This is a genomic window from Dyadobacter diqingensis (assembly GCF_024220585.1).
Classification (GTDB): Bacteria; Bacteroidota; Bacteroidia; order Cytophagales; family Spirosomataceae; genus Dyadobacter; species Dyadobacter diqingensis.
Genome location: NZ_JAMXKF010000003.1, coordinates 692,054 through 749,724, shown reverse-complemented (window position 1 = coordinate 749,724; position 57,671 = coordinate 692,054). Strand labels below are relative to the sequence as shown.

Genomic DNA, 57,671 nt, shown 5'->3' with positions numbered 1-57,671 from the left:
CTACCCCCATTGCATTGCGGACTGATATAGGCGGTGGCGATTGGAGCACCGCAGGTGTTGAAACACTGAATGGAGAAAAGTTTTTCGTTCCAAAAACGGCAGGGAACTATACGCTAACGTACACCAAAGGAACTGGAAAATGTTCCATGTCGGACGCTGTGCAAATCAAAGTCGAAGGTGTGCAGGTTACTGTTTCGGATCAAACCATTTGCAGCGGAACTAACTTTCTGAAACTTCAGGGTGCACCTGCCGGCGGAAAATGGACATCATCAGGCTGCACCAATTGTTTGAAAAGTGACACTTTGATTATAAAAAATATAACATCTGATCAGATTACACTCACCTATGAAGTAACCAATCAAACTGGCTGCAAAGCCGTCGCTACCTCAAAAATTGTCATTGGAAGCCCAAAAGCGAGCTTTGTATTAGACTCTGGCTGTTCGGGTGCCAGCTTTAAGCCAAAAAATAACTCCGTATCGGCAAACACTTATGTCTGGTTTGTCAATGGGAAAAGTGCTTCGACGGAAGCCAATCCCGAATTAACACTTGTAACGGGGTCAAATAAAATTATGCTTGTTGCAAAATCAGGAAACTGCTCCGATACACTCCGCAAAGATATTAGCGTCACGGCACCACCACCGGTAATTGGATTTACCCCCTCCGCAACCCTCGGCTGTTCTCCATTAAATGTCTCCTTTGATGTAACAGGAAATCAGGATCAATCGATTACATACACCTGGAATTTTGGTGATGGCTCTACCTCCACAGGCTATCAGCCATCTTCCAAAACATTCATAAATCAATCGAAAAAAGACAGTACATTTTCGGTTGTCGTCACTGCAAGCAATACATGCGGTCAAAAAACAGAGACAAAAAAGATAACTGTGCGTCCTCTGGCAAAAGCTGAAATTGGTGTCGACTCCACTACATTGCGTTGCACACCCGCACTATTGCTTTTTTCTAACCGCTCTTCCGGTATTGACAAAGACAAGTCAAGGTGGATTTTTGGAGATGGCATCATTCGTCAAACAGGCAGCGATACCGTTTTCCATTCTTTCTCTGCAAAGGATAATGTCCGAACTTATACCGTAAGACTGGAAGTAACAAGTGCCTGCGGCCAGGATACGGACGAAGTAAAAATAGAAGTTTACCCCACAACAGTTAAAGCGCTGTACACGCTGTCAAAATCAGAAGTGTGCCCTGGCGAACCTGTTCAATTCACGGATGCTACCGTGCCGAAACCCAATCGTTGGATATGGAAATTTGGCGATGGCAGCATTTCAACACTTCCAAATCCCACGCACGCATTCTCTCAGTCGAAAAAAGAATATAAAGTTACGCTGATCGCCTACACAGCCTGCGGTTACGACTCCACGCAATTGACAGTTCGCACAACCACAACTCCGACGGGGGACTTCACGGGAGCGGCTGTTGCCTGTCAGGATCAGGCCATTCAGTTTAACAATAAATCGGATCCACTGCTTGGTTTTACATGGGATTTCGGAGACGGTTCTCCGCTGGATACGCTAAATTATTCACCAACTCATATTTATTCGGAGGCAGGGAATTATGAAGTAAAATTGAGTGCCTATCGTGGATCCAAATCCTGCAAAACTGAGCTTAAAAAAATACCCGTTTCGGTGTTATCTCCGGTTATTGCCGATTTCAAAGTAAACGGAGACTCGCTTATCTGCGCTCCCGGACCTGCAAATTTGATAAGCCTGTCAGACAACGCAGACAGCTTTAAATGGTATTTCAGCGACGGAAAAACCTCCGACGTTAAAAATCCGGCGATGCCATTCGATAAAGGATTGTATGGTATAAAACTGGTTGTAGGTAAAGGTGGTGTGTGCCGCGATTCCATTGAAAAGACTGCTGCATTTGTAATTGTCGACTGTCAGGTTGATATCCCAAAAGCTTTCACTCCCAATGGCGATGGATTTGGCGATCGTTATACCCTTTTTGGAAAAGGGATTCAGGAAATCATATCCCTGAAAATCAGGAACAGATGGGGTGAAATGGTATTTGAAATGAAAAAAGTACCACCAGGAAGTCAGCGACAGGGTGAATCCTGGGACGGGACCTTAAAAGGAAATCCGCTGCCCGCCGACCTGTATGTATACGAAGCTGAGATTTTGTACATCGACAACCGTATTTCTGACAAATTAAGAGGAAACCTTTATCTGGTTCGTTAATGAAAAAATTTCTAACACTACTTACCATCTTTTCTTGTGGTCTTGTGAAAATACAGGCTCAGGCGCCCCAGTTTTCACAATTTTATGCTAATCCCTTGTATACAAATCCCGCCTACGCCGGCGACGCCGGGACACCAAGATTTATTGCCAATTACAGAAACCAGTGGGCCTCCATTGGTATTCCGTTCCAAACTGCTGCTTTTTCGTTCGATTCCTATGCGGAAGACGTAGGTATAGGTCTGGGTTTCCAGGCATTACACGATAAACGCGGACCTGCTCTAAGCAGCAGTCAGCTATCTGCTCAAATTTCCAAGATGGTTTATCTGGACGGCCAGAAAGAGTTAAGATTAATTGGAGGCATACAAGGTTCCTGGACATCCAACAGCTGGAACGGGGATGATCTGACATATGTTTCTCAATTTCTGGGGAGCACAGATCCTATGTCCTCCAATGGATTGTCCAGTAATAAACTGACGTTATCAGGCGGAGCGGTCCTGGAATATGTTCCTAAATACGAGGAAGATATATCTTACTGGTTGTCCGGAGCCTGGCATAACATCGGGATCAACAATGCGCTTAGCATTGAGCATCAACGTGTGAATGTCCAGCTGGGAACAAAAATCCCTATACAAATTCCAGCTTTTTTCGGGAATAACCTTGGCCGGGATATGAATCGGGAGAGCGCGTTGACCATGGCTGTTCAGGTCCGGAAACAAGGTCCAAGCCGACAAATGGATGCTGGTTTCAACGTAATATACTCGCCATTACTGGTAGGGTTATGGTATCGCGGAATGATTCTGGGCAACACCAGAAGGGATGCCGCCATAGGCACCGTAGGCTGGGCAAGTGGAAATATGCTCTTTCAGGCCAGTTATGATCTGCCTGTGTCTTCTCTGGGATTTGATACTGGAGCTTTTGAAATATCAATCTGGTATGGTATAGACGCCTTGTTCCGGTTTTCCGGTAAAGGTGCCCAAAACCGGAGGGGACGAAAGTGTTTGCGATATTAAAAAGCGAAGTGACCGTGAAGATCACTTCGCTTTCCAGGTTGTTAAACGACCTTAATCAAATGATTTTTTTTCCCTTTCGAAACGAGGATGAAGCGGTCCTGCAATAGTTGAAAATCAGCCAGAGACTGTTCCGGTGAAGAAACTTTCACTTTGTTGATACTAACCGCATTTTGCTGCAAAGCCCGTCGCGCTTCTCCTTTGGAAGGATATATTTCAGAATTCGTAACCGTTGAGATCAGATCAAGCAAATTAGGACAAGCATCCCAGTTTGCGCGGCTGATTTCCGTTTGTGGAACTCCGTTGAAAATGGTATCAAATTCATCGACCGCGATACTTTGCAGTGTTTCCAAAGTAGCTTTTCCAAACAACACGTCCGTCGCTTTCAACACCAACTGATAATCACGTTCGGAGTGGATACGGATCGTAAGTTCAGCAGCCAAAGCCTTTTGCATAATACGCAGATGTGGTTCAGCCGCGTGGCTGCTTTCCAAAGCTTCGATTTCTTCTTTCGATTTAAGAGAAAAAACGCGCAGAAATCTTGGAGAATCTTCATCACTCTGACTTAACCAAAACTGGTAAAATTCATAAGGTGAAGTCCGCGAAGCATCCAGCCAGATATTTCCGCCTTCGCTTTTTCCAAATTTCGAGCCATCAGATTTTGTCAGAAGCGGTGTCGTTAAAGCATAAGCTTTAAAATAACCTTCTTCATCTCCTTCCTTCCGGCGAATGATTTCAGTACCCGTTGTGATATTTCCCCACTGGTCCGAACCGCCCATCTGAAGACGGACATTTTTATGTTTGTATAAATGATAAAAATCGTAACCCTGCAAAAGCTGGTATGAAAATTCGGTAAAGGAAATGCCCGTTTCAAGACGTTTCTTCACGGAATCCTTTGACATCATGTAGTTAACAGAAAGATACTTTCCTGCCTCCCGGAGAAACTGCAAAAAGCCGATTTCTTTGAACCAGTCATAGTTGTTAACCATTTCCGCAGCGTTTTCTCCGCAGTCAAAATCAAGGAATTGTTCTAATTGTTTACGAATCCCTTCCTGATTAATCCGAAGTGTGTCCTCGTCCAAAAATGACCGTTCCGACGCTTTGAAAGACGGATCTCCGATCATCCCGGTTGCCCCTCCTACCAATGCAATCGGCTTATGCCCTGCCTTTTGTAAATGTACCAGCAACATGATCGTTGCAAGATTACCGATATGCAGGGAAGCAGCCGTTGGGTCAAAACCGATATAACCGGCGGTCATTTCTTTATTTAGTTGCTCATCCGTTCCTGGCATCATGTCGTGCAACATGCCGCGCCAGCGCAATTCTTCAATGAAATCGGTTCTCATTTTTATACTATTTGGCAATTTTAAAAATCAAGGTGCAAAGATAGATTGATTTTGCTAAACCTTGCAGATTTGACGGATGGATTAAGCGATAAGTTATTTGAAAAGAGGATCAAGGGCGATGTTATTTCGGCCTGGGGCTGGTTCCTAAGTGGCAGATTCTACCAAAGGCACAACGTTTTTTAAAACCATTAGCCTAGGTTGATGCCGAATTTTGTGCTAGCGACAGAGCGAGAAGAGGTAAAATATTGCATTCGTTATCCCATTGCAATCATTATCCCAAGAATTGTGAAAACCCATACCCCGGTTAATGCCGAATTTTGTACCAGCGGTACAACTCGTGGGTAGAAAACGCCCGCACAGATTATCCGGCGTTCCGGTAGGAACGCTTGATTTTATTGCAACGAATAATGTCGACACCCTGGTTCTGATATTTTACATCGTACAATTCGTACCTTTATTTTAGAATAATAAGAAGATTTTCTATTAAAATACACTTCATCCTATGATCCGGATATTTCGTTCACTCTTGACTATAACTCTGTTGTGCTGCACATTACACATCAGTTACGCGCAGCAAAGCACGTATTGCAACCCGATGGATATCGATTACAAATACAATTTTGAACAATTGAATGACAAGATTTCGTACCGATCCGGTGCTGATCCTGTTATCATCAACCATAAATCCGAATATTTCCTCTTCGTAACAATTTCCGGCGGCTACTGGCACTCGAAAGATATGTTAAACTGGAAATACATTACGGCTAATCGCTGGCCTTTTGAAGACATGTGTGCACCCGCGGCCGCGTCGGTTAATGATACTTTGTTTTTATTTCAGTCCACCTTTGAATCGCGTCCGATACTTTACTCGGTCGCACCCGAAAAGGGAATTTGGGAGTTTTACAACCGCTGGACGCCACGTTTGCCAAAGGATATCGGTCCCTGGGACCCCGCGCTTTTTCACGATCCGGATACTGACCGGTGGTTTATGTACTGGGGTTCTTCCAACGTTTATCCGATTTTCGGTGCGGAACTGGACCATTCCAAAAAACTGGCCTTCAAGAATGAATACAAAGCCATGTTTTGGCTAAATCAGTATGAACATGGCTGGGAACGTTTTGGTCCAAACCACTCCGATCCTTTCAAACCTTTTACCGAAGGAGCCTGGATGACCAAGCATAACGGCAAATATTATCTGCAATACGGTGCTCCCGGCACGGAATACAATGTTTATGCCAACGGAACCTATGTTGCCGATGATCCGCTCGGTCCTTTCACCTATGCTCCTTATAACCCCGTTTCTTACAAACCGGGCGGGTTCGCTACCGGTGCTGGTCACGGCAATACTTTTCAGGACAACCATGGAAATTACTGGAACACAGGCACGTCATGGATCGGTTTGAACTGGGCTATGGAAAGACGAATTGTACAACATCCCGCCGGTTTTGATAAAGACGGGCATATGTTTGCCAATACGCGTTTTGGCGATTTTCCGCATAAAATGCCAGCTAAGAAGTGGTCAGGAAAAGGCGACGAACTTTTTACAGGCTGGATGCTTCTGTCATACAAAAAACCAGTTACCGCTTCCACGACACTGGATACCATGTCGGCTAGTAAAATTACAGATGAAAATCCCCGGACTTTCTGGGCTGCGAAACAAAACAAACCGGGCGAAACGCTCACAATCGACTTACAAAAGGAACAGGAGATAAAGGCAGTTCAGGTCAATTACACCGACTACAAATCCAATATTTATGATAATAACCCTGAAAAAGTCTTCACGCAATTTAAAATTCTGACATCTCTTGACGGCAAAAAATGGACCCTTGTCAGTGATCTTACCAATGAACCCAAACGCGACCGCCCTTGTGCCTATATTGAGCTTACAAAACCAGTCAGGGCGAGATACGTACGTTATGAGCATGTGCACGTGGCATCGCCAATTCTGGCCATCAGCGAATTCAGGATTTTTGGCAACGGTTTTGAAAAAGCACCGATCACACCAAAGAAATTTACGGCCATACGCCAGAAAGATCAACGTAATGTCGATTTAACCTGGGAGAAAGTGGCAGGCGCAGTTGGCTATAACATTCTTTGGGGCATTGCACCGGACAAATTATACCAAACCTATCAGTTCTGGAACGACGAACCGGACACTTTCGAACTTCGTGCTTTAAATGTCGGCGTGCCTTATTTCTTTGCGATTGAGTCTTTTAACGAAAACGGGGTTTCGGTATTAAGTGAGGTGATTGGTATTAAGTGAAGATAATCAAGGTGGGAAGCCGGTAGCCAGCTTTCAAAATTCCGGTTTTTCCTCTTCCAAAAACACAATACCTTCATAAACAGCTGAAACCGGTATTGCAAAATCGAGTTTATCAAAAGAAATCACGGTTTCCGGTTTGTCAAAAGACTGATAAGTCCAGATACCTTCCTGGTCAGTTCGGGAGTAAAGCTCTATATAACACTCATATTGAGCCACAAGCACATAATATTGAAGCGATGCAATTTCCCGATAACTTCTTAGTTTGACCCCACGGTCATAATTTGCAGAGGATTTGGATAAAACCTCCACCAGTATGCTTGGATTCCGAACAATATAAGTACCGTTAACATCTTCCGGCGCGCAGGTCACAATAACATCCGGATACGGATAATAAAAGTTTTCAATTGCTTCGACTTTTATATTTTCGGCGAAGACCCGACATCCCTTAGGACGAAATATACCTTTTAGAAAGGTCCGAACGTTATCCACGATATCATTGTGATTCATCGTAGTTCCCGCCATAGCAAAGATCTCCCCGTCATAGAATTCATGACGAATCTCGCTTTTCTCTTCCATTTCAAGAAATTCGGAAACGGTGTACTTACGCTCAGCTATTTGTGCCTGTTCCATGGTGTTTGTCAAAAATCACATGACAAATTACAGCAAAAGCAGGCCAAAAGCAAAAGGCCCTGAGAAGGGCCTTTAAAAGTCATTTTTCCATAACAACGAGCTATCGCCATAACTCAGAAAACGGTAGCCGCGATCCATCGCCTCCTTGTAAATCTTTTTCCAGTCCTCGCCTACCAAAGCCGCTACCAGCAAAATCAGCGTGGAGCCCGGCTGATGATAATTGGTCACCAAACCTTTGCAAAGTCTGAATTTATAACCGGGAAAAATAAAAATCTCCGTTTCCCCGACAATCTCATCCAGATTTTCTGAATCCATATAGGCGATAATGGCCCGTAACGATTCCTCAGCCGAAGGCAGTTCATCGGGTGCAAAAGGATATGGATAAAGCTTTTCAATATTAAAGAGCGTAGTTTCGGCACGAAACAATTTCACGCCATACCAGTACAGGCTTTCCAGGGAACGCAGGGAAGTGGTCCCGACCGGCACGATACTTTCTGTATTTTTCAGTAATTCTTTGATCAGCTCCCGGGAATATACCACCTGTTCCGCATGCATTTTGTGCTGCGTCACAGAGCTTGCCTTAATGGGCTGAAAGGTACCCGCACCCACATGGAGGGTCAGGAAGGATCGTCTGATTCCTTTATCAGCCAGGGCTTTAAAAACGGTATCCGTAAAATGTAACCCGGCCGTTGGCGCTGCAACCGCTCCATTCTGACGGGCATATACGGTCTGATACGTTTGCTTATCCTGCTCTTCGGTATCACGTTTCAGGTAAGGAGGCAAAGGAATTTCACCCAGTGCCTGCACGATATCCAGAAACGGAATGTCCTGATCCCACCAGAATTTCACGTGATTTTTCTCATAGTCACCGTAAGCTACCTGCAACTTTACTGAAATTCCTTTTACGATCAGAGCCGTCGTCAGCGTATCCGTAATCTTGAACCGCTTTTTATTCCCGATCATACATTCCCAGACACAGGAATCACGAACCAGCATGGCATCGTTGATAATGCGGGTCGGCAGCTCCGGATGCAGCAGAAGAATTTCAATGGTGGCACCGGTTTCCTTTTGAAAGTAAGCTCTCGCCGGGATAACCTTGGTGTCATTAAATACAAGCAGTGTATTTTCAGGCAAATTCCCGGTTAAATCCGAAAATTTCTGATGCTTAATATTGCCCTGATCATAGATCAAAAGCTTCGAACTATCACGCGGATCCAGCGGATAACGCGCAATCTTTTCGTCCGGCAAATCATAATCGAATGATTCTATACGCAGAGATTCTGCTTTTTCCAGCCAGTTGCTTTCCATGACAATCCTAATAAGTATCTTCTTCTTCCGGTACCGGCGTCCAGAATAAACGCAGCGGAAGCAGGAAAACCAATATCATCAGGCCAAGACCAAGATAAAACACCCAGGCAAAATCAAAAACATCCAGTTTGTACTGATCGCTGTTAATCGTTGCCAAAGCTAAAAGACTAAAACCGATCACCGTATTAATAGACGCTACCACACAGTAGAGCCAGTTGATCAGATGCTCGTTTAAAGCCGCCCGGTGTTCAGCCCAGATTTTTCTTTTTGGTATCGGAAAATTTGAGGCATCAATTTTGGGAATTTGCCTTGCAAACGCAGTAAGCACAACATTGTTCAGGATAAAAAGAGCCATGATAATATAGAACAAATGCTCTTTATTTACATAAACCTCCGCCAAACCCGACTTGGCAAAATCAACTGCAATCTGCTCAGGAAAAACCGAATAAGTCCAAACCAAAGCACCGATTACCATCAGCATTGAGAACCAACGCCATATTTTTATACTAAATGTCGCAATTTTCATGAAATAACAATCCTCCTTATCTTTTCTATTTTCGCCATAATTTGGGTGCAAAATTAGGTTGGAGACTTCCCAAAACCTAATCAGACAAAGAGTATATAAATTAATTAATCTTGCCGCTTATTGAAATCGGTGAAATTTACCTGACAAAAGCCGCAGGTCAGCGTAATAATTGTAGTACTTTTCGAGGGATTTGGAGGCGAATCCAGGTCACACAGACAGCTGCCATCCTTCATTTAAATTACACTTCTATGAAAATATATACCAAAACCGGCGATAAAGGCACCACGTCATTGATTGGCGGAACACGCCTCAGCAAAGCACATATCCGCATTGAAGCGTACGGAACCGTAGACGAGCTTAACAGCTACATTGGTTTGCTTCGTGATCAGCCCGTAAACGAAAAGCGTCGTGATCTGCTGAAAGAAATTCAGGACCGGCTGTTTACCATTGGATCCCATCTGGCATCCGAACCGGAACAAACGAAAAAAATCCTGCCCGATTTATCGGAAGAAGATATCAGACTGCTGGAAACTTCCATGGATGAAATTGATGCGATCGTTCCGGCTTTACGCGCCTTCGTCCTGCCTGGCGGCCACCAGTCTGTTTCCTTCGGACATATTGCCCGCACCGTCTGCCGGCGTGCCGAAAGAGGGGTGATCCATTTGCAAACACAGGAAGAAGTAGAGGACAGCGTCGTGAAATATCTGAATCGCCTGTCAGATTACCTTTTTATGCTGTGCCGCGCCATGACTTATGAACTGGGAATTGAGGAAGTTACGTGGAAACCGAGGGTATCTTCAAAAAAATAATTGTTATACTAAATATCTTCGTTTTATTGATAATTTAATTAAATTGCGGGACTAAAACGAGAAATAAAAGCGTACTTAATATTCAGCATAAATTTCAGGCCTTATGACTGCCGATACATTGCAAATAGAGATCCAGCAAACGGGAAATTCACGTTTGAAAGAGGTTGATTTTAACAACCTTGTTTTTGGCCGGAACATCGCCGACCACATGTTTATTGCCGAATACCGTGACGGCCAGTGGCAAAATTCACGGATCGTCCCTTATGGCGACCTGTCACTAAGCCCGGCTACTGCTGCTTTGCACTACGGACAGGCCATTTTTGAAGGAATGAAAGCCTACAAAAGCGATGAAGGCGATACACTCCTTTTCCGTGCGATTGACAACTGGAAACGTTTTAATAAATCAGCTGAGCGCCTTTGCATGCCAACCATTCCGGAAGAAGTGTTCATGGGTGGGTTAACAGAACTGTTGCGTCTGGATTCAGCATGGGTACCTTCTCAGGAAGGATGTTCATTGTATATCCGTCCGTATATGTTCTCGACGGATGCTTACATTGGCGTAAAACCATCTGATACGTATACTTTTATCATCTTTACCTGTCCGGTTGGCACGTACTACGCCAAACCTCCGAGAGTTAAAGTTGAAACCCATTTCATCCGTGCTGCGGAAGGCGGAGTGGGCGGAACAAAATGTGCTGGTAACTACGCCGGTTCATTATACCCTGCAAAACTGGCTCAGGAACAAGGTTATGACCAGTTGATCTGGACAGACGCTCGTGAGCACGCTTACATCGAAGAATCGGGAACGATGAACGTAATGTTCGTAATCGATGGAAAACTGGTGACACCTTTTGTATCGGATACGACCCTGGACGGTATTACCCGTAAAAGTATCGTAGCCATTGCACAGCACTGGAACATCCCGGTTGAAGAACGCAGAATTTCTGTTAAAGAAATCATCGAAGCGCTTAAAGAAGGCCGCCTGGAATCTGCATTCGGAGCCGGAACTGCGGTTGTAGTATCTCCATTTGCAACCATCGCCTATGAAGGTGTGGATTATGCGTTACCTGAATTGAAAGCTGATTCTTTCGTAAACAAGGTAAAAGATTATCTTACTGAAATCCGTACCGGTAAAACAGAAGATATCTTTGGCTGGACTTTGAAAGTTTAGTAAAACATACATGATTGAAAATGGGCGGCAGCAATGTCGCCCATTTTTTTTGTGCTTTACAGAACGCAGTTTTCAATATTTCAAAAAGTCCTGCACCTGCCCATGAAAATACTTGACACCAAAATTCTTAAAAATCCAAATCCCACCAACTAATTCCGGTTAACAAAAAGTGATTTCCCCATACTCCGGTCATCCCCGTAAATCATTCTTACTCTGAGACATCCGGACAAAATTCCGGCACAAAACCACGCCTGCAAAAGTGTTAAAATCACACATTAACACCATACAAATAAGATATTAAACTTCAAAAAAAGATATAATAGTACCATATTTAATATTATCATAGTTACTTTTATTTTCAACACATGAAATATAAGTATAGTGCAATTAAATTCATTAGAATAATACAATAGCAATACATATTGTGATTTTTGTATCAAAAATTAGTTGAAAAAAGTTTTAATACTTCAATGAATAGATAAAATAGTATTATAGTATCGATCAAAAAAGTCTATTAATTTGTATTAAAAATCATAAACGATAAACGAGTCATAAGCATGTTTCAAAGATTACTTATGACCGTCTCTTTGTTTTTGGTAAGCTGCCTGATGGCGGTAGCCCAGAACCAAAATATAAGCGGGACGGTCTCAGATCAAAAAGGGGAAGGACTACCTGGTGTAGGTGTGGTAATTAAAGGTACAACCATTGGTACCACCACAGACGTGGAAGGAAAGTTTACTTTGGGTATTCCGGCAGACGCAAAAACTTTGGTTTTGAGCTCGGTTGGAATGAAATCACTGGAAGTTGAAATCGGAGGAAAAACAACCTTCACAATAACCATGGTATCAGACGAACGTGCATTGGACGAAGTGGTGGTGGTTGGATATGGTACGACCAAGAAAAGTGATATCACCGGCGCAGTTGCCTCAGTAAAAGCAGAAGCTATCACAAAAATCGCAACATCGAATCCATTACAGGCTATTCAGGGACGGGTTCCTGGTGTTAATATTGTTAGTCAGTCGGGTGAGCCGGGCGCAGCAGTGCGCGTGCGTATCCGTGGTGTCGGCACGATCAACAACAGTGATCCTTTATATGTTGTTGATGGTTTCCAAACCAGCGACATCAGCTTTTTAGCGCCAGGCGACATCGCTTCGATGGAAATTTTGAAAGATGCATCGGCCACAGCCATCTATGGTTCACGTGGTGCAAATGGTGTTATCCTGATCACAACCAAAAGAGGAAAAAGCGGAGCACCTAAAATTTCATTTGACACTTATGCCGGTGTTCAGAAGACATGGAACACGGTAGATGTTTTGAATGCAAGTCAATATGCAACTTTACGTCTGGAATCATACAGCAATGACGGGACCGTACTTCCAACCAACGAGAAGTTATACCAGACACTGAATACCTTCAAAAACGGCACGGACAAAGGAACCAACTGGCAGGACGAAGTAATGCAAACAGGTTCGGTTCAAAATTACAGCCTGAACATCATGGGTGGTAACGACAAACACCGTTACAGTCTGACAGGTACTTATTTCGGACAGGATGGGATTGTCAAAAACTCTCCGCTTAAAAAGCTTTTCCTGCGTTTCAACAACGACTTTTATGTAACAAAATGGCTTGACGCAGGAATTTCAGCAGCGTACGCCAACACCGATAAAACCCAATATGTAGGAAGCCAGTACGGTGGTATTTTGACCAGTGCATTGACAGTTTCTCCATTGGCGAAAGCGTGGGATCCGGTTACTAATTTTTACGGAACCCGCCCGGTGCCAGAAGGTGGTGCTTATAATCCGTTGCGTATTGTGGATGAATACAAAAACAACAAAGCTTACGAAACGCTGGTTAACTCCAACTTCTTCCTGGATGCGAAAATTATTCCTGGTTTGAATTTCCGTACACAATTTGGTGTAAACTGGAAAACTACACATGCCAAAAGATATTTGCCACAATACTATCTGGCCAATGACGATCAGCGCCAGCACAGCACGTTGCGTGAAGGAAGAGGCGAGCAATTGGGCTGGGTTTGGACCAATTACCTGACTTATGCCAAAACATTTGGCAAACACAGCTTCACCGCGATGGCTGGTTTTGAAGCACAGCGCACAACATACAGCGATATGTTCCTGACAGTTCTTGATGTACCAAATGACAAATCACAATGGTATCTGACAGCAACAAAAGGCACGGACTATCTGGTTGAAGCTACACAGTCCGATGAATCGTTGCAGTCGTACTTTGGTCGTTTGAACTATAATTTCAACGAGAAATTACTCTTAACGGCAACACTTCGCAGAGACGGTTCTTCACGTTTCCTTCCGGCCAACCGCTGGGGAACTTTCCCGTCTTTCGCTGCCGGTTATAACCTTGCCGAAGAATCATTTATCAAAAGCATTCCTGCTATCAGTCAGTTGAAATTACGCGCGGGCTGGGGACAGGTTGGAAACCAGAACAGTGCTGCAAACTATGGTTACGCAACTACGGTTACGGGTAACAACATGTACGTTTTCGGCGACCAGGCGGTTCAGGGATTTGCCCCTACAACGGCTAGCAACCCGGATCTGAAATGGGAAACCACGACAAGCTCAAACTTTGGTGTGGATGCAGGATTTTTCAACAACCGTTTGACATTGACTGCTGATTATTTCATCAAGGATACCAAAAACATGATCGTTCGTGTTCCGATCCCTGTATTTGCAGGTGTTGGCCCTCCGTATGTAAACGCAGGTAGCATGAGCAACAAGGGTATTGAACTCGCGATCGGTTACAAAAACCAGATCAAAGGTTTTACGTATGATATTGGATTTAACGTAAGCAAAATCACGAACAAAGTGGTTAACCTGGGTGGCGGCGAGCCCATCGCCGGCGGTGATGTAACAGGTCTTGGACAGACTACACGTACAGAAGTAGGCCGTGAAATCGCGGTATTCTACGGATTGAAAACGGACGGAATTTTCAGAACGCAGGCCGATCTTGATGCTTATACCAAAGAAGGAAAAGCAATTCAGCCAAATGCAAAACCGGGTGATGTGAAGTTTGTTGACTTAAACAATGACGGCGTTATTGATAACAATGACCGCACTTATCTTGGAAGCGCCACGCCAAATCTCTCTTACGGATTTAATGCGAGCCTTGGTTACAAAGGTTTCGATCTAAGTTTCTTCCTGCAGGGTGTAACGGGTGTTCAGCTTGTAAATGGTCTGGGACACTGGATGAACAACGCCAACGGAATGTTCAATTCGATATCAAGCCGTATGGATCGCTGGACACCTGAAAACCCAAACACGGATCAGCCTCGTATGACGCAGCTTAACCCCAACAACAACGACCAGTTCAGCGATCGTTTTGTAAGCAGCGGCAATTACATGCGCCTGCGTAACCTTACGTTGGGCTACACATTGCCAAAAGGTGTGATGGAGAAGTTCCACATCAGCAACATCAGAGTTTATATCGCAGCGGACAACTTGCTGACTTTCACAAAATACAAAGGAATGGATCCTGAGATTGGTGAATTCAACAACAATCCATTGAACTTCGGTGTTGACCTGGGTGCTTATCCACAGCCTCGCGTAGGAAGAATCGGAGTAAGCGTAAACTTTTAACAAAACTTAAAGCAGCTGGCACCTGACAAAACGGGATGTCAGCCGCTCCAAGCTAATCCCTATTAAATATTTCTAAAAATGAAAAAATATAGTTTTCCGGCACTTTTGATAACAGCCTTTATGCTGTTGCAGGGTTGCAGTGATTTCCTGGATAAAGAACCACTGGGGCGTGAAACCGATACGAATTATTTCTCTGATTCCACCAATACGCTTCTGGCCATTAACGCCGTTTATGACGTTTCGTCTTATGACGAAGGAAACGACGGGCTTGGCAATTACCTGCCACATAACTACGAGTGGATGTGGGGAGACGTGTTGTCTGACGATGCTGAAAAAGGAAGTACGCCAAGTGACTTCCTCGATATCCAGTATCTGAAAGAATGGAGAGCATTACCAACCAATACACCCGTTGTTGGTGTTTGGGGAAATCTTTGGATCGGAGTATACCGCGCCAACTGGGTTTTGAAAAACATCGAAAGCGCACCGATCAGCAATGCTTTGAAAACGCGTGTTGCGGGAGAAGCACATTTCCTTCGCGCCTATTATTACTTCTATCTGGTTCGCCTTTTCGGAGGGATGCCGTTGTTTTCGGAGCCGGTAAAAACAAGCGAATACTCAACTGCAAAACGTGCTACCTTACCGGAAACTTATGCCTTCATCGAGAAGGATCTTGAACAGGCGATTACCATGTTGCCTGAGAAAAATCAGTACAGTGCTGCCGATCTTGGACGTGCTACCAAAGGGGCTGCACGTGGTTATCTTGCCCGCGCCATTATGTACCAGCTGGGGATGGACAACACCAACAATCATACATGGAAACAGGTTCTTGATCTGACCAATGCAATCAGCCAGTCGGGACAATACGGTTTGACGGCTAATTTTGCGGCTATTTTTGATGAGGTAAGTGAAAACAATACTGAATCACTTTTCGAAATTCAGGCAAAAGAATCAGGTCAGACATGGGGCCCTATCAAAACGGGTGTTACCAATAATGTGATCCAGAACAACCGTGCAACCTGGGGATGGGGCTTCAATAACCCTACCACCAACCTCGTAAACGCTTTCGAAGCAAACGATCCGCGTAAAGCGATGACCGTTTACGGAAACGGAGATATTCTGTTTGGTGTCAGACAAACTGTTGCATTCCCTGCTGAAAACATGACGGGTTACCTTAACCGTAAAGCAGCGATCGTCCAGCCTGCGCAGGCATCTGCCTCTGGCCAGAACATCCGCAGAATGCGTTATGCTGAAATATTGCTCATGAAAGCAGAAGCAGCAGCGAAAACCGGTGACGAAACTACGGCACGTGCTGCATTGAACGAAATCCGTGCAAGAGCACGTAAGTCAACATTGCCGCTGGGTTCAAAAGTAGGTGGTACAACGTACGACCCTACCAATATCCCTGCAACAGCGCTTCCTGACATTGCAGGTTCTGTAACCGGTACAGCGTTGATCGATGCCATTTTGCACGAGCGCCGTGTTGAGCTGGGTATGGAATCACTTCGTTTGTGGGATCAGATCCGCACAGGAACTTATATCAACTCGCTTTCGGGTGAAACAAAAACCCGTGCGCAGCAGCGTTCAATTGCCGGTTCTGTCAACCCGATTCCTGTTTTACCAATTCCTTTGAACGAGGTACAAACATGGGGTTTACCACAAAATCCGGGATACTGATCTAATTAATTGCTGTAAACAGCATCGACACAGTATCCTGTTTATAGAAAAACAAGTGTCCCAGTAATATTGACTCCGTAAGAGTCGCCTGTATTCTTATTTAGAAATAGGCGACTCCTACGGAGTCATTAAAATGAATAACCTGGGATTTTTCTATAAACAGTACGCTTCTATGGAGCTAAATTCTTTAACCTTCATCCAGAATTTACATCCTCAATTCATTTTAATTAAATTGTTTTACATTCAGCCTTTAAAAACAAGAATATCTGGTCCCTGCGGCCGTTCTACTCAAATCAGTCAGTAATATGTCTTCAAGCCAATCATCATTTCCATTCTTTCAGTCACTGGCAATCGTCTTACTTGCTACTGGTATTTCCATTGCGCAAATTGATCCGGGTGCCACACGAGCCACCAAAAATCTTTACGCAGGCCTTAAACGCAGCGCTGAAAAAGGCGTCATGTTCGGCCAGCAGGATGCCCTGGCTTATGGTTTGAACGCAGACAAAAGCAGATGGATTGGAGATAAGGATCGTTCAGACATCAAGACTATTACAGGGGAACACCCGGCAATTGTAGGTTACGATCTTGGGCATATCGAGCTCGACAGTGTAAACAATCTCGACGGTGTCCCGTTTTCAAGAATTAAAGAGGATATCAGAATAAATTACGAACGCGGCGGTGTTAACACCATCAGCTGGCATCCGAACAATCCCGTCAATTTTTCAAAAACAACCTGGGACAAGGAAGAATTTACCATCAGAAAAATTATGTCTGATGAAAAGAACAAAAAGCGTTTTGAAAAGACACTCGACAAACTGGCCGATTTTTTCCTTTCCCTGAAAGGTTCAAAAGGCGAACTTATCCCGGTAATTTTCCGCCCATACCACGAGCATACCGGCAGCTGGTTCTGGTGGGGAGCTGACCATTGTACGCCGGAAGAATATAAACAGTTCTGGAAATTCACGGTCGATTATCTGCAAAAAACAAGAAAGGTGCACAACCTGCTGATCGCCTATTCTACCGACAACTTTAAAAACAAGGAACATTATCTGGAACGTTATCCGGGAGACAATCTGGTCGATATCCTGGGTTTTGACACCTACCACAGAAATCCTCCGAAGAGCGATTCTGCTTTTATTGCTAATGCCACGCGCATGGTGGGCACCATTCGTGACCTTGGAAAAGCAAGCGGTAAACCCTTTGCCATTACAGAAACCGGCCTTGAACAATTAACGGAAGCCGACTGGTGGACAAAAATCATCCAGCCGATCATCAAAAACTCCGGCTTGAGTTATGTTCTGGTTTGGCGCAATGGCCGCCCGGATCATTATTATGCTCCTTTTGAAGGGAACAATACCGTTTCGGATTTTAAAAAATTACAGCAGTCCGGCACTATTTTACTGGAGAAAAAAGTCGCCAGTGAAAATTTATATGGCAGGCCGGCTAAAAGATAAAAGCCTATTTAACCCTTGACTACATGAAAATTCAACTCGTCGATTTCCTGGTCATCATTGCCTATCTGGTGCTGGTTACCGTTATAGGACTGGTACTAAAAAAGCAGGCCGAACGGAGTAAAAATGATTACCTGCTCGGTGGAAAATCAATGCCTTACTGGATGCTGGGCGTTTCTAACGCCTCGGGTATGTTCGATATTTCCGGAACAGCATGGATGGTCGCGATCATGTTTGTGTATGGCGTAAAGAGTATCTGGCTTCCCTGGTTATGGCCGGTGTTCAACCAGATTTTCCTGATGGTTTATTTGTCGGTGTGGCTGCGCAGATCCAATGTTTCAACCGGTGCCGAATGGATGCTGACACGCTTCGGAAACAAAGGCGATGCCCAGCTTTCACACAAGATCATCATTGCATTTGCTTTGCTGAGCTGCCTGGGTTTTATGGCGTACGGATTTATCGGGTTAGGAAAATTCATCGAAATATTTATTCCCTGGCCCCTGGTGCAGCCTTATGTCCCGTTAGCGCTGGCTCCTGAATATGTAGCGCATACCTATGGGATCATTTTCACGCTGTTTACCGTTTTTTATTCCCTTTTGGGCGGAATGAAAAGTATCGTCTGGGCCGATCTGATCCACTATATCATCATGGTTTTTGTCTCCGTCGCCATTGCCGTTATAGCCATGCACGCCCTGGCTGACCATGGAAGTCTGCCAGTTCCGACTGGTTGGACAGATCTGTTTTTCGGGAAGGATCTTAACCTGGACTGGACAGGATATATCGGCGAAGTGAATGATAAAATTAAAGCAGACGGTTTCTCGCCGTTCGGCTATTTCTTCGCCTTGATGACGGCCAAGGGAATCCTTTCAAGCCTGGCCGGACCGGCGCCCAATTATGACATGCAAAAAATCCTTTCAACAAAGTCGCCGCGTGAAGCAGCGCTGATGAGCATGATTGTGAATGTGGTGCTGTTGCCGACACGTTACCTGCTGATCATCGGGATCGCCGTTCTTGGTTTGCTTTTTTATAAAGACATCAACATTGCATCCCCAAACGGCCAGGATTTTGAGCGGATCCTTCCGGCGGTACTCAATGCTTACATCCCGTCGGGATTGCTGGGCCTTGTACTGGTGGGTCTGATGGGTGCCTTTATGGGAACTTTTGCAGGAACCTTCAATGCCGCCCAGGCCTATATGGTCAATGATATTTATCTGAAATCATTTAATCCCAACGCCAGCAACAAACAGATTAAAAAGATGAACTATCTGACCGGACTGGTCGTGGTTAGCATCAGCATTCTGCTCGGTTTTTTTGCAAAAGATGTGAACAGCATTCTGCAATGGATCGTATCGGCTTTATATGGCGGATATATCGCCTCCAATGTTTTGAAATGGCATTGGTGGAGATTCAACAGCAATGGGTTTTTCTGGGGAATGCTGGCCGGAATCCTCTCGGCTATGCTTTTGCCATACATTTTCACCGATACCGTACCGCTTTATTACTTCCCCGTCATTCTGGCTTTATCCGGATTGGGCTCTGTCGTTGGTTCACTCCTGACACCTGCCACGGACAAAGAAGTTTTGAAGAAATTTTACAAGAACGTTAAGCCCTGGGGTTTCTGGGGGCCTATTCACGACGAGGTAGTAAAAGAAGACCCCAATTTCACTGCTAACCACAATTTCAAAATGGATATGTTCAACGTGTTTATCGGCACGATTGGGCAAACTTCCATCACCGCACTACCAGTCTTCGTGGTTCTGATGATGCCTCTTCAAATCGGCATAACTGCTGCGGTACTTGGCCTGTGCGTCATTATCCTATGGAAAACCTGGTACAACAAGCTGCCCACGGCTTAGTATTTCAGAAATAACTTTTTGTATCTCATCGAAAATATTGAATCATTATGTCAGTTTTCAACACAAGACTAACGCAACTTCGGGAAGAACATATCTCACTAATTGAACGAAAAAATCAGGCCGTGTGGCCGGGAAACGGAATTTATGACCGTTATACCCACCCTGTCCTGACGGCTGCTCACGCACCTATTTTCTGGGAATATGACCTTAATCCGGATACCAATCCGTTTCTTATGAAACGTTTCGAGATCAATGCCGCATTCAATGCCGGCGCGATCAAACATGATGGCAAATATCTTGTCGTGGCCCGTGTGGAAGGATCAGACCGAAAGTCGTTTTTCGCCGTTGCGGAAAGTCCAAACGGAGTGGATAACTTCAAATTCTGGGATCATCCGATCGTGATGCCCGAAACCGGAGAACCCGATGGAAATGTTTATGATATGCGTCTGACCAAACATGAGGACGGATTTATCTACGGACTTTTCTGTACCGAACGTAAGGATCCGAATGCCAGACCGGGCGACGAATCTTCCGCCATCGCACAATGCGGCATTGCCCGTACCACAGACCTCAAAACATGGGTTCGCCTGGCAGATCTGGTTACACCTTCCCCGCAGCAGCGCAACGTGGTTTTACATCCGGAGTTTGTTGACGGGAAATATGCTTTTTACACACGTCCACAGGATGGGTTTATTGAAGCAGGTTCCGGCGGCGGCATCGGTTTCGGTTATTCCGAAACGATTGATAACGCCGTTGTTGAAAAGGAATTCATCGTAGACCAGAAACACTATCACACCGTTTACGAAGTCAAAAACGGACAGGGACCTGCTCCTGTCAAAACAGAAAAAGGCTGGCTGCACCTTGCGCATGGCGTTCGAAACACCGCAGCCGGATTACGTTATGTATTGTACATGTTCATGACGGATTTGCACGATCTTACCAAGGTGATTTACAAACCCGGTGGTTATTTCATAGCCCCCGAGGGAGAAGAACGCATCGGGGATGTGTCGAATGTGACTTTCTCAAACGGATGGATTCTGGATGAAGACGGAACTGTCTTTATTTATTATGCCTCATCCGACACCCGTCTGCACGTTGCCACAACGTCATTAACACAGTTATTGGACTATGTCGTTAACACACCGGCTGATGGTTTCCGCTCGACAGCTTCGGTGGATACTTTAACAGGTTTGATCAACAAAAACCTGACCCGTGCCGGTCATACCGCTGTTGTATAATGTTAGAAAAACAGGCACATTTCAAATCGGAGATCGCCAACGAGCTGGACTCGATCCTGGATTTCTGGGTAACGCATGCGGTTGACATTACCCTGGGCGGTTTCGTTGGCAGAATTGACAGCCAGGGAATCGTTCACCACGAAGCCGAAAAAGGGTGCGTATTGAATGCACGCATCTTATGGACTTTCGCGGCAGCCTTCAATAAATTCAAAAATCCGGTTCACTACCTCCTGGCCGAACGTGCTTACAATTATATTCAAACTCATTTCCATGATCTGAAAAACGGCGGGGTTTACTGGTCCGTGGACGCAGCGGGAAAACCGCTCAATACCAGAAAACAGATTTACGGACTGGCTTTCACGATTTACGGTTTAAGCGAGTTTTACCAGAATAACCAAAAACAGGAAGTCCTGGATTTTGCCATTTCCCTTTTTGAGCTGATAGAAAAATACAGCTACGATCGCGAAGATGGCGGTTACTGGGAAGCTTTCGGCGAAAATTGGCAACCGATGGCCGATTTGCGGTTAAGCGAAAAAGACCGGAACGATCCCAAGATCATGAACACACATTTGCATATCATTGAGGCTTATGTGAACCTCTACCGGATCTGGCCTGAGCAGCGGGTTGCTTCAAAAATCCGTCATTTACTCGAAGTTTTTGAGAAACATATTATTGATCCGGAGACTTTCCACATGAAATTGTTCTTCAACGGGAAGTGGGAAAGTCAATCCAAAGCCATTTCCTATGGACATGATATCGAAGCCACCTGGCTGTTACACGAAGCAGCGGAGGTTTTACATGATCGGGATCTGATAAAAAAATGGGAAGATATCGCACTGCGCATGGCCGATGCCGCCGCCAGAGGATTTATGCCTGACGGAAGTCTGATCCATGAATATAATCCGGAAACCCACCACGCGGACACGCACAGGGAATGGTGGGTATCCGCCGAAGGTATGGTTGGCTATTTAAATGCGTATCAAATCAGTAACGATAACCGATACCTGGAAAAAGTCACGGGTCTTTGGATATTTGTTCAGCAACATTTACTGGATAAAGGAAAAGGCGAATGGTTCTGGGGTGTTTATGAAGATTATTCAAAAATGCAGGAAGATAAAATCGGCTTCTGGAAATGTCCTTATCATAATGCCAGAGCCTGTCTGGAAATTTTAAAACGTATTTAAACTCCTCGCCCCGATTTGCAATCGGGGCGAATATGGTTTAGCGTTTGTAACGCAAACCAAAAAATAACATCAGGTAACGCGTTGAAAACGCAATCTCATACAACCACGATTATAAATCGGTGTCAGCAGGGTTTTGAATAATTGACAATTTTAGTCGGTTGCTCAAAACCCTAGTTTAGAGAGTTTTAAAAGTATATGCGTATATCAAAAACTTTTAAAGTAGCGTTAATCTCGATGAAAAAATTCAAGAAATAACTATCTTAATATTTATGGTAAAAATCAATGGAAATTAAAATGGAAACCCTCATAACAATCGAACAATTCAATGAATTATCAAAAGCAAACATTATTCTTGATGGGAGAAAAGGAGGTTTAATAATTGGTAATAGTCACAAAAAAGGAGGGATTATGATGATTTCCGCCTCGGGACTCGATTTTTTTTGCCTTGTCGGTGAAATGGAAGGCTTTGAATTCTTACTTTGTCATGAAGCAACAGAAAAATATTTGAATGAAATTCTCGAAATAAATTCGACAATGGCAGCAATTCGGAAGAAAAAAGTGTCCTTAGAGAAACTTTGGAACACTGCCTGTAAAAAAAATGATGGTGATTTAGTTGTTATTAATGCCATTCTTGATTTTGAATTTCCTCTTACATCAAAAATTCTATTTTTAAAAGGAAAGCAATTTGTAGTAAATAAATATTCAACTTTGGTTCATTTAAAAAGGCTTTTTGAAATGAACAATGAGTTTTTGTAGATACTATCACGCTGATTTCACTATCTCGAAAGGTTTGATTATTACAATACTACTTTCGAGTTTCCTGTTGTTGCTAAAATAAAAAGGAAGTTATATAGTCCCTTTACTAACATGCCTAAATGTCATACATAGAGAATTCAATTAGCTCAATTTCTCCGTCTTTATATGGAGTCCATGACTTGGTTGTCTCGTTATATGAATATTGCTCTTTTTCTAATAAGTTATGATATAACTCGTTTAATTTATCCAAGACTTCATTGTACGTTCTGCCTAAACTTTTGCCAGATTCACTGTAATAAATCGGACATTTAGAAATTGCGTTAGTTAACGGACTTATTTAGATAAACCATAACTGTCGGTAAGCCCTATAACATACTGTTCAAGAATGGGACACATTTGCACCCTAACCACTAATTTTTTTTGATCAGGTAATTCAGAATCATGGATTTCATCAATTAAATTTTCAAAAGAAAAGTTGGAATCTTTTAATCGATAAGCCCCTAGAATAAATGGAAATGTTAAATTATATACGCCAATCCTTTGACAGTTTTTCAGTAATTTATACCAGAGCATTATAATTTTTATTTTAAACTCTAAATTTTTCATTCGCAAAAAAATTATAAGCTATTTCCTTTCCATCTGATTGATTTTCTGCCTCCCTTAATTCCAAATATCTACGGTTAATTCCAATTTTCTCATCTCCTAACAACTCTACCAATTTTTCAAAATTCCCACTCAACAAACCCCATATAGCTTGTCCTGCTTTAATATAAATATTCAGTGATCCATTTTGTGTTTTCATTTTATGCAGTTTCATGGAGTCATTAAATTCCAATTTAAGATCACTATATTCATCGGCTAATGTTTCTGCATTTACATTCTCCTCAAGTGATTTCTTTAGCCACTTCCTTAGTCGTCTTAAACGTAATTGGTTATCCTCATTTTGCTTAAACTCAACTATTTCTTCCCACGTAACCTGAGTAGAAGGAAAGGGTAGATCCTTAAGTAGATAAGAAAAAGCATTGTGTTTATCGATCGGAATGGCACTACCATCCTTATTTAATTCTCTGATTATTGCTGGTTTTGAGTCTATTATATCAAATTCTTGTTGTGTCTCAATTATTCTTGTAATAAGCGTCGACCTAACCTCCTCAATACTACTTAATTTTAACCATTTTTCCTTTTCAAATTCATTTATATCAACATCTTTAAGAATTTCTTCTCTATTGTTAATTTGAAAATTATATCGGTTTTCAAGCTCCATAATTACATGCAGCCCGCCCATAAATATCATTTCACTTAACTCGTCTTTAAATAAAGCTTTTATAGTTTCTTCTGACAATTCGTTTTGAGACAGTTTATAATCTTTGACTAGATCACTTTCTTGAAGTTTTTCTAATTCTCTAATAACGATTTTTGTATCTATTGGATACTTTCTGTGAAAACTATTATACATTTCTTTGCAAACATAATCAAGTTCAGGAAAAACAACTTGATCAAAAAGTATCAAGTCTCTTTTGATGTCATACAATGAACTATAAAGACTTTCATATGGCTTAGAAGCATCTATTCTAAGGCCCTTAGAGTATAATATTTTTTTCATCAATGACAGTTGTATTAAAAAAAATAGTACCGGTTTTCCCAGTTCTGAATAATGTGTAGTGCATCAAATAAGACAAAAGCCCCGCCATAATAATGTATCTTCTTCCCAGCCTCGATAAACTCCAGGGCCGCAGACTCCATATTACACTCTCTAGCAAGGGAAATAACATATTGTTTCTGTGATTCCCTTAGATCAGTAAAGAAACTTATCGAATGGCGAAGAATTCGTTGTTCATTTTCAAAATCGTTACGCTTTCTGTATATCTTAATCAACAGCTCATACCATATCCACCCCGATTTGGAATCGGGGTGGATATGGCTTAGCGTTTATAACGCAAGCCAAAAAAATAACATCAAGTAACGCGTTGAAAACGCAATCTCATACAACCACGATTACAAATCGGTGTCAGCACTGCTCTGGCTCCCCCACAAAACAAATGACAAATCTGCCAGTATAAGTTTTGACCGCTTCTCTTCTAAGCAAAAATCACTTTAACTTCATTACAAATGAAACGAACCCAGATTTTGCTTTCAATTAGCTTCCTATATTTTCTCGTTTCCCAGACAACAATTTTCGCGCAAACAGCAAAAATTAACCGGCAGGCACTTGTAAAAAGACACAATGTAATCATTTCAAAAGTGGATACGCTGGCTTCGCTTTCGGTTGGCAATGGTGCTTTTACGTTCACAACGGACATTACGGGTTTGCAAACTTTCCCGGATGTTTATGCCAGGGGAGTTCCGCTGGGTACACAGTCGGAATGGGGATGGCATCGTTATCCCAACACGGAAAATTACAAGATTGAAGAAAGTATCAAAGAATACGAGGCCAACGGCAGGAAAATTCCTTACGCGATCCAGCTGCCGGCATCATCTCCCGAGCGGAGCCGGAAAGTCGTAAATTTTCTTCGCCAAAATCCACACCGTCTGCAACTGGGAAATCTTGGATTTGAGCTGACTAAAAAAGACGGGACACCGGCAACCATCAGCGATATCACCAATATAAGTCAGCAACTTGATCTCTGGACAGGCGAAATCAAAAGCAAATTTCTACTGGAAGGTCTGCCCGTCGAAGTGATTACCTACGGACACGCGGATAAGGACGCGATAGCGGTAAAAGTTAATTCGGCTTTGCTGAAAACCGGGCAGATCAAGTTCCGGGTTCATTTCCCCTACCCTACAAATGAATTTGCTGATGCCGGAAACAACTGGAAAACCCCGGAAAAACACAATTCAAAAATAGTAATCCAAAACACGGCTGGTTCCACTTTACAGCACCAGCTCGACTCCACAAATTACTTTGTCCGCCTGGGATGGAAAACAGCTGGCAGCATTACCGAAAAAGAACCGCACTATTTTGTTATTGCTCCCGAACCGCAAACGACCAATACCTTTGAGTTATCCGCCGAATTCATCGCTCAAAACACAACTGAGAAACCGATTGACTTTATCGCGACACAAACCAGCAGTATCGGGCACTGGCAAAAATTCTGGCTTAGCGGCGGTGCCATCGACTTTCAGGGAAGCACAGACCCGCGTGCCGCAGAACTGGAAAGAAGGCTGATACTTTCACAATATTTAACGAGAATTCAGTGCGCAGGGTCTATGCCTCCACAGGAAACCGGTCTGACTTACAATAGTTGGTACGGAAAACCACACCTGGAAATGCACTGGTGGCATGGTGTGCATTATGCGTTGTGGGGCCGGATCGACTTGTTAGAAAAAAGCCTGAACTGGTATGCCAGGGTTGAAAATGAAGCACGCATCATAGCCAAACGCCAGGGATTTGAAGGGGTACGCTGGCAAAAGATGACCGACCCGGAAGGAAAAGAAGCCCCATCGAATGTGGGCGCATTTCTGATCTGGCAACAGCCGCATTTTATTTATTTTGCAGAACTTTGTTACCGCGACCGGAAAAATAAGGCGACCATTGAAAAATACAAAAATCTGGTTTTTGCTACCGCCGATTTTATGGCTTCCTATGCTTACCTTGATCCTAAAACGGGTCGGTATATTTTAGGAAAAGGATTGATTCCCGCGCAGGAGCGTTTCAAACCAGAAGACACTTTCAACCCGACTTTCGAACTTGCCTATTGGCGTTGGGCACTCACAACGGCACAGGAGTGGCGTGTACGGTCACGCCTGTCGCGCAACGAAAAATGGGATGATGTATTGAATAAGCTGGCTCCGCTTCCGCAGGCTAACGGCATTTACCTCGCTGCCGAAAGTGCCCCGGATTCCTACACCAACCCCATTTACCTCACCGACCACCCTGCTGTGCTTTGCGCGTTGGGAATGTTACCGGTTACAAAAGGTCTGAACATCCCCATGATGCAGAAAACTTTTGATAAAATATGGGATGTATGGCAGTGGCATGATACCTGGGGATGGGACTTCCCGATGGTTGCCATGACAGCCACCCGCCTGAACAGACCAGACAAAGCCATGGACGCGCTGATGATGGATATCAAAACCAATACTTATTTGCCAAACGGTCATAATTACCAGGACGAAAGACTGCGTATATATCTGCCAGGCAATGGAGGAATTTTGGCCGCCGCCGCCATGATGTGTGCCGGATTCGACCACGCCGGCAACATTACGCCGGGGATACCCAAAGATGGAAAATGGAAGGTACGCTGGGAAGGATTAAAGCCGATGCCATGATTTCATATCAACAAAAAGCGCAAAATATACCATTGTACGTAACCATAACTAAATTAAAGGTTATTCTGGACCTATATTAATTACAAAAACCTATAAATGAGCTACTTAAAACAATCAATCATTGTTTTAAGTAGCTCATTTTCGTGAAAAAGCACGCATTTGCAAGTAGACGAGAGTTAATTACTGTGTTATTTTTTGATAAAATAAAACTATACTTATACACTTTCAGGATGGTAAATTTGTAACAAATAATTTAATTATATCAATAGACACATTAGCAACATGTAACTATTTGTATAATTAATTTTATTTCCCAGAGTCCAATTAACCTATTTTAAAACTTGAAAGCAGTATGCGAAAAAATGTACTAGTGCCAGCATTCTTCTTCTTTTTCTTGCTCGTCACCATGGGTTTTGCCCAGGAAATGACGGTCACGGGGAAAGTAATTGAAGAAGGAGGAAGTGAAATTGCCGGTGTCAACGTGGTTGTGAAAGGAACCAACCGGGGCACAACCACCAACGATAAGGGCGAATACAGTATCATGGCCGAAAAAGGCAAGGTGCTTACTTTTAGTTTCATCGGATACAATTCAAAAGAGATCACCATTAACGCATCCCTACTTGATGTTTCACTGGTCGTTGAAGCCACAGCACTGAATGAGGTGGTGGTGACTGCGCTGGGGATTAAAAAGGAGAAGAAAGCACTGGGTTACGCAGTTTCCGAGATCAAAGGAGAGGAACTGACCGTGGCACGTACGCCAAACATGGCAAATTCCCTTGCCGGTAAAGTAGCCGGCCTTAACATCACCGGAACGGCGACAGGACCAGCAGGTTCTACCCGGATCACGTTGCGTGGAAACGGATCCATTTCCGGAAATAACCAGCCACTTATCGTGGTCGATGGTATACCAATCAACAATGAAAACCTTGGACAGGCGGGTATGTGGGGCGGCGCTGACCAAGGAGATGGTATTTCTAGTTTAAACCCTGATGAAGTTGAGAATATCAGTGTTTTGAAAGGTGCCACTGCGGCAGCCCTTTATGGCTCCCGGGCATCAAACGGTGCTATTCTGGTAACTACAAAAGGTGGAAAAAAGGAAAAAGGTATCGGTCTGGAAGTCAATAGCAATTTCCTTGCAGAAGATCTGCTGATCAAGGAATTTAAAGATTACCAGTATGAATACGGTATGGGAAATAAAGGTTTGAAACCAACAACGGTTGCGGAAGCCCTTACTTCAAACAGCTGGGGTTCAAAACTGGATGGCACCAACGTGGTTCAGTATGACGGTATTTCGAGACCTTACGTTGCTCAACGCGATAACCTGACCAAGTTTTACCAGATGGGAAGCACTTTTACCAACAGTATTGCTTTTTCGGGAGCGGCTGCCAGCAGTACCTATCGTTTCTCTATCAACAACATGGATAACAAGGGGGTGATGCCAAACAACACGCTGCATCGTAACAACTTCGCTCTGAATGTTAATTCAACGCTTGGTAAAAAACTGACCGTATTAACCAACATCAAGTATGTTTTTGAAAAAACCAAGAACAGGCCAAGGCTATCCGATTCTCCGGGTAATGCAAATTACACGCTTTATTCCCTTGCCTCTTCCATGGACGTTAACACGTTCAAAGACAGCAAGTATGACGCCAAAGGAAATGAACTGGTTTGGTCTGATAATGTTTATGTGACTAACCCATATTTTGCCGCCTACGATTTCGTCAACAACGACCAGAAAAACAGGGTGATCGGTGCCATCGAACCTAAATTTGACTTTACCGACTGGCTTTATGTCAAAGGACGGATCGGGATCGATTATTTCAATTACCGCTATCGCGCCATCGAACCTTATGGAACCGCTTACAAAACACTGGGCTCATATACCTCCAATCAAAGGGAATTTATGGAGCGCAACATGGATTTGATGCTGGGCGTCGATAAGAAATTCGGAGATAAGTTCGGGTTAAACCTTATCCTGGGAGGAAACCAGATGCGTAATGTGAACCGGCTTACCAACCTTGGCGGAAATAATTTCAACATTCCGTTTTTCTATGATATTTCTAATATTGACCCGGCAGCGAGAACTTCCAGCGAAAACTACATCGAAAAACGGATCAATTCACTTTACGGCTCCGGTGAGTTTTCTTACAACAACTATCTGTTCATAACGGCCACAGCGCGTAACGACTGGTTCTCTACCCTCGCCAAAGGATACAACAGTATTCTTTATCCGTCTGTGGGTGGTAGTTTTGTTGTCTCGGAGGCGATACAAATGCCTAATGCGATCAATTATTTGAAAGTAAGATCTTCATGGGCACAGGCCGGTGGTGCAACGGATCCATATAAATTATTGCTAACCTACGCGCTTTCCGGTGCGCACAACGGTGCTCCGTTGGCACAGATCAATAACACCGAGATCCCTAATAGCCTTTTGCAGCCTCTGACTTCAACAACCTTTGAAGCTGGTTTGGAAACAAGGTTATTTAATAACCGTTTAAACGCCGATATTGCATTTTACACAAGAAAGACGACCAACGACATCGTCAATGCGACTGTATCTTATACCTCAGGTTATAATGCGGCGGTATTCAATGTAGGTGAAATATCGAATAAGGGTATAGAACTTCTGTTAAATTTTGAAGCGCTGAAAAAGAATTCCTTTACCTGGAATGCCTCCTTTAACATGGCCTACAACAAGAGTGAAGTTATCAACCTGTATGACAATCTGCAAACATTGCGCGTGGATGAAAACAGAACCAGAACAGCATATGTGCACCAGGACGTAGGTCTTCCTTACAGCCAGGTGAAAGGTTTTGACTTCAAACGTGATGCGCAAGGCCGTGTGGTATACGATGCGCAAGGATATCCACTTCAGGGTGAGCTGATCAGTTATGGCTCAGGAGTTTCACCATGGACCCTGGGTTTCACCAACTCGTTCCGTTATAAAGGCGTGGGATTAAGCTTCCTTGTAGATGGTAAATTCGGCGGAAAATTATTCTCCGGAACAAACGCATTAGGTTACCGACGCGGAAATCAGATCGAAACGCTTGTAGGACGTGAAGGTGGGATAATCGGCGAAGGCGTAAATGAAAAAGGCGAACCAAATACAGTGCGTGTAGACGCGCAGCCATACTATGAACGAATCGCCAACAACATTGCTACGCCTTTTGTTTACAGTTCTGACTTTGTCAAACTACGTCAAATCATCATCGACTACGCAATCCCAACGAAATATCTTGGTGCGAGATCTCCGTTCAAGGCAGTCTCACTATCTCTGACCGGACGTAACCTTTTCATACTTTTCAAGAAAACGCCAAATATCGATCCTGAATCAAATTATAATAGTTCCAACGCGCAAGGTCTGGAATTTTACAGTGCTCCGCCGACACGTAGTATGGGTGTTAACCTGAATTTGAAATTCTAAAAGAATCGGTATCATATCAAACAAGATAACATTATGAGACATAAAATATTAATCCTTTTGAGTCTGATGACCTTTTTAGGGTCTTGTACGAAGGACTTTGAAAAAGTGAACGTCAATCCGAATGCTCCGGCATCTGTTCCTCTGGACTATCTGCTGAGCCAGTCATCGCTGTTGCTGGCGGGGTCTGCCGGTGATCCGGGTTATAAATCCTGGCGTGCCAATTTCATTTATGCGGGTTGTATCATGCAGCAAATGGCTTCTGTGGAAGTGAATTTTTACCGCGGAACAGTCTATACTTTTCAAGGTGATTTAAGTGCAGCCTATTTTGAAAGCTCTTATCCAAATTCGATAAAAAACCTGGTCAACCTGATCGATCTGGCAAGTAAGGATGCAAAAGATGTGAACATACTATCGATGGCCAGAATACTGAGAGTGGTTGAAACTTCATTCCTGACTGACCTTTATGGCGACGTACCCTACTCAGAAGCAGGAAAAGGATTTATTGGTAAGATCAATTCTCCAAAATACGATGCCCAGCAGGCCATTTATATGGACATGCTAAAAGAGCTTGACGAAGCGACCAAGGCTTTTAATGCTTCTTCTTACAAACCGACAACTGCTGATTTTGTGTACGGCGGCGATCTTGAAAAGTGGAAAAGAGGTGCACATTCACTGATGTTGCGTATAGCCATGCGCATGCAAAAAGCCGATGCAGCCAATGCACAGAGCTGGGTAAAAAAAGCTATTGACGCGGGTGTCATGACCAATAACGATGACAGTTTTGCCATTAAAATGGATAAAACAGGTGCAGGGAATAACTCCAATGCCAACTCCTGGAACCTGGGTGCAGGAAGAAAAATTGCGGATGGAAATAATATTCAGTGGGCCAAAACTTTTATCGACATGATGAAAACAAGGAAAGACCCTCGTCTTCCGGTTGTAGCGGCGCTGAAAAGTGGAGACCGCTCCATTGACAAGCAAATAGGAATTCCAAGCGGAACCGATGCCACAGCATTGGCTTCACTTCCCGAAAAAAATCTGGATAACTATTCCCGCGCTGCACCGAACATGTACGCGTTGAGCAACCCTTATTTTATCATGACCTACGCAGAATCGCAATTGCTGAAAGCAGAAGCCATTGAACGTGGCTGGTCCACGGGAGATGCCAAAGCAGCTTTTGAAGCAGGCCAGGCAGCTGCGATTCTTCAGCTGAATTCTTACGGAGGCACATTGACTGACACCGACGCAAAAGCCTATGCAACTGCCAACCCTTATCCGGCTGGCAGTCTGGATGCAAAACTCGAAGCGATCCAGACCGAAAACTGGCTGATCAATGGTTCTGTACTAAATCACATGGAAGCATGGGCCGACTGGCGCAGAACCGGATTCCCAAAACTGATTCCTGTAAACTATCCGGGAAATGAAACGAACGGACAAATCCCACGCCGTTTGCGTTATCCGCAAAGTGAAGTGGGTGTCAACGACAACATCAAAGAAGCCATTACAAGACAGGGCGGTGATACATTTATGACTAAAATATGGTGGGATAAATAAAATACGCAAGCCCTCTTCAAAAGATGCTCCAAAATATCGGAGCATCTTTTTGCTTTTTATTCTAATTTTGAAGTTTATCGGATCATAACCAAACTTATCAAAATATGCTTGATGTATTTCCTGCTTCAACGGACAAAGCTGTTGTTTTTGAAAATGTACAGAAGTTCATTGACGAACAAGGCTTCAATGTTGTAGCAAAAGACCATTCTCGTCCATGGGGAGGCTTTTTTGTGCTTGACGAAAGCCAGGCGCCACAGTTTATCAAAACATTTTTCCCTCATTTATCCCTGGAAGATTTTGCAGGTTATGAAAAGCTAAGCCCTAAAATACTAGTGGTAGCTCCGGAAAAACGTTTATCATGGCAATATCACCACCGTCGCGCTGAAATCTGGAAAGTGATCGGTGGCAACGCGGGTATTGTGATCAGCGATACGGATGAAGAAACGGAAATGAAACAATTGCCAATCGGAACCGTGATCAGCCTTAACCAGGGCGAGCGTCACCGTTTGATCGGTGTGGATGAATGGGGTGTTGTGGCTGAAATCTGGCAGCACACAGATCCTTCCAATCCATCGGATGAAGATGATATCGTTCGCGTTCAGGACGATTTCGGAAGATAATCTTAACAAAGATGAAAGTGCCATGGCTAATTCGCTTAACCATGGCACTTCTTTTTTATACAATTAGTTTTCGGGGCTTCGTTACCTGAATTATTTGGTATATTTAAGAGTCCCGTCATCTTTCCTAAACCTTACTCCCATATAAAGTGCCATGAAATTCGGAAAAATTGAAAACCCGGAGAAAGTAGATTTCATACTTCCTCCCGACCATAAGGATAACAAGACCGTTTTAGAAAAATCAAAAAACGGCAAGCCGGAAATTTTTATCGGCTGTGCAAAATGGAATAAATCTGACCTGAAAAACTTTTATCCAAAAGGCACAAAAGACGAACTTGCATACTACGCCACACAATTTAACAGCATTGAATTAAACGCCACCTTTTACAACAATTTCCCGGTTGACACCATCGACAGCTGGCACGACAAAACGCCGGAAGGTTTCAGGTTTTTCCCGAAACTGCACCAGGGGATCAGTCACTGGAAAAGATTAAAAGACGCGGAAGAGCCAACGAGTGTTTATCTAGATCATATCTCCCATCTCGAAGAAAAGCTGGGCATGCTGTTTCTGCAATTGCCGGATAACTTTGGGCCGAAAAACTGGGAAGCATTAAGAGATTATCTCGAGGTGTGGCCTTCCGGGTTTCCATTGGCGCTTGAACTGAGGCATACCGCCTGGTATGACGGTTCCTGGAACAGCGATCATCTTTATGAACACCTGGAAAAGAAAAACATCACACACATCATCACCGATACCGCTGGCCGCCGCGACTTGCTGCATATGCGCCTGACTACGCCAACAGCATTTGTCCGCTACAACGGAGCTAATGTGGACTCTGATTACACGCGCCTGGACGACTGGATGGACCGGTTGAAAAAATGGGTCGATGCGGGTATTGAGAATATCTATTTCTTTGTGCACCAAAACCACGAAGAAGCCTCACCGCTGTTATCGGCTTATCTGATCGAAAAGGTTAATAAAGAGTTTGGGACGGACATTAAAATTCCCCACAATCCAAATGCATCAAAGCAAATCGGATTGTTTTAGTCATAAATCTCATTTGTGTGCCACGGGTTTAACGGATATTCTGCCGTGCGAATTCGTGGCTTTTTTATAGTTCGAAAGCACTTCCCTGCTCGGGAAAGATAATTTCGAGACCCAATGCGTTGCCATCACTCAACTGGCCTTTGATGATCACCTCGTTTTGTCCCGTAGGTTTGATGTGGGTAACAATAACCTTTAAATCCCGCATGTTTTCCTTTCCTGCCAGCGTCGCCAGTTTGGTCATTTCCTTCATCAGCCAGGCAGGCGTCAGGTGCCCGAAGAGTTTGTTGTCTGGCTGTTCATTAGGATAGGAAACTTCAAGAAAAATACCGGTTAACGTTTTTGCCTTAACCAACGGAGCCACGGCTTCCCACACTTTTTGAAGCTTGTTTGATTTTTCTACTTCGTCGGGGCCCGTATCTCCGAAATACAATGCCTGTTTCCCATTATGCTGAATCAGAAATGCCGCACTTTCATAGGGGTTTCCATGACTGAGTGAAAAAGCTTTCACAGTCATTTCCGTATTTTCCAGACTTATCTCCTGCCCTTCGGTCAGCGGTTTATATTTGTATTTTTTTAAAGAAACACCGTTTCCGTCGCTTCCGAAATTCGGCCAGCTTTCCCAGTTGAAATAGTGATTTTTAACAATTTCAATACATTTTGGCAGGCCATAAATACTCTTGGCTGTATCTTCCGGCGCATTGATGATCAGTCCCGAAATATGGTCCAGATGCGGATGTGAGATCAGATAACCTTTAATAAAACTCCTGAAAACCTGATCCGTCGTTGCTGCAAATGCTCCGTTGGAAACGGACATCTCGATTCCCTGATGAATGGTGCCGGCATCCAGACAAACGTAAGCCGTCGAATTTACCGGCGCGATCATGTACGCCGACATATTGCCTTCCTCTACTCCTCCTTTAACCCCAAGCGGAACTATGTTAAACGCAGATTGCGCAAGGCAAACCGAAGTCAGACAATGAAAAACGCATAAAAATAGAATGAAGCCGTAAATCCGTGATCGCATGGTGGGTGGATTGAGATGTAACGTAAATATAAAATCCTTCACCCTAAAATACGGATGAAGGATTTATATTATTATCCCGAAGGGAAACAATTCAGCAAACGGTTGATTGAAACCGATTAATTTGTTCTAAAATGCAACCGTATATCTTACCGAAACAGCGCGTCCGGGCAAGTTATAACCCCGCTTTTCATAATAATTTTCGTCGGTCACGTTATTAATTTTTAATGCCAGCGTATGTTTTTGAGCGATTTTGAAAGCAGCCGTAAAATCAAGCACCATATATTTAGGATAGTCGATTACCGGATTTATCGGATCGGTGTAGTCGATATCCTTACGTGTTCCAATCGAACGCCCCGACAAGCGTAGACGAAGCCATTTCAGGTTGTCATATTCCAGACCATAGTTGAAAGTGTTTTTAGCCACGTTCTGAATGTCGCGGGTAACTTTTGACTCGTCAGTTCCAACAATATCTTCGGCTGCTTTAAACATCGAAGTTGCGTTGACATACGCTTTCAAAGAATAACGATAATTGGAAAGTGCGCCAAAATCATACGTTACTTCCGTTTCCAGACCGTTGATTTCTGCATCAGCCGCATTGACAAAAGTAGCACGGGAAACGATGACATCTTTATTCTCAAGTGGTTCATTAACGGTTCTGATCACTTTGGCGATCCGGTTGGTTACCTTCGTTGAAAAATACGTTACGTTCGCGGAAAGACCTGTTTTGGGTTTGTTAAAACTTAACCCCAGATCCCAGCTTACACTGCTTTCATTTTTCAGATCCGGATTTCCGGCGGTGACCGCAATTCTTCCTTTCGAATCACGTATTTCGTTATACCCCGCTACGCTGTAAGCATCGGTTGTCACGAACGCACGGCCAATGGTTCCTTTCACGCGCAGTGCAGGGATAACCTCGTAACTCAGCCCTAAGCTCGGACTTGTAAACGGATTTGTTTTTTTACCTGACTTATACGTCGGCAAAAGTGCCGTTTCCTTTACGTCGAAGGTAATATTATCATAACGAACACCCGGCTGCACCGTCAGACGACCGAAGTTCAACATGGCCTGTGCAAAAAATGCGGACGAAATAATGGCATAAGCCGGCTGCGTCGGTGCGCGTTCGGTTGTATCGTTTGTCCAGCGGCGACTTTCCGTAGAAGAATTTAGATAATCATAACCGACAATTAAAGAATGGTTACCGATTGACCAAACATCTTTCACCTGAATACCTTTCCAGGAATTTCCCAGTTCCGCAGAACGGAAGGGAATAACCGGTTTGCCGGATGCGTTGAGTGTATAGTTTTTTGTATTTTCTTCCGATGTGAAAACTTTCAGGCTCGGACTGTGATTGCCGATTTTACCGGTCAAAGCCACATCAAACGCAGCGCGGTCCACATCTTTTGTGCTTGCTTCCGTAGAACCCGAAGAAATTTCGCCGGGCGATTCTACGTTTTTTGCCTGGAACTTATCGCCGCGAATATCAATGCGCCAGTTGTCGTTCAACTGATAACCCAGTCGCAACGCACCAGAAAAATAATGAAGCTTTGTATAAGGTCTTCTCTGACCGTCCGTGTTAGTCTCATCAACATCCTGAACAGGTTGAGCCGTATAATTTTTTCTGACCGAAGTGAAATCGAAAGCATCACGAAACAAATTCCACTTCCCGATTTTATAATCTTTTGATCTTTCAAAATAGGAGAACGACATATCATAATCCAGCTTTTTGGTAAGGTTTCCGCCGGCATTTAATCCCGCCTGAAATGTCTGAAAACTTCCGTACTCGATAAATCCGTTGCCTTTTGTATCTCCTTTTGACCTTTGCGTAATGATGTTAATTACACCGCCCATCGCCTGGGATCCGTACAAAGAGGAAGCAGGTCCTTTTAAAACCTCAATTCTTTCTACGCCATTCAGGTTGATCTGCGATAAGTTGGTGGCTCCCGCGGCCCGCCCGTCGATCAGTAACAAGGTACGCTGGTTTAATCCGGAAAACTGAGGACGAAATCCACGAATACCGATTCCGGACGAAAGGTTCGGGTATTGAATAACATCCACCGCAGCTGTCTTACGGACAATATCCGTCAGGTCATTGGAAGGAGTCATTTCAATATCCTGACGACTGATGATATCCAGTTTTTGAGGAATTTTTTCCTTTCTGGTTTCGTAACGTGTGGCCGTTACAACAACAGGATTTAATATATTTTCTCGGGTAGAATCAGGTAAAACCACTTCCTGTGCCTGCGCAGAGAAAGTGGTAACGGTCATGGCTAACAGACCGGCAAACGTGAGTTGATGAAAGGTAGAAAAGTAAAAATTATGCTTCATTGGTATGGATAAAATAATTGATTGCGATTTTGAGCAGGATTTTTTCAAAGTGATGCCTTAAAAACTATCCCTGAAAAGCCTCATACAGTGTCATAATTCCGATAATAATTGAAAAAGCGCCTACGATGTAATTGATGATTTTCAAGACAGAATCCCGTTTGGATGCAAATTTATTGATTGAAAAAGCGAAGAAATATCCGTACGCCGACATAGACAGGATAATACCGAGGCTTTGGATAACGATAATCCAAACGGCGGTATAAGCGTCACTGGCTGCGAGTGTCAGCGCCACGGCGCAGGCGCCACCCGTTCCTGCCAGTCCATGCACCATCCCTACCCAAAAGGAACGACTTACTTTTTGAGCGTTAACTGATAATTCAGCTAAATTAGGTTTCCGAAAATTCCGTCGTAATGCCACAATACCCAGCCAGATCATCAACGGGCCTATAATCAGCTCCACTTTCTCGGATATATCCAATGAAACATTTGATTTCAGGATTAATACCAGACAGGCAAACAAAATAAGTGTCAGGGAATGTCCGAGTGCCCAGTGCGACGAGCGCCAGATCAGCTTCAAGCGGTCTTTGGGTTTCTGATTTTTTTCGGTGGCCAATACTGAAACTGCCGCCATATGGTCAGGTTCAAAAGAATGCTGAACGCCAAGAAGAAGAGAGTCTACTAATAAATAATTGATCATTTCCTTTCACATAAGTAATTGAGAATACCCGTTTTAACATATGACGGGCTACTTATGAAAAATGCACTACGAAGCAACTTAGCAACAAAGAACGCTGCCAACTCAGTAACTTCCTGCTTCTTTTCCCGAAAGCATTCCGAATATGATGTTATATGGCAGGTCTTCTGGCTCGTTCCATCGAATGACGCCTTCCCGGTTCAATTTTGAATGATTGAGTTTTGAATGATAGAATGGGTGGAGTGTGCCAGATTTTGGCTTTTTCCAACATTCTATCATTCACTAATTCTATCATTTAACATTAATCCCCAGTGGCAGAATGTCATGATTTTTTAATGAACTTACAGCAGCGGGTACTACTCCGGATTCTCACCGGATTCCCTTTTAAGTGTTTAGGCCTTGTGCCTAACACACCACTTAACGGGTGCAAACTTACTATTAAATTTATTAGTGAGGCAAAATTATTTTGAGAGATGATAGTTTAAGGCAATCCACACGAGACGTTCCTTACGGAACGAAAAGAGGCAAATTGGAAATTCTATTGCTACCTACAAAATGTCCCGATGGGACATGATTCGGCAAAAACTACTTCGTGGCAGAGATGAAGCAGGGAAATCGCAAAGACTGTTAACTTGCCGAATGTACGATGGTGCATGTTCCGGTAACAACATTCCCCGGTAGCGATACCCGAGGCAAATTGAAAATACTTTTATATTAACGAATGCCCAGTAGCGATACCCGAGGCAAATTGAAAATTCCTTTATATTGACGAATGCCCGGTAGCACATGTTCTGGTAACAGCACTCCCCGGTAGCGATACCCGAGGCAAATTGAAAATACTTTTATATTGACAAATGCCCCGTAGCACATGTTCTGGTAACAGCACTCCCCGGTAGCGACACCCGAGGCAAATTGAAAATACTTTTATATTGACAAATGCCGGGTAGCACATGTTCCTATCGGAACATCTTGTTGGTAGAAAAGATCTATGCATTGCTTTTGCCCAACGTTCCTTCGGAACGTTTCGTGACGAATACTTGCCGCCTATTCCAATTCCTTAAAAATATATTGCTCCTCCCATTCAATGTCAAACGCCACCAACAATTTCCTGTATTCTTCTAAAAAACTTTTCTTTTGATGATGGGCCTCCTGGTTTTGGATGTATCTGATCACGTCGGGGACCTGGCTTTTTCCATAGGAAAAGGCACCATAACCTTCTTGCCACGCAAATGGATGCCTGGAAAAATTCTGAGCTTTAACCCATTTGTTACTTTCTGTCTTAACGTTTTGTATCAAGGAGGAAATCGACTGATGCGGACGAATGCCGGCGAGGATATGAATGTGATCAGGCATGCTATTAATTTGAAGCATCTTGTGCCGGTTCTCCTGAAATATTCCGGTGATGTATTGATGCAATTTATCTTTCCAAACCGGTTGAATAAGTGCCTCCCTGTATTTTACCGCGAATACAAATTGGATGTGAAGTTGTGTGTAAGTATTAGCCATATTTTGATAGTGTGTTGTAAGCAAGCAATTTATCGAAAATCACGAAACGTTCCTGACGGAACGAAAATCCATTCGCTTTACACCATTTTCTACCCACGAATTGTCCCAAAGGGACAAAAACATAACGCATTGTAAACCTTAAGGCATTTAAACCCCGACCTAACACCCGCTTTTTTGTTCCGACAGGAACATTTCGTGGGTAGAAAATACGGAAAAATCTGGGATGCTCGTTCCAAAGGAACGTTTCGTAGTAATTTTTATCCCGTCTAACCCCCTCTTTTTGTTCCGAAAGGAACATTTCGTAGGTAGAAAATACGGAAACATTCTGGACGCTCGTTCCATCGGAACGTTTCGTGAAAGAATGTAGTAATAAATCCGTAAAGAATTTTTATCCCGTCTAACACCCGCTTTTTTGTTCGAAGGGAACATTTCGTGGGTAGAAAATACGGAAAAATCATGGACGCTCGTTCCATCGGAACGTTTCGTGCAAGAATACATTAATAAATCCGTAAAGAATTTTTATCCCGTCTAACACCCGCTTTTTTGTTCCGACAGGAACATTTCGTGGGTAGAAAATCACGAAATACCCTGAACCTTCGTTCCGTCGGAACGTTTCGTGCAAGAATATAGTAATAAATTCGTAAAGAATTTTTATCCCATCTAACACCCGCTTTTTTGTTCGAAGGGAACATTTCGTGGGTAGGAAATACGGAAAAATCATGGACACTCGTTCCGTCGGAACGTTTCGTGCGAGTACGACAACTTCGATTTAAAACCGTACATTTGCGCCTCAATAAGTTCTTTTCTTTATTTTTCCAACAGGAAAAGGTTTTACTATCAGTGAATTAATAGGGAATCGTGTGCAAATCACGAACTGTCGCGCAACTGTAAGTAACATCAAAAATTTATATCACGCATGTCCACTGGGCCAATGATTGAATTTTGAATGAGTGAATGATTGAATGGCGGACGGCTCCAAAATCTGGCGCACTCCACCATTCAATCATTCTCACACTCTATCATTCACTCATTATTTCCCCGGGAAGGACGGTATAAATGTTACAAGTCAGGAGACCTGCCTTTTTCTATGTTGACAATGCTTTCGCGGAATGAAGCTTCGTCAGGTTTGGTGTTTTCTATCCAGGCAAATTTGCCATGGATCGCTGTGCCCCTGCGGTATAGCAAACACAATTTCTTGTCTTCATTTCTTCTTCCTTCCGACTGCATTTCAAAATACTGCCAGGAGCTTTTAACTCATTTCTCTAATCAAAGTTAAAGGTATGCAAACGCAAAAAAACTGTTTCCCGCGGACTGGAAACAGCAATCAAATTTCACCAAAATCATGGTACAGTCATGTACTTAAAATTGCTCTTCTTATTCAACTTTTGCTGAGCAATACAGCTTTTGCCCATCATTTTGGAACATTAAAAGGTTCTATCCAAAGTGAAACCGGAGATCCGATTATTGGTATTCACGTTCGTCTGGAAGGCACATCTTTCGCGGTGATCACCAACGAATCCGGTCATTTTGAGATCAAAAACATTCCGGCCGGACATTACACATTGCTGGCAAGCGGAATTGGTTATGAGGTAAAAAAAGAAAACATCGAAATCAAACAGAATGAGATAACACTTTTACAATATAAGTTAAACAGCAAAACCAACGAACTGTCGGAGGTGGTGATCAGTTCAGGCGCCAATCGGTCGTTTTCTTCTGTAAACAAAATTGATGTCCCGCTTCGTGATATGCCAATCACAACTTCCACGGTATCTGTAAAAACAATCGAACAGCGTGGAGCCGATGATTTGGGCGAAGCTATGAAAAACACAACCGGTGTCCGGGCTAACAATACCTATGGCGGTTTTCAACACTTTACCATTCGTGGATTTTCAAATTTCGTTTTATTGATCGACGGCGCCCGCGATGAGCGGCATAACATTTCTACCAGCGCACCTAATACCAATCTTGCCAATGTTGAGAGTATAGAAGTCTTAAAAGGGCCTGCTTCTGTCCTTTTTGGTCACTCGGCTTTGGGTGGCATTATCAACATTGCCAGAAAACGCCCGACAGCCAATTTCAAAGCAGATTTCTCAGCGACCTATGGCAGCTTCAATACCAGAAGAATCCGTGCCGGCGCCGGCGGTGCAATCGGCGACAAGCTGCGTTACCGGGTCGATTTCGGCATGTCGGATACCGACGGATACCGTCATTCGGGTTCTAATACAAACAACGGTTATCTGGCTTTGGAATATACCCCCACCGACAAAGACTTATTCTATCTGACAATTGGAGCCAATAAAGATATTTATGATACCGATACCGGCATTCCCATGCTTGAAGGCAGCAAGGTCGTTCCGGGAATGAATATCAACACGCGTTACAACGACCCGGCAGATTTCCTGAAACATACGCGCTACGACTATCAGCTGAAATATGTTCATAAATTCAGCGAGAGGTTAAAAGTTTCAAACCAGCTTTCTTACTACGACGATAACATCAATTACTTCTCAACAGAGGAATTGACGCTGAACAATTCTCTGGATTCGATCAACCGTTCGTTCCCGTTTTATTTCAATCATTTAACAAAACCCCTGCAAAATCAGCTGGAACTGACTTATGAATTCAATACCGGCCGCATTGAACATAAACTACTGGTTGGATATTCATTAAGTCTTCTCAACAGAAAAACCTATAATGGTGATGTTTATGGTCCTGGCAAAAACGCAACCGTAGCGATCTCGAATCCGATCCTGAATCAGGGTTATATCAATTTCAGGGACGTGAATTACAAAGCGACCATGGAAAATGTTCATGGGATTTATGTGCAGGACTGGATCAAAATCACGGATAATTTAAAAGCACTGGCCGGGCTGCGTTATGATATTTTCGACGGCACCTATTATACCAACAAAGTTGACGCCGACAGAAATATAACGGAAAGAGGCCCCGAATCTACCATTTCAAAATCTGCATTGACTTACCGAGCAGGTTTGGTGTACCAGCCAATAGAACCATTGTCTGTTTACGGTTCTTACTCGACTTATTTCAAGCCATCACGGCGTGTGGCACCCAATGGAGAGACGTTCGATCCGGAAACGGGTTATCAGGGAGAGGTCGGAAGTCGTCTGGAATTATCATCCAGATGGGCTGCCAATCTTGCCTTTTATTATATGCGTAAAAACAATCAGCTGGAAGCTTTGCCTGGTGGTATTTACAAAAGAATTGGTTCTGCCGAATCGAAGGGATTTGAAGCAGAAATCAACGGAAACCTTTTACCAGGATTGGATCTCTCGGCCGGTTACACGTTCTCCAAAGCGAAATACCTGCCGTATGACAGCGAAGAAATCAATGTCGCTGCCGGAAAAAGAGTATCCTTTGCTCCCACCAATATGTTAAATGCCTGGTTGAACTATGAATTGCAAACCACTTCGCTGAAAGGACTCAGTGTAGGGGCTGGCGCCAATTACATGAGTGAGACTTTCACCAACAGTGCCAACACCTATGCGTTACCTGCATATACCATTGCAGATGTAGCAATTGGATACCGCGTCGGGCGCGTAGGTTTACGCCTGAATATCAACAATGTGTTCAACGAAAAGTACTTCGCCAACGCCATTTACACAAGCCAGTTTTCACCGGGCCCAACAAGAAACTTCCTGCTGAGTTTGAAGTATAATATCTAAATTTTTTTACCCGTCCGACGGTCGAAAAAAACCGTCGGACGGGATTTTTGCATAACACACAGTATCAGCCCAAAACATTTTCGATTGACAATCTTAGCTATCCGGCGAAAATGTCAATTTCTTCCTATGAAAAACATTACAAAATATACTTTGCTCCTGCACCGCTATCTTGGATTCGCATTGAGCCTGCTTTTTGTGATCTGGTTTTTGTCGGGTTTCGCGATGATGTATGCCAAATATCCGACGATGCGGCAAAATGAAAGATTACAAAACCTACCCGTCGTTGACCTAAGCCACGCCAATCTAAGTCTGAAGGAAGCCTTGACAAAAGCCAGTATCATGGATACCTTACGCGCAGTCAGGTTAGGGATGTTGCTCGACAGGCCTGTCTACCGCATTACGACGATTCAAAATAAAAATCTGGCCATTTACGCAGACAATGGAGAATTATTGACTCCAACTGATACTACACTGGCACAAAAACTGGCGGTCGCTTTTCTGAAAAATCGATATCAACCAAAAAATCTTGAAACCTTAACTGAAATCGATCAGTGGATGGCCGGTGCCAGGTCGATTGGATATCAGCCCCCGGTACACCGTTTTAAAATGAACGATCCCGCAGAAACCTACCTGTATGTGTCTACCCAAACAGGAGAAGTAGTACAAATGGTTAATGCCAAACAGCGTTTCCTTGCCTGGCTGGGCCCTATTCCACACTGGATTTACCCGACTGTGCTGTTGAGAAACAGACCTCTTTGGAATGATATTATCGTCTGGACTTCCTCCCTGGGTACACTCATGTGCATCGCTGGTATTGCTATGGGTCTTCTTCGTTACAAAAAGAAGAATAAAGACTCACTGGCTTTTAGTCCGTATAAAAAAAAGTGGTTCCGATGGCATCATTACACCGGTTTTGTCTTTGGAATTTTTGCCTTTACCTGGGTTTTCAGTGGTCTGTTATCCATGACTCCCTGGGATTGGGCACCCTTTACCAGACTGAATCCGGACGAAAATAAACAATGGACAGGCGGCGTTTTCAAACCTGATTTATTTACGCTGCCTCCTTCGAAAGCATCGGAGATATTTAAAAACAATCTGGCACTAAAAGAGATTCACTATACACAATTACAGGGAAAACCATATTATCAGGCCTATCAGGACGAACAACATACCCAGTTATTACGAGCCGACAATTCGTCGGACAACGCTTTTGAACTATTTCCGTACAAGCCTTTTATCCAAACGGTTAAAGCACTGAACCCGGCAGCTAATATGTCCGAAGCTGTGGTACTTTCGGACTACGACGATTATTATTATTCCAAAAACAAGGATAAACGTCTTCCGGTGTTACGCGTCAAAATGGATACACCCGAAAAAACATGGTATTACGTTGATTTGAAAACGGGACAGGTGGTTTTAAAACATGAGAAAAAGAGCCGCCTGGAAAGGTGGTTGTACCACGGATTACATAGTCTGGATTTCACGTTCATCTTCTACAAAAGACCGTTATGGGATATCATTGTGATTATTTTGATGCTTGGGGGTTTGGGTGCGAGCAGTACAGGATTGGTATTGACGTGGAAATGGTTAAGAAGGAAGGTCAAAAATAAAAAGCCGGTTTTAAAGCGAAAAGTAGCGGCTGAAGATCGTTTGAAAGACGGTGTACAATAAATCACGAAACGTTCCTACGGAACGAATTGATCGATATTGAACCTAGTTTCTACCGACCAAACGTCCCTATGGGACGACGTTCCAAGGGCACCATTTTGCAAAAAACGTTCCCTTGGGGGTGTTTCATTAGGAACCATGATTCGGTTAATGCTATTCCCATAATCCGATAAAAACGCCAGATATCGATAAACAAAAACGTCCCCGTGGGACGTCTGGCTGGTAGCTAAGATTTCGTTTGAGCCTAATGCCTTCGTTCCATCGGAACGTTTCGTGTAAATATCTAAAAACTAACATACACTTTAAAATCTGTCCATACCAACAAACCCGATTCTTAATGTATTTTTGTTAAGACAACAATTAATGCCAATCATCATGCCCATGAAACGAAAAATAATTTACCTTCTCCTATTTTTATTCCCACTAATTGCCGGGGCCCAAAACGTGGCTATACCTGACACCGGCTGGGTAAGAAAAAACTATCAGAAAACGGAGCAATTCATCGAAATGCGGGATGGTGTCAAACTATACACGGCCATTTACACCCCAAGGGATAACAATGAAAAATATGCTGTTCTGATGCAGCGGACGCCCTATTCCTGCCGTCCCTACGGCCTAAATAATTACCGCCAACGCCTGGGGCCAAATACGAATCTGATGAAAGAGAAGTATATTTTTGTCTATCAGGATGCCCGTGGACGATACAAAAGCGAAGGAAATTTCCGGGAAATGACGCCGGCGATTGCTAACAAAAAAACGAAACAAGACGTCGATGAATCCAGCGATACTTATGACACGATTGAATGGCTTTTGAAGAATACCGCCTCCAATGGGAAAGTGGGAATTTATGGAATCTCCTTCCCAGGTTATTATTCCTCAGCAGCTTTACCCGACGCCCATCCGGCTTTGAAAGCGGTTTCACCGCAGGCACCCATGTCCGACGAGTTTTTAGGAGACGACTGCAACCACAACGGTGCATTTTTCCTCATGGATAATTTCGGTTTTTACAGTGGTTTTGACGGTCCAAAAAGTGCAAACGGAGAAAGTTACAAACCTTTTTTCAATGCTGAATTTAATGACGCCTATCAATATTTTCTGGATTTCGGCCCTTTGAAAAAAGCCAACACAAATGCCTATTTCTCAGATCCCAAAAGTGTATGGCGCCAAGTTACCGCTCATGACACATACGATGAATTCTGGCAGTCAAGAAATATCAGGAAACATTTGACCAATATCAAACCAGCGGTTTTGGTCGTAGGAGGCTGGTTTGATGCAGAAGATTTATATGGTGCACTGAAAACGTATGCCGCTATTGAAAAGCAGTCCCCGAACAACAATACGAGATTGGTTATGGGACCATGGACGCACGGTGGCTGGGCTTCTCCGAGCTGGAAATCGTTTGCTGATTATCAGTTTGGCGCTGACCTAAACCAGTACTATCAGGATGAAATCGAAACCCGGTTTTTCAATTTTTATCTAAAAGATAAGGGAGAATTTAACCAGGTTGAGGCAACGGTTTTTGAAACGGGTTCCAATCAGTGGAGAAATTACGATGTTTGGCCGCCCAAGAATAGTCAGCCCGAAACATTCTACTTCCACAGCAAAGGAAAACTTTCTTCGGAAAAACCGAAAGCCGGGAAAGCAGCAACCGAATACATCAGCGATCCTGCCAAACCGGTTCCGTATACGAACGAAATCAGTGGTAACAGAAATAATAAATACATGGCAGAAGACCAGCGTTTTGCGTCCCGCCGCCCGGATGTAATTTATTTCCAGACTGATTCTCTGACCTCGGATCTGACCCTGACAGGCGAAATAACGGCCAATCTTTTAGTGTCAATCACCGGCACAGATGCTGATTTTGTCGTAAAAGTGATTGATGTATGGCCGGACAGCCTGCCGGCGCAGGTTCAGCGCGGACAGCCGAAACCGTTGGATATGAGCGGTTATCAGCAAATGGTACGGGCAGAAGTATTTCGCGGAAAATTCCGTAACAGCTTCTCGAAACCAGAGCCGTTTGTAAAAGACAAGGTTGAAAAAGTGTCTTTCAAACTGAATGAAGTCGCGCATACATTCAAAAAAGGTCACCGTGTGATGGTGCAAATCCAAAGCAGTTGGTTTCCATTGGTTGATCGTAACCCACAGAAATTCATTAACATTTTCGAAGCCAACGAATCCGATTTCCAATCGGCTAAAATCACCATTCACCACGACTTAAAAAACGGCAGCAACGTAGTATTACCCGTACTAAAATAGGCAGGATACGCGGAGAACCACAGAGCGGACGCCGCGCGGTTAAGAAGAGATACACAGAGATTTTTCTTATTTCAAAACAAACCTCTGTGTACCTCTTTTTACCTCAGTGACCCCGCGCGGCGTCCGCTCTGTGTACCTTAAAAATAACATGATAAATTCTCATTTTCTGATTTCAGCTCCATCCAGTAATTCCGGTAAGACCACGCTTACCCTCGGGCTTTTGCGTACTTTGAAAAACAGAGGATTAATCGTACAGCCCTTCAAATGCGGGCCAGATTATATTGATACGCAACATCACACGACTGCTTCTGGAAATCCGGGAATAAATCTGGATACGTTCATGGCTTCGGAAGCGCATGTTCGAGATATTTACCAGCAATATTCGGAAAATGCAGATGTTTCTGTAACGGAAGGTGTAATGGGCCTGTTTGACGGGGCAGATAAAATGCAGGGGAGCAGCGCGGCGATTGCTGAGTTACTGGATATCCCGGTGATCCTCGTGATTAATGCAAAGTCTATGGCTTATTCAGCCGCGCCTTTGCTATATGGTTTTAAGAATTTTTATAAAGGAATTAACGTCGTTGGAGCGATTTTTAACTTTGTCAGTACCACTTCTCATTACCGTTTTTTACAGGAAGCTTGTGAGGAAGTTGGTATCGAGGCGCTTGGTTATTTACCCAAAAATGAAGTTCTGGCAATTCCTTCCAGACATTTAGGATTGCACATTTCTTCTGAAACGGATTATGAAAATATTATTGAAAAACTGGCAGAAGAAATTCCAAAAACGATTAATATAGACCGGTTACTGGAAATTTCTGCAAGAGTTACTGCTAAATCAAAAATCATCAACAAAAAGTCTCCTGCCGAAAAAAAGCATAAAATAGCGATCGCCCGGGACGAGGCATTTACTTTTACCTATCATCAAAACATTGATGTCCTTTCTTCCTTTGGTGAACTTACTTTTTTCAGCCCAATATACGACAAGGAACTCCCTGAAACGGATTTCCTCTATCTGCCCGGCGGTTACCCGGAATTGTTTGCGGATGCTTTAAGCCAGAATGAGACGATGCGGGCAAGTATTAAATCCTATTGTCTGCTTGGCGGGCTGACTTATGCAGAATGTGGCGGACTCATGTATTTAGGGAATGCAATTACCACCTCTGGAGGTGCCAATTTTCCGATGGCTGCTGTTTTGGATTGCACGACTTCTATGGAAAATTCAAAACTGGCCCTGGGTTACCGAACCATGCAATGGAATAATCTGGAATTGAAAGGACATGAATTTCATTATTCCAGATTAGTGGAAAATGCTTTGGACACAGAATCCGTCACCGCTAAAAATGCCAAAGGAATTGAAGTGGAAACACAGCTTTACCGGAAACAGAATACATTTGCTTCTTATGTGCACTGCTATTGGGGAGAGCGGGTTGAGTTTATTGAATACTTATTGAAGAATTGCGCGTCTAAAGGTTTCACGCAAAGCAGGTAAGGAAAGGGCAAAGAACGCTAAGCTTTTGCTCTGCGGCCTTCGCGTGAAAGAATACTAAAGTTTGTTTGATCTAAAATATTCGCTGGCAAAAAACTTACTTAGGCGGAAGATTTCAAAAAAGAAAATTGATGATCTGCTGATCTTTTTACAGCGCTACATAACCTTTGCAGATCAAGGATATAATGTTAAATTTGATAAAGAAATCGGAGCGCTAACCGGTAATCAAAAAAGTATGGAAATAAGAGAAATGGTACTCGATAAAGCGGAAAAAAAAGGTATTGAGAAAGGCGTTGAAAAAGCAACCGTCTCATTCATCATGAGTCTATGGGAAACGGATAATTACACTGTTTCTCAAATCGCGAGTTTACTTAAAGTTTCTGAGGAATTTGTGCAAAATACTATTGCTTCAAAATAGTCTGAGAAGCTTCCTCTCTAAAAATCCATAACACCTTACACACCATCAACCTAAAAAGACTCCTACCCCGGAGTCTTTCTTTTTATCAAAAAACACGTTAACGGCCATACTAAAAGCTAACCGCTAATAGCCAAAGCCCAACAACTTATGTCAGAAATTAAACGCCAACGTATCACCCGCGCAGACGGGAAAGCCATCAATCTTGTACAGCGCCGGGGACATTTGTCTTATTGTTACAACGCTTGCTGCTGCGGTCGGGTGGATCGCGGGTATGCGCCTATTCCGGTTGAATTGTACAAAAGTGAGTGGCTACGCCGGAAAATGCGGAATGTGGTGCACATGACAAAGGGCGGTTGCCTCGGCCCGTGCACGTTGGCGAATGTCGTTACACTTCTGTTTGACGGAAATTCCGTCTGGTTTCATTCAGTGAACAGCGACTGGCAGATTATTGCCATTTTTGATTACATCGATAGCATGATTGCCGCCGATCGTTTTCTGGTTCCACCGGCAGAACTGTCGGAAAATGTATTTCAATTCTATACCTGGAAGGGTTCCGAAGCTTCAACAAAAATCGGGCAGACTCCCATGCCGACGGAAGGAATTGTTTTCCTTACCCATGCGGATACCGATCTGTTAACACTACACCGGACCATTCAGGATTTGCCTGATGATTTCCCGAAAACATTAGGTATTAACTTAATGGCCGTGAAAAGTGAGGCCCAGATGGCCCAGTTGCTTGACGGTGAAATTGCCTCAGCACAGATTATTATTCTTCGGATTCTCGGTCGGCCTAGTGCAATTCCGGGCTTTAATGAGCTGATTAATCGGGCGAAGAAAAATGGACAACATCTTATTGTAGTCAGCGGAACAGGCGATTTGAATCCTGATTTCGCAGCCGCTTCTACGGTTTCGCCCGCGATTCTGCATGATGCCATGTTATATCTCCAGGCCGGCGGTTATACCAATTTCACTTCGCTGCTTTACTACCTTTCTGATCATTTGTTGATGACAGGTTTTGGCTCCGACGCGCCTGTTACTTTGCCAGAACATGGCATTTATCATCCTGATCTACCCGAAAATGCTGATCTTTCTGATTGGCTTAAACGATATAATCCAGACCAGCCCACAGCCGGAATTACTTTTTACCGCTCGCACTGGACGAGTGGAAATACTGCTTTTATTGACGCGATGGTCGGCGCTTTGGAAGATCGTGATATGAATGTTTTACCCATTTTCACGTCATCACTCAAAGTTACCGATCCGGTTTCCGGACAACCTGTTGCTTTCCAGTTTTTCAATGGAGAAAAAGGGGTTCAAATTGATGTTTTGGTCAACACCGTTTCGCTTGCGATTACTGATATTCAAAAGGAAGGTTCTGATAATACCGGCGCAGAAAAAGCATTGAGTCAGTTGAACGTGCCGATTATCCAGGCGATTTCCAGTACTATGAACCGCAATGCCTGGGAATCTTCCAGTCGCGGGTTGAGCACTTTGGATACGGCTATGAATGTGGCGATTCCTGAATTTGACGGGCGGATTATTACCGTTCCGATTTCTTTCAAGGAAAAAGATAGACAGGCAAAAGGGTATGAAGCGCTCGACAACCGCATTGACCGTGTAGCCGGAATTGCGCTGCGTTTTGCCCGTTTGCGTCATTTGAAAAACTCGAAAAAGAAAATCGCTTTCATTTTTACCAATTCCAATACCAAAGCTTCCCAGATCGGGAATGCGGTCGGGCTGGATGCGCCGGCTTCGCTGATGAATATTTTGCATTCGATGCAGGCGGAAGGTTATCAGATTAAAAACCTGCCGGCGACCGGGACGGAATTAATTCATCAGTTAATTGACCGCTGCTCTTACGACCAGACTTACCTCACGCCCGAACAGCTTTCGAACGCTGCCGGAAGGGTTCCTTTTGATCAATATGCTGGCTGGTTTGATGAATTACCGGAAGCTTTACGCAAAAAAATAACCAAACAATGGGGACAGGCACCCGGCGAAACCTATGTCCATGACGGCCATATCGCCCTAGCCGGACTTGAACTTGGTAATGCCTTTGTAGCCTTACAGCCACCACGTGGATATGGTATGGATCCTGATGCCATTTATCACCAGCCGGATCTCGCGCCGACGCATCATTATTATGCGTTATACCGCTGGTTGCGTGATGGCTGGGGCGCTGATGCGATTGTACACGTAGGTAAACACGGAACGCTGGAATGGCTTCCGGGCAAAGGAATCGGGTTGTCGGAAAACTGTTTTCCGGATGCAATTCTGGGCGATCTGCCGCTTTTTTATCCTTTTATTATCAACGATCCCGGCGAAGGTTCGCAGGCGAAACGTCGGGCCCATGCCGTGGTGGTGGATCACCTGACTCCGCCCATGACTTCCGCGGATAGTTATGGCGAACTGGCCCAGCTAACTCAGCTTGTCGATGAATATTATCAGGTGGAAACGCTTGATCCGTCGAAATTACCTTTGCTGCAAAGACAGATCTGGGAGTTGATCAAACAGACCAATCTGGATGCCGATCTGGCTGCGATGCTGAGCCGCGACCATGGCGATCACAAGCACGATTGGGATGATGATATGACGCCCGAAGGTGTGCCGGCGAGTCTGGCGGAGATGGACGGAAAGGATATTGCCCACCTGATCGAGGACATCGACGGGTATTTGTGTGAATTGGGTGCGGCGCAGATCCGTAACGGTTTGCACACCCTCGGACAAATGCCGGAAGGTGATGCGCTGATTGATATGCTGCAAGCGCTGACCCGACTGCCTAATGCCACAGTGCCGGGTTTACAGTCGGAAATGGCTTTACTTTTTGGATTTGAAATAGAGGACCTTTTGCAGAAAAAAGGTCAGAAAATAGATTTGGTTTCGCCGCAGTTTCAGTCGCTGGCTGGTCGGCCGGTGGTGACGGCGGCGGATGCAATGGAAATTATTGATGAGCTGAACAATCATATGTTCCGGGTGTTGGCTCAACATCGTTTTCATCCAAAATCCATTGATCAGGTTTTGTATGAAACGCTGGATATGGCGCCTTCTACGACTGGCTTGGCAGGAATTCGGTTGGTACTGGAATTTGTCTGTACCCAGCTGGTACCGAATCTGGCGCGGACGGATGAAGAAATTACCAACCTAATGCACGGACTTTCCGGCGGGTATATTCCTGCCGGTCCGAGTGGCGCGCCTACACGGGGCATGGCGCATATTTTACCAACCGGACGAAATTTTTACGCGGTAGATCCGCGCGCGCTTCCGTCCAAAGCGGCCTGGGAAGTAGGCCAGCAGCTTGCACGGGAGGTTTTGGATCGTCACCTGAAAGAAACGGGGCGTTATCCGGAAAGTGTCGGGATCAGTATCTGGGGCACTTCGGCGATGCGTACCCATGGGGACGATGTGGCGGAGGTGCTGGCGCTGATGGGTGCCCGGCCGGTATGGCAGCAGGAAAGCCGGCGCATTACCGGCGTGGAAATTATTTCGCTCGAAGAACTTGGCCGGCCGCGGATTGATGTGACCACCCGGATCAGTGGATTTTTCCGTGATGCTTTCCCGTATTTGATCGAATTGCTGGATGATGCGGTGCAGCAGGTTATCGCGCTGGACGAACCGCTGGACCAGAATTTTGTCCGCAAACATTATCTGAAAGATCTGGCTGAACTGCAAAAAGACAATGAATTATCGATTGAAGATGCCGAAGAACGAGCCAGTTACCGGATTTTCGGGGCGGCTCCGGGAGCTTATGGTGCAGGGATTTTGCCTTTGATCAATGAAAAAAACTGGCATGCCGATGCGGATTTTGCGCAGGCATATGTCAACTGGGGCGGTTATGCCTATACGAAGAACGCGCAGGGTGTGGATGCCCGCAGTGAATTTCAGCAATGTCTTTCCGGTGTGGAGGTGGCCCTGCACAACCAGGACAACCGCGAACATGATATTTTCGACAGCGACGATTATCTGCAATTTCATGGCGGGATGATTGCGACCATACGCAGCCTTACCGGACAGCAGCCAAAACATTATTTCGGCGACTCGCAAAACCCGGCCCAGCCAGTGGTGCGCGACCTGAAAGAGGAAACGTTACGTGTTTTCCGTTCAAGGGTTGTGAATCCGAAATGGCTCGACAGCATCAAAAAACACGGTTACAAAGGCGGACTGGAACTAACCGCGACGGTTGACTACCTCTTCGGTTATGATGCCACGGCAAATGTGATCGACGACTGGATGTACGAAAAAGTAGCCGAAACCTACGCCCTGGACGCCAACATGCAGCAGTTTTTCGCCGAAAGCAACCCATGGGCCTTACACGCCATCGCCGAAAGATTACTCGAAGCCGCACAAAGAGGCTTATGGGCCGAGCCTTCCGCTGAGGTTTTGCAGGGGTTGAAGGAGGTTTATCTGGAGAGTGAGGGGTTGTTGGAGGTGAGGGGGGAGTGAGGATTAGACTTGCTATCGATTCGAATTACCGTTAAATAAGTTATTCAAAAGATCTTGTTTAAATATAATCTTTCGATCTTTCATCTCCTTAGATTGCATTATTCTTACTCAATAATAATTCCATATGGTATTTTCTACAAACTGCTCTTATAATATTACTATATATGAGCTTTAATTCAATTAGCGAAATTCGTGACTTTTTCAAATTAGTAAGTGATGATCCTTCTAAAATTAAAAAGGAGCTAAAAAAAAGTTTGAAAGCTCTACACCCTGATAAAAATGAAGGGGAATTCAAATCCGAGGCTGACGAAAATCTGTACTTACAGATTACTTCTGCCTTAGATTATTTAGAGGCAACTAATTTAAACACGTCACTAATAGTTAATACAGAAGTTTTAGGATTGACTAAAATATTACAAAGTATAGTTCATCAGCAAAATAAGGAAATTTTTGAAGAGCAAAAATTAAAAAAAAGTGCTGTTTTGAGTACAGAACTACAAAACAGCATAACAACCTTTCACAAACAGAATTCAACTCCCAAAATAACTAGTTTGATACTTACTGCTGTAATTACAGCAATCTGGGTATTTCCTAATGTCGTCAAGGATCATCCCTTATTAAGCTTTTTAAACACATATAATAAGGAATTTACTATTTTTTGGATTGCAGGCTTGATTGCAACCGGAATATTTTGGCTCAAAATAAAGTCCTTGGAAAAGATAGATGAGGATTTAAAGCGTAGCTACAAGTTGGAATCAACTCAAAATATTATTTTTTCATTCTTTATAAATTGGATGAGTAGTACTAATAGAAACAGTATAATAAATGATGAAAAAGAAATATTCACATTTTCAAAAGATGATCTAGTTACATTTTTGACGACTAGATTTCCTTACTTAAAGAAAGAGCTTGAAGGAAAAGAGTATTTGAAGAGCTACGAAATGCGGCCAATAATTGAAAGAACAGAATTTTCGATTATAAATGCTGAACGGAAAAGTAATGGTTTATTAAATAATATTTTTCTAAAACCGGGAGAGCTTGATGTAGAGATTTCAGAATTAATTTGTGATTTAATTATTGACAGATTAAGAAAGAAATACTTAAAAAATCACATAAAAAAGGACTGAGTGATTATTACGAGTTCGAGCAAGAATATTGATTAATATCTCGTGAAGGATAAACCAAGTATATTTTCGACCTTAATTATTTTGTAATGGATTTCAAAGACTGGCTTAATAAGATAAAAGTTGAAGATACGGAGTTAGCTTCTTTTATCACGAAAATAGAAACTCTTTTCACCGGGACTGGATTAAATATATCTGAATTCGAAAGAAAAGTAGCTATTGGTGTAAAAAAAATTGATGTTGAAATTGATGAATCCTTAAACCTAAATAACGATGCTGAAAATCGATAAAATCACAGTTGAAAATTTTCGAGGAATTCGCTCTCCTGTGATAATTGACTTTGTAAAGGGTGGTAATGCTACCTCAGCACTAATCTATGGGAGAAATGGAACTGGAAAAAGTTCTATCATTGATGCTTGGGAATGGTTATTAAATTCTAAAATAGAATATTTATCAAATGAAGGAGTATCAGAAAGGGATTATGCTCACAAATTAAGTGACGGAAAAAACGTCTACGTAAATATAGATTTTAAGCATTCCTCAATCTTATCGGCTAAGGCAAGTTTCAATAATACAAAAATTTCAGCACCTACTTTCACAGGTAATTATTTAGATTTTAAAAGTCGAAATATATACCCTAATTACCTCCGTTACTCTGATCTTCAAGAATTTGTATTCAAAAGTAAGGGAGAAAAGTATAAATATATTTCAAAGTTTTTTGGTCTTGAAGATTTTACTAAAAATCAGACTGACATTCAAACTAGTTTAACAAGAATAACAAATCAACTACAACAGTTCAAAAATCAACTCAGCGACAGTAGAAGTAGCATTGAGCTAATCACAAAAGATGGGGACATAAACGATACATCGATTGTTTCCTTCATTAATAACATTGGATCTAAGTACAAGATCGAAACAATTTCAGAATTTCGGAATGTTCAAATAGTAGAAAAAGCACTTTCCCAAATTATAAAGACTAATCCATTAGCAAAAGAGGTGGCAGAAATAAATAGTTTCCTGCAACGGATAAATCAATTCTATCCTTTACCTGCTATAAAGCAGGAATGCTTAGATTTGGAAAACGTCTTTACAGATCTTAAAGCGGATGAAACTAATATAACAAACTTAATTTTAATTGAACTATACGAATCCGCCAAGGAAACTATATCCAAACTGGAAGACAAATCAAGATGTCCTGTATGCGATAAAGTTTTCGAAGGAGATCTTGAAACACACATTTCGGAAAAATATGTTGCACTAAAAGAATTAGAAAAAAAGAAGGATTTATATTCCAGTAAAAGCAGTTCACTAATAAAAAAATTTCAAGATATATTAAATAAGATTGAAGTAATTCACTTAGACCCAGAAAATACATTTCAAAAAAAATTCTCTAACTTTTTTGACGACTTATCCCAGTTAAAAAAAAGCCTACCTAAGACCATTTCCGAATTAAAAACTCCTCTGAAAGACTTAAAAAGTTTAGAAATAAATTCAAAGCCCGAAATTTTAAAAATCCAGTACCTAGCTGAACTCGAAACGACTATTAAAGTAGCCATAAACGATAAGCTTAAAGCCCTATCAGCAGACGATGAGTCAAAGAACTTAGCACTTGATTTTGGGAATGTCATTAAACTGATTGAATCTTATTCAAAGTATCTTAAAAATGAGAAGAAAGTAGTTTATCTAACAGGTATTACATCGCAATTAGAAAAGCTTTTCAAAAAGCTTACTTTACACATTCAGACGGAAATTCAAAATACATTTACCATTATCCAAGCCGACCTAATTGAGTGCTATAACTGTCTTGAATCTTCAAACGATTTCTTAAAAAATCCTCGTATAAAGTTAGTCATTGGAAAAGATAAAGCGGTCGAGTTAGAAATTGAATTTATTAATGAAAAAATCACCCCCGCTTATAAGTTTATGAGTGAAAGTCAGATAAATAGCTTTGGTTTAGCAATTTTCTTGGCAGCCGTAAAACATTTTAACCCCAATTTTAAATTCTTTATTTTAGACGATGTTATTAATAGTTTCGACGCTTTTAAAAGACCGAAAGTAGCTCAACTCATAGCGAAGAAATTCAACGAATTTCAAGTGCTAATTCTTACTCACGATCAAGTTTTTTTCGATACAGTTCAAAAAGATTTCCCTCAATGGAATAGATACAAATTTGCAAGTTGGGATTATACAACAGGGCCAAGATGCCTATTTTCAAATAACTATTTGGAAGAGATTCAAAATCTAATCGACGATGATGATCCTATTGGTGCCGGTCAGAAATTTGGTAGATACCTAGAGATGACTTTTGGAATTATTAACGAAAATATGCAAACACCTTTAAGATACAAATTAGAGAATGTTTATACACTTTCTGAATTTTATGAGCCTTTGGTTAAAAGATTCAAGGAAAAACTCAAGATGTCTAACAGGCAACATAAAATCTCTACTATGTTTGATAATTTTGAACAGGGAACGATATTTAGAAACTATTGTGCTCATTGGAAAAACGAATCGTCTCAATTTACGTCCTCTGAAATTGATACGATTTTTAAAAAATGGCTAAAAATTGAAGCAGAGTTGTATTGTAAGTCTTGTAAGTCTTATTCTTCAATAGCAAGAGCTAATAATAATGAACACATCAAATGTAATTGTGGATTAGTTAACCTGAAAGATCTGGGTAATTATTTGTAATGCATTTTTTTTAATTCATATTACGGTGTACCCAAATCTTATCTGAAAAAGCAATTATTTCTATATTAAAGAGACACGTGGTTTGGTTAAATGTAAATACTAGACCAAACCACGAATTACACAATTAGAATTTATAAAAAAATACCCCCTAAGAGTCTGTGACCTATTAATATAATAATACTATTGATTTAAGGTCGGCCAGACCGATAACACTTGGACGTACAATGGAGACTGCATCCACTAATATCACCAGTGAATCATATTATAGAGCTACAAAAAAGGGAAACCTAACGGAATCCCGGATGACTCCTACTAGCAGTTCGTGACTGAGTTCAGAATACATTACAAATATAATTGATAATAAAGTTATGTCATTATGATATACACTTTTTTCAATGGCTTATTTGCTCAAACACCCTCCT

General features: G+C 43.1%; 38 protein-coding genes and 2 riboswitches (2 of these 40 running past the window's edge). Of the genes, 26 read left to right on the top strand and 12 right to left on the bottom strand.

Annotated elements, in window-relative coordinates:
* Positions 1-2,195, top strand: the 3' portion of a protein-coding gene (locus M1L62_RS12370) for a PKD domain-containing protein (RefSeq protein WP_254413349.1). It extends 1,186 nt beyond the left edge of the window; only the last 2,195 of its 3,381 coding nucleotides appear in the window; its start codon lies beyond the left edge, outside the window; its stop codon occupies positions 2,193-2,195.
* Positions 2,195-3,205: a PorP/SprF family type IX secretion system membrane protein gene (locus M1L62_RS12365; RefSeq protein ID WP_254413348.1), complete on the top strand. Its 1,011-nt coding sequence runs from the start codon at positions 2,195-2,197 to the stop codon at positions 3,203-3,205. Before M1L62_RS12370 ends, M1L62_RS12365 begins: the two co-directional genes overlap by 1 nt.
* A 41-nt stretch (positions 3,206-3,246) precedes the next feature.
* Here M1L62_RS12365 and tyrS read toward each other — a convergent pair whose 3' ends face one another.
* Positions 3,247-4,548 (bottom strand): tyrosine--tRNA ligase, encoded by a 1,302-nt coding sequence (tyrS, locus tag M1L62_RS12360; protein WP_254413347.1) that lies wholly within the window; start codon positions 4,546-4,548, stop codon positions 3,247-3,249.
* A gap of 502 nt (positions 4,549-5,050) precedes the next feature.
* Here tyrS and M1L62_RS12355 point away from each other — a divergent pair.
* Entirely contained in the window at positions 5,051-6,811 is a 1,761-nt protein-coding gene (locus M1L62_RS12355; protein ID WP_254413346.1) for a discoidin domain-containing protein, read from the top strand.
* A 33-nt stretch (positions 6,812-6,844) separates the two neighbouring features.
* Here M1L62_RS12355 and M1L62_RS12350 read toward each other — a convergent pair whose 3' ends face one another.
* The 3 genes from M1L62_RS12350 to M1L62_RS12340 all read right to left on the bottom strand — a co-directional run bounded on the left by M1L62_RS12350 (position 6,845) and on the right by M1L62_RS12340 (position 9,275).
* The gene (locus tag M1L62_RS12350) at positions 6,845-7,441 is read right to left on the bottom strand and encodes a Uma2 family endonuclease (protein WP_254413345.1); all 597 of its coding nucleotides are present in this window, start codon (positions 7,439-7,441) and stop codon (positions 6,845-6,847) included.
* A gap of 72 nt (positions 7,442-7,513) precedes the next feature.
* A complete protein-coding gene (locus M1L62_RS12345; protein ID WP_254413344.1) occupies positions 7,514-8,749 on the bottom strand; it encodes an S-adenosylmethionine:tRNA ribosyltransferase-isomerase in 1,236 nt (411 codons plus the stop codon).
* Positions 8,750-8,756: 7 nt separating this feature from the next.
* Positions 8,757-9,275 carry a hypothetical protein gene (locus tag M1L62_RS12340; RefSeq protein WP_254413343.1) on the bottom strand — a complete coding sequence of 173 codons (519 nt, stop codon included), beginning with the start codon at positions 9,273-9,275 and terminating at the stop codon, positions 8,757-8,759.
* Between the two features lie 248 nt (positions 9,276-9,523).
* Here M1L62_RS12340 and M1L62_RS12335 point away from each other — a divergent pair, with 248 nt between their 5' ends.
* From M1L62_RS12335 to M1L62_RS12295, 9 genes are all read left to right on the top strand, one after another.
* On the top strand, positions 9,524-10,084 hold the full coding sequence (locus M1L62_RS12335) for a cob(I)yrinic acid a,c-diamide adenosyltransferase (RefSeq protein WP_254413342.1): 561 nt from the start codon (positions 9,524-9,526) through the stop codon (positions 10,082-10,084).
* Between the two features lie 103 nt (positions 10,085-10,187).
* Positions 10,188-11,255: a branched-chain amino acid aminotransferase gene (locus M1L62_RS12330; RefSeq protein ID WP_254413341.1), complete on the top strand. Its 1,068-nt coding sequence runs from the start codon at positions 10,188-10,190 to the stop codon at positions 11,253-11,255.
* Between the two features lie 557 nt (positions 11,256-11,812).
* Positions 11,813-14,863: a SusC/RagA family TonB-linked outer membrane protein gene (locus tag M1L62_RS12325; RefSeq protein WP_254413340.1), complete on the top strand. Its 3,051-nt coding sequence runs from the start codon at positions 11,813-11,815 to the stop codon at positions 14,861-14,863.
* A 78-nt stretch (positions 14,864-14,941) separates the two neighbouring features.
* Entirely contained in the window at positions 14,942-16,537 is a 1,596-nt protein-coding gene (locus tag M1L62_RS12320; protein WP_254413339.1) for a RagB/SusD family nutrient uptake outer membrane protein, read from the top strand.
* Positions 16,538-16,842: 305 nt separating this feature from the next.
* Positions 16,843-17,991, top strand: coding sequence for a glycoside hydrolase family 26 protein (locus tag M1L62_RS12315; protein ID WP_254413338.1), 1,149 nt, complete (start codon positions 16,843-16,845; stop codon positions 17,989-17,991).
* 23 nt (positions 17,992-18,014) lie between these two features.
* Positions 18,015-19,844 carry a sodium:solute symporter family protein gene (locus M1L62_RS12310; RefSeq protein ID WP_254413337.1) on the top strand — a complete coding sequence of 610 codons (1,830 nt, stop codon included), beginning with the start codon at positions 18,015-18,017 and terminating at the stop codon, positions 19,842-19,844.
* Positions 19,845-19,891: 47 nt separating this feature from the next.
* Entirely contained in the window at positions 19,892-21,082 is a 1,191-nt protein-coding gene (locus tag M1L62_RS12305) for a glycoside hydrolase family 130 protein (RefSeq protein ID WP_254413336.1), read from the top strand.
* Positions 21,082-22,266: an AGE family epimerase/isomerase gene (locus M1L62_RS12300; RefSeq protein ID WP_254413335.1), complete on the top strand. Its 1,185-nt coding sequence runs from the start codon at positions 21,082-21,084 to the stop codon at positions 22,264-22,266. The genes M1L62_RS12305 and M1L62_RS12300 overlap by 1 nt, the downstream gene beginning before the upstream one ends.
* Before the next feature lie 294 nt (positions 22,267-22,560).
* Positions 22,561-23,022: a hypothetical protein gene (locus M1L62_RS12295; protein WP_254413334.1), complete on the top strand. Its 462-nt coding sequence runs from the start codon at positions 22,561-22,563 to the stop codon at positions 23,020-23,022.
* A 333-nt stretch (positions 23,023-23,355) separates the two neighbouring features.
* Here M1L62_RS12295 and M1L62_RS12290 read toward each other — a convergent pair whose 3' ends face one another.
* Both M1L62_RS12290 and M1L62_RS12285 read right to left on the bottom strand, forming a co-directional pair.
* On the bottom strand, positions 23,356-23,628 hold the full coding sequence (locus tag M1L62_RS12290; protein ID WP_254413333.1) for a hypothetical protein: 273 nt from the start codon (positions 23,626-23,628) through the stop codon (positions 23,356-23,358).
* Positions 23,609-24,625 carry a hypothetical protein gene (locus M1L62_RS12285; RefSeq protein WP_254413332.1) on the bottom strand — a complete coding sequence of 339 codons (1,017 nt, stop codon included), beginning with the start codon at positions 24,623-24,625 and terminating at the stop codon, positions 23,609-23,611. The genes M1L62_RS12290 and M1L62_RS12285 overlap by 20 nt, the downstream gene beginning before the upstream one ends.
* Positions 24,626-25,131: 506 nt before the next feature.
* Between M1L62_RS12285 and M1L62_RS12280 the strand changes: the two genes are divergently transcribed.
* The 5 genes from M1L62_RS12280 to M1L62_RS12260 all read left to right on the top strand — a co-directional run bounded on the left by M1L62_RS12280 (position 25,132) and on the right by M1L62_RS12260 (position 33,934).
* Positions 25,132-27,291, top strand: coding sequence for a hypothetical protein (locus tag M1L62_RS12280; RefSeq protein WP_254413331.1), 2,160 nt, complete (start codon positions 25,132-25,134; stop codon positions 27,289-27,291).
* Between the two features lie 352 nt (positions 27,292-27,643).
* Entirely contained in the window at positions 27,644-30,715 is a 3,072-nt protein-coding gene (locus tag M1L62_RS12275; RefSeq protein ID WP_254413330.1) for a SusC/RagA family TonB-linked outer membrane protein, read from the top strand.
* A 33-nt stretch (positions 30,716-30,748) separates the two neighbouring features.
* Complete coding sequence (locus M1L62_RS12270; RefSeq protein WP_254413329.1) at positions 30,749-32,269, top strand: SusD/RagB family nutrient-binding outer membrane lipoprotein; 1,521 nt, start codon at positions 30,749-30,751, stop codon at positions 32,267-32,269.
* Positions 32,270-32,373: 104 nt separating this feature from the next.
* Positions 32,374-32,889: a cupin domain-containing protein gene (locus tag M1L62_RS12265; protein WP_254413328.1), complete on the top strand. Its 516-nt coding sequence runs from the start codon at positions 32,374-32,376 to the stop codon at positions 32,887-32,889.
* A gap of 151 nt (positions 32,890-33,040) precedes the next feature.
* Entirely contained in the window at positions 33,041-33,934 is an 894-nt protein-coding gene (locus M1L62_RS12260) for a DUF72 domain-containing protein (protein WP_254413327.1), read from the top strand.
* 64 nt (positions 33,935-33,998) lie between these two features.
* Here the strand turns inward: M1L62_RS12260 and M1L62_RS12255 are convergent, their stop codons facing one another.
* The 5 genes from M1L62_RS12255 to M1L62_RS12235 all read right to left on the bottom strand — a co-directional run bounded on the left by M1L62_RS12255 (position 33,999) and on the right by M1L62_RS12235 (position 40,710).
* A complete protein-coding gene (locus tag M1L62_RS12255; RefSeq protein WP_254413326.1) occupies positions 33,999-34,958 on the bottom strand; it encodes an MBL fold metallo-hydrolase in 960 nt (319 codons plus the stop codon).
* 126 nt (positions 34,959-35,084) lie between these two features.
* Complete coding sequence (locus M1L62_RS12250; protein ID WP_254413325.1) at positions 35,085-37,283, bottom strand: TonB-dependent receptor plug domain-containing protein; 2,199 nt, start codon at positions 37,281-37,283, stop codon at positions 35,085-35,087.
* A gap of 64 nt (positions 37,284-37,347) precedes the next feature.
* On the bottom strand, positions 37,348-37,980 hold the full coding sequence (locus M1L62_RS12245; RefSeq protein WP_254413324.1) for a cytochrome c biogenesis protein CcdA: 633 nt from the start codon (positions 37,978-37,980) through the stop codon (positions 37,348-37,350).
* Positions 37,981-38,117: 137 nt separating this feature from the next.
* Positions 38,118-38,410: riboswitch (cobalamin riboswitch) on the bottom strand.
* A gap of 611 nt (positions 38,411-39,021) precedes the next feature.
* Positions 39,022-39,483, bottom strand: a complete 462-nt coding sequence (gene tnpA, locus M1L62_RS12240) for an IS200/IS605 family transposase (protein WP_254413323.1) — start codon at positions 39,481-39,483, stop codon at positions 39,022-39,024.
* An 809-nt stretch (positions 39,484-40,292) separates the two neighbouring features.
* Positions 40,293-40,580: riboswitch (cobalamin riboswitch) on the top strand.
* Complete coding sequence (locus M1L62_RS12235) at positions 40,543-40,710, bottom strand: hypothetical protein (RefSeq protein WP_254413322.1); 168 nt, start codon at positions 40,708-40,710, stop codon at positions 40,543-40,545. Its footprint overlaps the riboswitch before it by 38 nt.
* 53 nt (positions 40,711-40,763) lie before the next feature.
* Here M1L62_RS12235 and M1L62_RS12230 point away from each other — a divergent pair, with 53 nt between their 5' ends.
* The 9 genes from M1L62_RS12230 to M1L62_RS12190 all read left to right on the top strand — a co-directional run bounded on the left by M1L62_RS12230 (position 40,764) and on the right by M1L62_RS12190 (position 57,249).
* A complete protein-coding gene (locus M1L62_RS12230) occupies positions 40,764-43,166 on the top strand; it encodes a TonB-dependent receptor (RefSeq protein ID WP_254413321.1) in 2,403 nt (800 codons plus the stop codon).
* A gap of 126 nt (positions 43,167-43,292) precedes the next feature.
* Positions 43,293-44,837 (top strand): PepSY domain-containing protein, encoded by a 1,545-nt coding sequence (locus M1L62_RS12225; RefSeq protein ID WP_254413320.1) that lies wholly within the window; start codon positions 43,293-43,295, stop codon positions 44,835-44,837.
* Between the two features lie 378 nt (positions 44,838-45,215).
* The gene (locus M1L62_RS12220) at positions 45,216-47,090 is read left to right on the top strand and encodes a CocE/NonD family hydrolase (RefSeq protein ID WP_254413319.1); all 1,875 of its coding nucleotides are present in this window, start codon (positions 45,216-45,218) and stop codon (positions 47,088-47,090) included.
* Positions 47,091-47,238: 148 nt separating this feature from the next.
* Positions 47,239-48,579, top strand: coding sequence for a cobyrinic acid a,c-diamide synthase CobB (locus M1L62_RS12215; RefSeq protein ID WP_254413318.1), 1,341 nt, complete (start codon positions 47,239-47,241; stop codon positions 48,577-48,579).
* A gap of 61 nt (positions 48,580-48,640) precedes the next feature.
* Positions 48,641-48,994: a hypothetical protein gene (locus M1L62_RS12210; protein ID WP_254413317.1), complete on the top strand. Its 354-nt coding sequence runs from the start codon at positions 48,641-48,643 to the stop codon at positions 48,992-48,994.
* A gap of 147 nt (positions 48,995-49,141) precedes the next feature.
* Positions 49,142-53,434: a cobaltochelatase subunit CobN gene (gene cobN, locus M1L62_RS12205; RefSeq protein WP_254413316.1), complete on the top strand. Its 4,293-nt coding sequence runs from the start codon at positions 49,142-49,144 to the stop codon at positions 53,432-53,434.
* Between the two features lie 164 nt (positions 53,435-53,598).
* On the top strand, positions 53,599-54,561 hold the full coding sequence (locus M1L62_RS12200) for a hypothetical protein (protein WP_254413315.1): 963 nt from the start codon (positions 53,599-53,601) through the stop codon (positions 54,559-54,561).
* 86 nt (positions 54,562-54,647) lie between these two features.
* A complete protein-coding gene (locus tag M1L62_RS12195; RefSeq protein WP_254413314.1) occupies positions 54,648-54,848 on the top strand; it encodes a hypothetical protein in 201 nt (66 codons plus the stop codon).
* Positions 54,832-57,249 carry an AAA family ATPase gene (locus M1L62_RS12190; RefSeq protein WP_254413313.1) on the top strand — a complete coding sequence of 806 codons (2,418 nt, stop codon included), beginning with the start codon at positions 54,832-54,834 and terminating at the stop codon, positions 57,247-57,249. Before M1L62_RS12195 ends, M1L62_RS12190 begins: the two co-directional genes overlap by 17 nt.
* A 392-nt stretch (positions 57,250-57,641) precedes the next feature.
* Here the strand turns inward: M1L62_RS12190 and M1L62_RS12185 are convergent, their stop codons facing one another.
* Positions 57,642-57,671: the 3' end of a hypothetical protein gene (locus M1L62_RS12185; protein ID WP_254413312.1), read on the bottom strand. 336 nt of this gene lie beyond the right edge of the window; 30 of the gene's 366 nt are visible here — the last part of the coding sequence; its start codon lies beyond the right edge, outside the window; it ends in the stop codon at positions 57,642-57,644.

What these genes read in the sequence shown, in the direction of transcription:
- M1L62_RS12265 (WP_254413328.1), top strand. Translation starts at nt 32,374, where the DNA reads ATGCTTGATGTATTTCCTGCTTCAACGGACAAAGCTGTTGTTTTTGAA.
- M1L62_RS12315 (WP_254413338.1), top strand. Translation starts at nt 16,843, where the DNA reads ATGTCTTCAAGCCAATCATCATTTCCATTCTTTCAGTCACTGGCAATC.
- M1L62_RS12225 (WP_254413320.1), top strand. Translation starts at nt 43,293, where the DNA reads ATGAAAAACATTACAAAATATACTTTGCTCCTGCACCGCTATCTTGGA.
- M1L62_RS12345 (WP_254413344.1), bottom strand. Translation starts at nt 8,749, where the DNA reads ATGGAAAGCAACTGGCTGGAAAAAGCAGAATCTCTGCGTATAGAATCA.
- M1L62_RS12305 (WP_254413336.1), top strand. Translation starts at nt 19,892, where the DNA reads ATGTCAGTTTTCAACACAAGACTAACGCAACTTCGGGAAGAACATATC.
- M1L62_RS12245 (WP_254413324.1), bottom strand. Translation starts at nt 37,980, where the DNA reads ATGATCAATTATTTATTAGTAGACTCTCTTCTTCTTGGCGTTCAGCAT.
- M1L62_RS12195 (WP_254413314.1), top strand. Translation starts at nt 54,648, where the DNA reads ATGGATTTCAAAGACTGGCTTAATAAGATAAAAGTTGAAGATACGGAG.
- M1L62_RS12335 (WP_254413342.1), top strand. Translation starts at nt 9,524, where the DNA reads ATGAAAATATATACCAAAACCGGCGATAAAGGCACCACGTCATTGATT.
- M1L62_RS12280 (WP_254413331.1), top strand. Translation starts at nt 25,132, where the DNA reads ATGAAACGAACCCAGATTTTGCTTTCAATTAGCTTCCTATATTTTCTC.
- M1L62_RS12190 (WP_254413313.1), top strand. Translation starts at nt 54,832, where the DNA reads ATGCTGAAAATCGATAAAATCACAGTTGAAAATTTTCGAGGAATTCGC.
- M1L62_RS12235 (WP_254413322.1), bottom strand. Translation starts at nt 40,710, where the DNA reads ATGCAGTCGGAAGGAAGAAGAAATGAAGACAAGAAATTGTGTTTGCTA.
- M1L62_RS12310 (WP_254413337.1), top strand. Translation starts at nt 18,015, where the DNA reads ATGAAAATTCAACTCGTCGATTTCCTGGTCATCATTGCCTATCTGGTG.
- M1L62_RS12255 (WP_254413326.1), bottom strand. Translation starts at nt 34,958, where the DNA reads ATGCGATCACGGATTTACGGCTTCATTCTATTTTTATGCGTTTTTCAT.
- M1L62_RS12350 (WP_254413345.1), bottom strand. Translation starts at nt 7,441, where the DNA reads ATGGAACAGGCACAAATAGCTGAGCGTAAGTACACCGTTTCCGAATTT.
- M1L62_RS12325 (WP_254413340.1), top strand. Translation starts at nt 11,813, where the DNA reads ATGTTTCAAAGATTACTTATGACCGTCTCTTTGTTTTTGGTAAGCTGC.
- M1L62_RS12290 (WP_254413333.1), bottom strand. Translation starts at nt 23,628, where the DNA reads ATGAAAAATTTAGAGTTTAAAATAAAAATTATAATGCTCTGGTATAAA.
- M1L62_RS12295 (WP_254413334.1), top strand. Translation starts at nt 22,561, where the DNA reads ATGGAAACCCTCATAACAATCGAACAATTCAATGAATTATCAAAAGCA.
- M1L62_RS12270 (WP_254413329.1), top strand. Translation starts at nt 30,749, where the DNA reads ATGAGACATAAAATATTAATCCTTTTGAGTCTGATGACCTTTTTAGGG.
- M1L62_RS12260 (WP_254413327.1), top strand. Translation starts at nt 33,041, where the DNA reads ATGAAATTCGGAAAAATTGAAAACCCGGAGAAAGTAGATTTCATACTT.
- M1L62_RS12215 (WP_254413318.1), top strand. Translation starts at nt 47,239, where the DNA reads ATGATAAATTCTCATTTTCTGATTTCAGCTCCATCCAGTAATTCCGGT.
- M1L62_RS12355 (WP_254413346.1), top strand. Translation starts at nt 5,051, where the DNA reads ATGATCCGGATATTTCGTTCACTCTTGACTATAACTCTGTTGTGCTGC.
- cobN (WP_254413316.1), top strand. Translation starts at nt 49,142, where the DNA reads ATGTCAGAAATTAAACGCCAACGTATCACCCGCGCAGACGGGAAAGCC.
- M1L62_RS12250 (WP_254413325.1), bottom strand. Translation starts at nt 37,283, where the DNA reads ATGAAGCATAATTTTTACTTTTCTACCTTTCATCAACTCACGTTTGCC.
- M1L62_RS12330 (WP_254413341.1), top strand. Translation starts at nt 10,188, where the DNA reads ATGACTGCCGATACATTGCAAATAGAGATCCAGCAAACGGGAAATTCA.
- tnpA (WP_254413323.1), bottom strand. Translation starts at nt 39,483, where the DNA reads ATGGCTAATACTTACACACAACTTCACATCCAATTTGTATTCGCGGTA.
- M1L62_RS12200 (WP_254413315.1), top strand. Translation starts at nt 53,599, where the DNA reads ATGAGCTTTAATTCAATTAGCGAAATTCGTGACTTTTTCAAATTAGTA.
- M1L62_RS12320 (WP_254413339.1), top strand. Translation starts at nt 14,942, where the DNA reads ATGAAAAAATATAGTTTTCCGGCACTTTTGATAACAGCCTTTATGCTG.
- M1L62_RS12220 (WP_254413319.1), top strand. Translation starts at nt 45,216, where the DNA reads ATGAAACGAAAAATAATTTACCTTCTCCTATTTTTATTCCCACTAATT.
- M1L62_RS12340 (WP_254413343.1), bottom strand. Translation starts at nt 9,275, where the DNA reads ATGAAAATTGCGACATTTAGTATAAAAATATGGCGTTGGTTCTCAATG.
- M1L62_RS12365 (WP_254413348.1), top strand. Translation starts at nt 2,195, where the DNA reads ATGAAAAAATTTCTAACACTACTTACCATCTTTTCTTGTGGTCTTGTG.
- M1L62_RS12275 (WP_254413330.1), top strand. Translation starts at nt 27,644, where the DNA reads ATGCGAAAAAATGTACTAGTGCCAGCATTCTTCTTCTTTTTCTTGCTC.
- M1L62_RS12230 (WP_254413321.1), top strand. Translation starts at nt 40,764, where the DNA reads ATGCAAACGCAAAAAAACTGTTTCCCGCGGACTGGAAACAGCAATCAA.
- tyrS (WP_254413347.1), bottom strand. Translation starts at nt 4,548, where the DNA reads ATGAGAACCGATTTCATTGAAGAATTGCGCTGGCGCGGCATGTTGCAC.
- M1L62_RS12285 (WP_254413332.1), bottom strand. Translation starts at nt 24,625, where the DNA reads ATGAAAAAAATATTATACTCTAAGGGCCTTAGAATAGATGCTTCTAAG.
- M1L62_RS12300 (WP_254413335.1), top strand. Translation starts at nt 21,082, where the DNA reads ATGTTAGAAAAACAGGCACATTTCAAATCGGAGATCGCCAACGAGCTG.